The organism is Azoarcus indigens (genome assembly GCF_004361735.1).
Classification (GTDB): domain Bacteria; phylum Pseudomonadota; class Gammaproteobacteria; order Burkholderiales; family Rhodocyclaceae; genus Azoarcus; species Azoarcus indigens.
Genome location: NZ_SNVV01000002.1, coordinates 57,672 through 113,698, shown reverse-complemented (window position 1 = coordinate 113,698; position 56,027 = coordinate 57,672). Strand labels below are relative to the sequence as shown.

Annotated in this window: 53 protein-coding genes (2 of these 53 cut by a window edge); 34 read left to right on the top strand and 19 right to left on the bottom strand. The window is 69.7% G+C overall.

The window, feature by feature from the left end:
• A protein-coding gene (locus C7389_RS03390) for a methyl-accepting chemotaxis protein (RefSeq protein WP_133588379.1) crosses the window boundary here: on the bottom strand, positions 1 to 1,341 show its 5' portion. 351 nt of this gene lie to the left of the window's left edge; only the first 1,341 of its 1,692 coding nucleotides appear in the window; it begins with the start codon at positions 1,339 to 1,341; the stop codon falls past the left edge of the window.
• Positions 1,342 to 1,833: 492 nt separating this feature from the next.
• Between C7389_RS03390 and C7389_RS03385 the strand changes: the two genes are divergently transcribed.
• The 7 genes from C7389_RS03385 to C7389_RS03355 all read left to right on the top strand — a co-directional run bounded on the left by C7389_RS03385 (position 1,834) and on the right by C7389_RS03355 (position 9,873).
• Positions 1,834 to 2,457, top strand: coding sequence for a glutathione S-transferase family protein (locus C7389_RS03385; protein ID WP_133588377.1), 624 nt, complete (start codon positions 1,834 to 1,836; stop codon positions 2,455 to 2,457).
• Between the two features lie 198 nt (positions 2,458 to 2,655).
• On the top strand, positions 2,656 to 3,006 hold the full coding sequence (locus tag C7389_RS24790) for a DUF2946 family protein (protein WP_162851650.1): 351 nt from the start codon (positions 2,656 to 2,658) through the stop codon (positions 3,004 to 3,006).
• Between the two features lie 145 nt (positions 3,007 to 3,151).
• Complete coding sequence (locus C7389_RS03375) at positions 3,152 to 4,483, top strand: TolC family protein (protein WP_133588375.1); 1,332 nt, start codon at positions 3,152 to 3,154, stop codon at positions 4,481 to 4,483.
• On the top strand, positions 4,480 to 5,097 hold the full coding sequence (locus tag C7389_RS03370) for a hypothetical protein (RefSeq protein WP_133588373.1): 618 nt from the start codon (positions 4,480 to 4,482) through the stop codon (positions 5,095 to 5,097). Before C7389_RS03375 ends, C7389_RS03370 begins: the two co-directional genes overlap by 4 nt.
• Positions 5,094 to 6,314: an efflux RND transporter periplasmic adaptor subunit gene (locus C7389_RS03365; RefSeq protein ID WP_425455552.1), complete on the top strand. Its 1,221-nt coding sequence runs from the start codon at positions 5,094 to 5,096 to the stop codon at positions 6,312 to 6,314. Before C7389_RS03370 ends, C7389_RS03365 begins: the two co-directional genes overlap by 4 nt.
• A gap of 13 nt (positions 6,315 to 6,327) precedes the next feature.
• Positions 6,328 to 9,441: an efflux RND transporter permease subunit gene (locus C7389_RS03360; RefSeq protein ID WP_133588371.1), complete on the top strand. Its 3,114-nt coding sequence runs from the start codon at positions 6,328 to 6,330 to the stop codon at positions 9,439 to 9,441.
• Positions 9,442 to 9,492: 51 nt separating this feature from the next.
• On the top strand, positions 9,493 to 9,873 hold the full coding sequence (locus C7389_RS03355; protein WP_133588369.1) for a hypothetical protein: 381 nt from the start codon (positions 9,493 to 9,495) through the stop codon (positions 9,871 to 9,873).
• Between the two features lie 161 nt (positions 9,874 to 10,034).
• On the opposite strand, the gene C7389_RS03350 is transcribed toward C7389_RS03355, so the two are convergent.
• From C7389_RS03350 to C7389_RS03340, 3 genes are all read right to left on the bottom strand, one after another.
• Positions 10,035 to 10,772, bottom strand: coding sequence for an N-acetylmuramoyl-L-alanine amidase family protein (locus C7389_RS03350; RefSeq protein WP_246034607.1), 738 nt, complete (start codon positions 10,770 to 10,772; stop codon positions 10,035 to 10,037).
• 468 nt (positions 10,773 to 11,240) lie between these two features.
• On the bottom strand, positions 11,241 to 14,510 hold the full coding sequence (locus C7389_RS25655) for an EAL domain-containing protein (RefSeq protein WP_133588367.1): 3,270 nt from the start codon (positions 14,508 to 14,510) through the stop codon (positions 11,241 to 11,243).
• Positions 14,507 to 15,349, bottom strand: coding sequence for a transporter substrate-binding domain-containing protein (locus C7389_RS03340; protein WP_211168165.1), 843 nt, complete (start codon positions 15,347 to 15,349; stop codon positions 14,507 to 14,509). The genes C7389_RS25655 and C7389_RS03340 overlap by 4 nt, the downstream gene beginning before the upstream one ends.
• A 202-nt stretch (positions 15,350 to 15,551) precedes the next feature.
• Here C7389_RS03340 and C7389_RS03335 point away from each other — a divergent pair, with 202 nt between their 5' ends.
• Positions 15,552 to 16,451, top strand: a complete 900-nt coding sequence (locus C7389_RS03335; RefSeq protein WP_133588365.1) for a pirin family protein — start codon at positions 15,552 to 15,554, stop codon at positions 16,449 to 16,451.
• A gap of 240 nt (positions 16,452 to 16,691) precedes the next feature.
• Positions 16,692 to 16,961, top strand: a complete 270-nt coding sequence (locus tag C7389_RS03330) for a hypothetical protein (protein WP_133588363.1) — start codon at positions 16,692 to 16,694, stop codon at positions 16,959 to 16,961.
• A 153-nt stretch (positions 16,962 to 17,114) separates the two neighbouring features.
• Here the strand turns inward: C7389_RS03330 and C7389_RS03325 are convergent, their stop codons facing one another.
• Together C7389_RS03325 and C7389_RS03320 are read right to left on the bottom strand one after the other, a co-directional pair.
• Positions 17,115 to 18,452, bottom strand: coding sequence for a HAMP domain-containing sensor histidine kinase (locus C7389_RS03325; RefSeq protein ID WP_133588361.1), 1,338 nt, complete (start codon positions 18,450 to 18,452; stop codon positions 17,115 to 17,117).
• A gap of 3 nt (positions 18,453 to 18,455) precedes the next feature.
• Positions 18,456 to 19,169, bottom strand: a complete 714-nt coding sequence (locus tag C7389_RS03320) for a response regulator (protein WP_281275344.1) — start codon at positions 19,167 to 19,169, stop codon at positions 18,456 to 18,458.
• A gap of 166 nt (positions 19,170 to 19,335) precedes the next feature.
• On the opposite strand from C7389_RS03320, the gene C7389_RS03315 reads away from it, so the two are divergent.
• The 16 genes from C7389_RS03315 (at position 19,336) to C7389_RS03240 (ending at position 33,582) form a co-directional block, all read left to right on the top strand.
• Complete coding sequence (locus C7389_RS03315; RefSeq protein WP_133588359.1) at positions 19,336 to 19,980, top strand: Spy/CpxP family protein refolding chaperone; 645 nt, start codon at positions 19,336 to 19,338, stop codon at positions 19,978 to 19,980.
• A gap of 23 nt (positions 19,981 to 20,003) precedes the next feature.
• Complete coding sequence (locus tag C7389_RS24785) at positions 20,004 to 21,269, top strand: alpha/beta hydrolase family protein (RefSeq protein ID WP_162851649.1); 1,266 nt, start codon at positions 20,004 to 20,006, stop codon at positions 21,267 to 21,269.
• Positions 21,270 to 21,371: 102 nt separating this feature from the next.
• Positions 21,372 to 21,827 carry a bacteriohemerythrin gene (locus tag C7389_RS03305; RefSeq protein ID WP_133588357.1) on the top strand — a complete coding sequence of 152 codons (456 nt, stop codon included), beginning with the start codon at positions 21,372 to 21,374 and terminating at the stop codon, positions 21,825 to 21,827.
• Positions 21,828 to 21,925: 98 nt separating this feature from the next.
• Positions 21,926 to 22,342, top strand: coding sequence for a DUF1924 domain-containing protein (locus C7389_RS03300; protein WP_133588355.1), 417 nt, complete (start codon positions 21,926 to 21,928; stop codon positions 22,340 to 22,342).
• On the top strand, positions 22,339 to 22,833 hold the full coding sequence (locus tag C7389_RS03295) for a cytochrome C (RefSeq protein WP_162851648.1): 495 nt from the start codon (positions 22,339 to 22,341) through the stop codon (positions 22,831 to 22,833). The genes C7389_RS03300 and C7389_RS03295 overlap by 4 nt, the downstream gene beginning before the upstream one ends.
• Positions 22,830 to 23,531, top strand: coding sequence for a cytochrome b/b6 domain-containing protein (locus tag C7389_RS03290; RefSeq protein ID WP_133588351.1), 702 nt, complete (start codon positions 22,830 to 22,832; stop codon positions 23,529 to 23,531). Before C7389_RS03295 ends, C7389_RS03290 begins: the two co-directional genes overlap by 4 nt.
• Before the next feature lie 9 nt (positions 23,532 to 23,540).
• Entirely contained in the window at positions 23,541 to 24,209 is a 669-nt protein-coding gene (locus C7389_RS03285; RefSeq protein WP_133588350.1) for a response regulator, read from the top strand.
• A gap of 7 nt (positions 24,210 to 24,216) precedes the next feature.
• Positions 24,217 to 25,641, top strand: a complete 1,425-nt coding sequence (locus C7389_RS03280; RefSeq protein WP_133588348.1) for an ATP-binding protein — start codon at positions 24,217 to 24,219, stop codon at positions 25,639 to 25,641.
• On the top strand, positions 25,638 to 26,546 hold the full coding sequence (locus tag C7389_RS03275; RefSeq protein WP_133588346.1) for a cation diffusion facilitator family transporter: 909 nt from the start codon (positions 25,638 to 25,640) through the stop codon (positions 26,544 to 26,546). Before C7389_RS03280 ends, C7389_RS03275 begins: the two co-directional genes overlap by 4 nt.
• A 163-nt stretch (positions 26,547 to 26,709) precedes the next feature.
• Complete coding sequence (gene uraH / locus C7389_RS03270) at positions 26,710 to 27,072, top strand: hydroxyisourate hydrolase (RefSeq protein WP_133588344.1); 363 nt, start codon at positions 26,710 to 26,712, stop codon at positions 27,070 to 27,072.
• Between the two features lie 13 nt (positions 27,073 to 27,085).
• Complete coding sequence (locus C7389_RS03265; RefSeq protein WP_133588342.1) at positions 27,086 to 28,279, top strand: urate hydroxylase PuuD; 1,194 nt, start codon at positions 27,086 to 27,088, stop codon at positions 28,277 to 28,279.
• Between the two features lie 83 nt (positions 28,280 to 28,362).
• Entirely contained in the window at positions 28,363 to 28,899 is a 537-nt protein-coding gene (uraD, locus tag C7389_RS03260) for a 2-oxo-4-hydroxy-4-carboxy-5-ureidoimidazoline decarboxylase (protein ID WP_133588340.1), read from the top strand.
• A gap of 21 nt (positions 28,900 to 28,920) precedes the next feature.
• Complete coding sequence (gene puuE / locus C7389_RS03255; protein ID WP_133588338.1) at positions 28,921 to 29,871, top strand: allantoinase PuuE; 951 nt, start codon at positions 28,921 to 28,923, stop codon at positions 29,869 to 29,871.
• Positions 29,872 to 29,884: 13 nt separating this feature from the next.
• Entirely contained in the window at positions 29,885 to 30,910 is a 1,026-nt protein-coding gene (gene alc / locus C7389_RS03250; RefSeq protein WP_133588335.1) for an allantoicase, read from the top strand.
• Positions 30,907 to 31,425 carry an ureidoglycolate lyase gene (locus C7389_RS03245; RefSeq protein WP_133588333.1) on the top strand — a complete coding sequence of 173 codons (519 nt, stop codon included), beginning with the start codon at positions 30,907 to 30,909 and terminating at the stop codon, positions 31,423 to 31,425. Before alc ends, C7389_RS03245 begins: the two co-directional genes overlap by 4 nt.
• A 135-nt stretch (positions 31,426 to 31,560) precedes the next feature.
• Complete coding sequence (locus C7389_RS03240) at positions 31,561 to 33,582, top strand: methyl-accepting chemotaxis protein (protein WP_133588331.1); 2,022 nt, start codon at positions 31,561 to 31,563, stop codon at positions 33,580 to 33,582.
• Between the two features lie 239 nt (positions 33,583 to 33,821).
• On the opposite strand, the gene C7389_RS03235 is transcribed toward C7389_RS03240, so the two are convergent.
• Positions 33,822 to 34,718 carry a DMT family transporter gene (locus C7389_RS03235; protein WP_133588762.1) on the bottom strand — a complete coding sequence of 299 codons (897 nt, stop codon included), beginning with the start codon at positions 34,716 to 34,718 and terminating at the stop codon, positions 33,822 to 33,824.
• A 581-nt stretch (positions 34,719 to 35,299) separates the two neighbouring features.
• On the opposite strand from C7389_RS03235, the gene C7389_RS03230 reads away from it, so the two are divergent.
• The 8 genes from C7389_RS03230 to C7389_RS03195 all read left to right on the top strand — a co-directional run bounded on the left by C7389_RS03230 (position 35,300) and on the right by C7389_RS03195 (position 42,541).
• Entirely contained in the window at positions 35,300 to 35,725 is a 426-nt protein-coding gene (locus tag C7389_RS03230) for a c-type cytochrome (RefSeq protein ID WP_133588760.1), read from the top strand.
• Positions 35,726 to 35,765: 40 nt separating this feature from the next.
• A complete protein-coding gene (locus C7389_RS03225; RefSeq protein ID WP_133588329.1) occupies positions 35,766 to 37,145 on the top strand; it encodes a cbb3-type cytochrome c oxidase subunit I in 1,380 nt (459 codons plus the stop codon).
• 203 nt (positions 37,146 to 37,348) lie between these two features.
• Complete coding sequence (locus C7389_RS03220; RefSeq protein WP_133588327.1) at positions 37,349 to 37,945, top strand: cytochrome c oxidase subunit 3 family protein; 597 nt, start codon at positions 37,349 to 37,351, stop codon at positions 37,943 to 37,945.
• A gap of 10 nt (positions 37,946 to 37,955) precedes the next feature.
• On the top strand, positions 37,956 to 38,237 hold the full coding sequence (locus tag C7389_RS03215; RefSeq protein ID WP_133588325.1) for a cytochrome C oxidase subunit IV family protein: 282 nt from the start codon (positions 37,956 to 37,958) through the stop codon (positions 38,235 to 38,237).
• On the top strand, positions 38,237 to 39,037 hold the full coding sequence (locus tag C7389_RS03210) for a CbbQ/NirQ/NorQ/GpvN family protein (protein ID WP_133588323.1): 801 nt from the start codon (positions 38,237 to 38,239) through the stop codon (positions 39,035 to 39,037). The genes C7389_RS03215 and C7389_RS03210 overlap by 1 nt, the downstream gene beginning before the upstream one ends.
• 407 nt (positions 39,038 to 39,444) lie before the next feature.
• Complete coding sequence (locus C7389_RS03205) at positions 39,445 to 39,852, top strand: magnetosome magnetite crystal formation protein family (protein ID WP_133588321.1); 408 nt, start codon at positions 39,445 to 39,447, stop codon at positions 39,850 to 39,852.
• 9 nt (positions 39,853 to 39,861) lie between these two features.
• Positions 39,862 to 41,724 (top strand): nitric oxide reductase activation protein NorD, encoded by a 1,863-nt coding sequence (locus C7389_RS03200; RefSeq protein WP_133588319.1) that lies wholly within the window; start codon positions 39,862 to 39,864, stop codon positions 41,722 to 41,724.
• Positions 41,725 to 41,728: 4 nt separating this feature from the next.
• Positions 41,729 to 42,541, top strand: a complete 813-nt coding sequence (locus tag C7389_RS03195; RefSeq protein WP_133588317.1) for a Crp/Fnr family transcriptional regulator — start codon at positions 41,729 to 41,731, stop codon at positions 42,539 to 42,541.
• A 337-nt stretch (positions 42,542 to 42,878) separates the two neighbouring features.
• Here the strand turns inward: C7389_RS03195 and pdxR are convergent, their stop codons facing one another.
• Positions 42,879 to 44,297 carry a MocR-like pyridoxine biosynthesis transcription factor PdxR gene (gene pdxR, locus C7389_RS03190; RefSeq protein WP_133588315.1) on the bottom strand — a complete coding sequence of 473 codons (1,419 nt, stop codon included), beginning with the start codon at positions 44,295 to 44,297 and terminating at the stop codon, positions 42,879 to 42,881.
• A 142-nt stretch (positions 44,298 to 44,439) separates the two neighbouring features.
• Here pdxR and C7389_RS03185 point away from each other — a divergent pair, with 142 nt between their 5' ends.
• A complete protein-coding gene (locus C7389_RS03185) occupies positions 44,440 to 44,886 on the top strand; it encodes a carboxymuconolactone decarboxylase family protein (RefSeq protein ID WP_133588313.1) in 447 nt (148 codons plus the stop codon).
• Positions 44,887 to 45,265: 379 nt separating this feature from the next.
• Here C7389_RS03185 and C7389_RS03180 read toward each other — a convergent pair whose 3' ends face one another.
• From C7389_RS03180 to C7389_RS03130, 11 genes are all read right to left on the bottom strand, one after another.
• Positions 45,266 to 47,089 carry a nitrite reductase gene (locus tag C7389_RS03180; RefSeq protein ID WP_246034606.1) on the bottom strand — a complete coding sequence of 608 codons (1,824 nt, stop codon included), beginning with the start codon at positions 47,087 to 47,089 and terminating at the stop codon, positions 45,266 to 45,268.
• Entirely contained in the window at positions 47,086 to 48,366 is a 1,281-nt protein-coding gene (gene nirJ / locus C7389_RS03175) for a heme d1 biosynthesis radical SAM protein NirJ (RefSeq protein WP_133588311.1), read from the bottom strand. The genes C7389_RS03180 and nirJ overlap by 4 nt, the downstream gene beginning before the upstream one ends.
• A 103-nt stretch (positions 48,367 to 48,469) precedes the next feature.
• Entirely contained in the window at positions 48,470 to 49,012 is a 543-nt protein-coding gene (gene ahbB / locus C7389_RS03170) for a siroheme decarboxylase subunit beta (RefSeq protein WP_133588309.1), read from the bottom strand.
• Positions 49,009 to 49,524, bottom strand: a complete 516-nt coding sequence (locus C7389_RS03165; RefSeq protein WP_133588307.1) for an Lrp/AsnC family transcriptional regulator — start codon at positions 49,522 to 49,524, stop codon at positions 49,009 to 49,011. The genes ahbB (C7389_RS03170) and C7389_RS03165 overlap by 4 nt, the downstream gene beginning before the upstream one ends.
• On the bottom strand, positions 49,517 to 50,536 hold the full coding sequence (gene ahbB, locus C7389_RS03160; protein ID WP_133588305.1) for a siroheme decarboxylase subunit beta: 1,020 nt from the start codon (positions 50,534 to 50,536) through the stop codon (positions 49,517 to 49,519). Before ahbB (C7389_RS03160) ends, C7389_RS03165 begins: the two co-directional genes overlap by 8 nt.
• A gap of 10 nt (positions 50,537 to 50,546) precedes the next feature.
• Positions 50,547 to 51,743: a cytochrome D1 domain-containing protein gene (locus C7389_RS03155; RefSeq protein ID WP_133588303.1), complete on the bottom strand. Its 1,197-nt coding sequence runs from the start codon at positions 51,741 to 51,743 to the stop codon at positions 50,547 to 50,549.
• Positions 51,740 to 52,108 (bottom strand): c-type cytochrome, encoded by a 369-nt coding sequence (locus C7389_RS03150; RefSeq protein ID WP_133588301.1) that lies wholly within the window; start codon positions 52,106 to 52,108, stop codon positions 51,740 to 51,742. The genes C7389_RS03155 and C7389_RS03150 overlap by 4 nt, the downstream gene beginning before the upstream one ends.
• A gap of 478 nt (positions 52,109 to 52,586) precedes the next feature.
• Entirely contained in the window at positions 52,587 to 52,940 is a 354-nt protein-coding gene (locus tag C7389_RS03145; RefSeq protein ID WP_133588299.1) for a plastocyanin/azurin family copper-binding protein, read from the bottom strand.
• Positions 52,937 to 53,839 (bottom strand): ethylbenzene dehydrogenase-related protein, encoded by a 903-nt coding sequence (locus tag C7389_RS03140; protein WP_246034605.1) that lies wholly within the window; start codon positions 53,837 to 53,839, stop codon positions 52,937 to 52,939. The genes C7389_RS03145 and C7389_RS03140 overlap by 4 nt, the downstream gene beginning before the upstream one ends.
• A 55-nt stretch (positions 53,840 to 53,894) precedes the next feature.
• A complete protein-coding gene (locus C7389_RS03135) occupies positions 53,895 to 54,515 on the bottom strand; it encodes a NapC/NirT family cytochrome c (RefSeq protein ID WP_133588297.1) in 621 nt (206 codons plus the stop codon).
• An 88-nt stretch (positions 54,516 to 54,603) separates the two neighbouring features.
• Positions 54,604 to 56,027: the 3' portion of a cytochrome D1 domain-containing protein gene (locus C7389_RS03130; protein WP_133588295.1), read on the bottom strand. It continues 256 nt past the right edge of the window; only the last 1,424 of its 1,680 coding nucleotides appear in the window; its start codon lies beyond the right edge, outside the window; its stop codon occupies positions 54,604 to 54,606.

Sequence of the window (56,027 nt, the reverse complement as noted above, 5' to 3'; positions counted from 1 at the left end):
CGAGGTGGCCTGGGAGGTGCGCTCGGCGAGCTTGCGCACCTCGTCCGCCACCACCGCGAAACCCCGACCCTGTTCGCCGGCGCGGGCGGCCTCGATGGCCGCGTTCAGGGCCAGCAGATTGGTCTGCTCGGCAATCTCGCGGATGACGGTGGCGATGCGGCCGATGTCCTCCGACGAGCGGGACAGCTTCTCCATCGTTGTCGCGGTGGCCGCGGTGGTTTCCGCCAGCCGGGATATCTCCTGCGCCGCGCGGCCAGCGGTGCCCTCGCCTTCGTCCGCCCGCGAACTGGACTCCCTGGCCGCCTCGGCGGCAGTGCGCGCATGCTCCGCCACCTCGTTGATCGCCACGGTGACCTGCTCCACCGCCGCGGTGGTGGAAAACGCCGCCTCGCTGGAGGCGGTTGCGCCATGTGCCACCTGTTCGCTGGTGTGGGCCAGGGAGTCGGATTGCCGGCAGACCTCGCCGGCGGCGCCGCGGATCTTGATCATGATGGCCTGCACATTGGCCATCATGGCGTTGAAGGCATCGACGACGCGGCCGAGTTCGTCGCGCCGGTCCACGTCCACCACCCGCCGCAGGTCGCCATCGCGCTGGGTCGCGGCCACCGCGTCTTCGAAGCGCTTGAGGTCCTTCACCAGCCGTTGCACCACGCCGAACTGGAGGTAGGCCATCACCGCCAGCACCAGTACCAGCAAGCAGGCCAGCCAGGTGGCGACAGCGGCGATGCGGTTCGCCTCGGCCTCGCCAGCGGCACTGCCCAGCGCATCCCGAGCTTCGTCCAGCCCCAGCATGGCCACCGTACCGGCCATCAGCAACAGCACGAGGATGGTCAACATGCCCGCGAGAAAACGCGCGCCCAGCGACATCTTGCCCAGGCTGCCCAGTATGCTGCCGCTGACTACCCTGCCGTTCTCCACCCTCTGGCCACGGCCGCCGGCGCGCAGCTTGCGATAGGCCGCATCCACCTTCTTGACCACTGCGGGGTCGGCCCGCCGGCGTACCGATTCGTAACCCACGACCTGGCCGTTCTCGCGCACCGGCGAGGCAAAGGCGCGCACCCAGTAATAACCGCCATCCTTGCGCCGGTTCTTGACGTAGCCGTTCCACGGCTGCCCGGCCTTCAGACTGCGCCAGAGGTCGGCAAAGGCCTCGCTGGGCATGTCCGGATGGCGCACCATGCTGTGCGGCTGGCCGATCAACTCCTCGCGGGAGAATCCCGACAGTTCGACGAAGAGATCATTGGCCTCGAGGATCTGGCCCTGGGTATCGGTGCGGCTATATATGAAACGCCCGTCCGGCACCGGCGTTTCGACGTTCGTCACTGGCTGGTTGTTGCGCATGGCTCCCCCTGTATGGTGCCGCCTGCCTGCCCTGTCTTGTTTTCTGGGCAATGCCATAGTGAATCTAGATCATGCGTTGTGGCACTCCAAGGACATGGGCCTCAGCCCGGCCCTACCCGATATGGGTTAAGCGGACCGGCAGCGCAGGCATGCTCCATGCCCCGTGTCCGGCCCATTAACGACCATCTCTGCGCCGGACTTGAGAGCAGCCGATCGACGTCAGCGGGCAGGGTAACGCCAGGCCCCGGCCGGTAACCTCGCCGCCGCCCCCGCGCCGTCTCCAGACCGCCTCTAGACCGCCTCCTCGCAGCCCCCGGGGCCACCGCCCGCTGGCCCCGCGCCGTCGCATGTCGCACATCGCCGCCACCCGGAGGCGACAACACCCGTCGCCTTCTCCCGGCCGACGCGGCGGCAATGGCACGGCGGTGCCCGGCACGGTGTTTGCGCCGGCCATGCCCACCCCATCCACCCCGATTCCGAGGACCACGCCCCATGCCGCTGCAATTCCACATGACGCCCGGCTCCTGCTCCACCGGCATACACATCCTGCTCGAAGAGCTGGAGATGCTGTTCGAGGTCTACATCGTCAATCTGCTCGCCGGCGACCAGGACAAGCCGGCCTATCGCGCCCTCAACCCCAAGGGCACCATCCCCACGCTGGTGCGCGAAGACGGCCGCGCCCTCACCGACTTCCAGGCCATCGCCTGGTGGCTGGCGCGGCAGAAGCCGAAGAAGGGCCTGCTGCCGGAAGATGCGGACGGCGAGGCACGGGTGCTGGAAATCATGGATTACGCCGTCGGCACCCTGCACGGCCAGGGCTTCGCCCGCATCTTCACCACCGAGAAGTTCGCCGCCTCGGCCGCCGAGCACGAAGCGGTGAAGGCGCGCGGGCGGGAGATCGTGATCCAGGGCTTCGACATCGTGGAAGAGTTGCTCGCCGGGCAGGATTACGCCGCCGGCCGCTTCTCCATCGCGGATGCGGCACTGTTCTACGTCGAGTTCTGGGCCAGCCGCAGCGACATTCCCCTGCCGCCCAACTGCGAAGCCCACTACCGCCGCATGCTGACGCGGCCGGCGGTGCGGCAGGTGCTGGCGGAGGAAGGCTACCGGGTCTGAGGCTCACGGCTGGCGCCAGCGGGGAGGAACAACGCGGCACGCACTCCCGGCGCACACCCGCAGGCGGATGAGGATGAGCGCAGCCCCTACGGACACCGGCCAGCGCCGCCCGCCGGAGCCCCCCCGCCCTCTCGCCGAACCGGAGGCCCGGCCGCTTCGCGGCGCGTGCCGGCGCGTTCTCGCATAGAATGCCGCTCCATGCGCATCTGGCTGCTCGTCCTCGCCCTCGTCTTTCCGCTGCAATGGTCCACCACGGCCGTCGCGGCGTACTGCATGCATGAGCGCGACGCCGCCGCGGCCCAGCACTTCGGCCACCACGACCACAAGGCGCAGGCCGGCCACAGCGACGACGGCGATCCCGACGGCGACGGCCAAGTCTTCGATGGCGACTGCCCCAGCTGCCACGCCGGTTGCCTGCATGCCCTCTTCCCCGCGCTGAACCTCGCCGCCCCCATAGAGCCCGGCGTCCTGCCGCCGCCCTACCTCGTCACCGCCATCGAAGGCGAGCCCGACAGCCTGTTGCGGCCGCCGCTGGCCCGCGCCGCCTGACCGGCTGGCGCACGGCGACACCAGACTCACCCCGCCGCTGACATAGCGGCACACGCTCCCAACCCGCCCCGATCCGCCCGCCGGTTCCCTTGCCGTGGCGACGCCCCGCGTCCGCCTTGCGTTCCATTCCGCAACGAGGAAACCGATGTCTCACACCTCATTCCGCCCACCGCTGGCGGAACACCAACCGGCCCCCACCAGCCGTCTGGGGGCCATGCTGGCCGCGCTGCTGGCCTGCGGCCTGCTCGCCGCCCCGCCGGCCAACGCGCAGATCCGCACGGGCGCGGCCACCCTGCGCCAGGCCTATGAAGCCGCCTGGCAACGCCAGCCCGAAGCCCGCGCCGCCCAGGCCCGCGCCGACGCGGTGCGGGCCCGCGCCGAGCAAGCCGACGGCTGGCTGGCGGATGCGCCCGCCATCGAAATCTCCGGCCGCAGCGACCGCTACAACCGCGATGCCGGCACCCGTGAATACGAACTGGGCCTCGCCCTGCCGCTGTGGCGGCCGGGCGAGCGCAGCCGCGCCCAGGCCCTGGCCGCCGCCGAGGCCGACAGCCTTGCCGGCACGCTGACGCAAAGCCAGCTGCAGCTCGCCGCCAGCGTGCGCGAAGCCTGGTGGGCCCTGCAGCGCGCCCGGCTGGACCGCGAGCTGGCGGATGCCCGCATCGCCCACGCCGAAAGCCTGGCGGCGGACGTTGCCCGCCGGGTGCAGGCCGGCGAACTCGCCCGCGCCGACGGCCACCAGGCCGCCAGCGCGCTGGCCGCCGCCCGCAGCGAACAGGCCGCCGCCGTGCTGGCCGAGGCCGAAGCCGCCCAGCTGCTGCAGGCCCTCACCGGCCTGCCACCGGCCGCCAGCCAGGAAGCCCGGCCCGAAGCCCTGCCGCCCGCCGGCACGCCGGTACCGGAAAGCGCCACCAGCGAAGACGGCGCCACGCCGCAGGCCGACACCGCCCACCCGCTGCTGAACGCCCTCTCGACCGAAGCCGAACGCGCCCGCCGGCAGCAGGCGCTGGCCGCCAGCCAGGGCAGCGGCCCGCCGGAACTCACGCTGTCCACCACCCATGAGCGCGACGCCTATGGCGAACGCTATGCCGACAGCCTCACCCTGGCGCTGCGCATTCCCTTCGGCGCCGGTGGCGCCAGCCGGGCACGCGTGGCCGAAGCCAGCGCCGAACGCATCGCCGCCGAAACCCGGTTGGAGGCAGAGCGCCAGCGCCTGCGCGCCGACATCGCCCTGGCCCGCGCCCGGGTGGATGCGCAGGCGCGCCGGCTGGATGCCGCTGCCGAACGCGACCACCTCGCCGCCGAAACCCGCAGCTTCTACGACACGGCCTTCCGCCTGGGCGAAACCGACCTGCCCACCCGGCTGCGCATCGAACTGGACGCGGTGGAGGCGGAACGCGCCCACGCCCGCGCCCGCATCGACGCCGCCGAAGCGGTTTCCCGCCTGCGCCAGGCCCTGGGCCTGCTCCCCGAATGAACGAGATCGCCATCATGCAGACCATCTTTTCCCGTCTCAGCCCCTTTGCACGCCTCCCGGCGCTGGCCGTCAGCCTGAGCGCCGCCGCCGCCCTCCTGCTGCTGCCTGCGCCGCCGGCCCAGGCCGACGACGGCCATAGCCATGACGCGCCCCCGGCTGCCGCCAGCGGCCCGGCGCTGCCGCGCTTCAGCGCCGAATCCGAGCTCTTCGAACTGGTCGGCGTGGTGAACGGCCGCCGCCTCACCGTGTGGTTGGACCATGCCGCCGACACCCGGCCGGTGGACGCCGCCGAGGTGGAACTGGACTTCGGCGGCACCCTGCTCAAGCTGGACCGCCACGCTGCCGGCGAATACGGGGCCGAGCTGCCGGCCGCGCCGGCGCCGGGCGAGATCGCCATCACCGCCACCGTCACTGCCGGCGAGGCCAACGATGCGGAGATCGACCTGCTCGCCACCACGCTGGACATCCACGAGGACGCCCACGGGGCAGCCGCCAGCGGCGGCCGGGCCATTCCGACGCCGCTGATCGCCGCCGCCGCGCTGCTGCTGGCGGCGCTCGCCTGGTTCGCCGGCCGCGCCAGCGGCAAGGCCGTGCGCAAGGGAGATGCGGCATGAAGACCACCTTCGACACCCGCCTCAGCCTGCCGCACGCCGCCACCGCCGCGGATGCATCCAACACGAACGCCCCTGCCCGCCCCCACGCCATGACCCGCCGACTCGCCCTGCTGCTCGCCCTCCCCCTCGCGCTGCAGCTCTCCACCCCGGCGATCGCCGGCCCCGGCCATGACCACGCCGACGAAGCGCCCGCCGCCGGCGACGGCCCGCGCCGGCTGGCGGACGGCAGCGTGTTCCTGCCCAAGCCCACCCAGCGGATGATGGGCCTGCGCACTATCGTCGCGGCCGAAGCCGATCTGCCGCAGGCGGTGGAACTGGCGGCCACGGTGATGCTGGACCCGAACGCCGGCGGCCGGGTGCAGCCCACCCAGGGCGGCCGGCTGGAGGCCGGGCCGCGCGGCCTGCCCGGCGTCGGCCAGGCGGTGGCCAAGGGCGAGGTGCTGGCCCATGTGGTGGCCAGCGCCGCCGCGCTGGAACGCGCCGGCCAGCAGGCCCAGCTCGCCGAAGCCCGCAGCGCGCTGGCGCTGGCGGAAAAGCGCCTCGCCCGCTTGCAGGAACTGGCGGACACGGTGCCGCGCCGCGACCTCGAAACCGCCGCCAGCGAGCGTGACGGCCTCGCCGCCCGCGCCAGCTCCCTGGCCGCCGGCCTCAGCGCGCGCGAAACCCTGGTCGCCCCGGTGGCCGGCGTCATCGCCAGCGCCGCCGCGGTCTCCGGCCAGGTGGTCGCCGCCGGCGAGACGCTGTTCGAAATCGTCGATCCCGCCCGCATGCAGGTGGAAGCGCTGGCCTTCGACGCCGCGCTGGCCGCCGACATCGGCAGCGCCACGCTGGTGCCGCCGCGCGCCGCCGCGCCGGGCGGCAATGCCGCCCTGCCGCTGAACTTCATCGGCGCCGGCCGCATCCTGCGCGAGCAGGCGCTGCCGCTGGTGTTCCGCGCCGAGGGCAGCGGTTTGGCGGCCTATGCGATCGGCCAGCCGGTGAAGGTGGTGGTGCAGACGCGCAGCACCCGCCGCGGCGTGGCGGTGCCCAGCACCGCGCTGAGCCGCAATGCCGCCAACCAGACCATGGTGTGGGTCAAGCAGGCGCCGGAGCGCTTCGAGCCGCGGGTGGTGGCGGTGGCGCCGCTGGACGGGGCGCGCAGCGCGGTGCTCTCCGGCCTCGCCGCCGGCGAGCGGGTGGTGAGCGAAGGCGCCGCCCTCGTCGGCCAGGTCCGCTGAAGGAGGCGCCGCAATGTTCAAGTGGCTACTCCAGGCCAGCCTGGGCAACCGCATGCTGGTGCTCGCCGCCAGCGCGGTGCTCATGCTCTACGGCGCGCTGCAGCTGGCGCGCACCCCGGTGGACGTGTTCCCCGATCTCGACAAACCCACTGTCACCATCATGACCGAGGCCGGCGGCATGGCGCCGGAAGAGGTCGAACAACTGCTCACCTTCCCGCTGGAAACGGCGATGAACGGGCTGCCCGGCGTGGAATCGGTGCGTTCGGTGTCCAGCGCCGGCTTGTCCTTCGTCTATGTGTCCTTCAGCTGGGATACCGAGATCTACCGCGCCCGCCAGCTGGTGGGCGAGCGGCTGGCCTCGCTGGAAGCGGACTTCCCCACCGGCATCGTGCCGCGCATGGGGCCGGTCAGCTCCATCATGGGCGAGATCATGCTGGTGGCGATCCCGATAGACCCGGACAAGATCCAGCCGATGGCGGTGCGCGAATACGCCGACTGGTCGCTGCGGCCGCGGCTGATGGCGATACCCGGCGTCGCCCAGGTGATTCCCATCGGCGGCGAGGTACGCCAGTTCCAGGTCGAGCCGGACCCCCAGCGCATGGTGGCGCTGGGCATCACCCTGGACCAGGTGGAGGCGGCGCTGCTCGGCTACGCGGCCAACACCAGCGGCGGCTTCAAGGAGCTGAACGGGCGTGAATACCTGATCCGCCACCTGGGCCGCAGCGAGCGCCTCGAAGACCTGCAGAACCTGGCGCTGACGGCGCGCGACGGCCGCGCCATCCGCCTGCGCCAGGTCGCCGAGGTGGGCTTCGCGCCGGCGATACGCCGCGGCGACGCCGGCTTCGGCGGCCGGCCTGCGGTCATCCTCGGTGTGCAGAAGCAGCCGGGCGCGGACACCGTCGCCCTCACCCGCAACATCGAGGCGGCGCTGGCCGACATGCGCGGCGCGCTGCCGGCCGGCATGGAGGCGCCGCGCGTCACCTTCCGCCAGGCAGACTTCATCGAGTCCTCCATCGGCAACCTGCAGGGCAAGCTGGTGGCGGCCTCGGTGCTGGTGGCGGTGGTGCTCTTCCTCTTCCTCGGCAACTTCCGCAGCACGCTGATCTCGCTCACCGCGATTCCGCTGTCCATCCTGGTGACGGTGCTGGTGTTCCGCTACTTCGGCCTGTCCATCAACACCATGACGCTGGGCGGCATCGCCATCGCCATCGGCGAGCTGGTGGACGACGCGGTGGTGGGGGTGGAGAACGTGCTGCGCCGGCTGAAGGAGAACCAGCGCCACAGCCCGCGCCTGCATCCGCTGGAGCTGGTGGCGCGGGCCACGCTGGAGGTGCGCTCGGCCATCGTCTACGCCACGCTGATCATCGTGCTGGTGTTCGTGCCGCTGTTTGCGCTGCCGGGCATGGAGGGCAAGCTCTTCGTGCCGCTGGGCATCGCCTACATCGTCTCCATCCTCGCCTCCATGCTGGTGTCGGTGACGCTGACGCCGGTGCTGGCCTTCTACCTGCTGCCGCGGATGAAGAACCTGGACCACGGCGATCCGCGCCTGGTGCGCTGGCTGAAGACGCACTACGCCAGCGGCCTGCAGAAGGTGCTGCAGGCGCCCAAGGCGGCGGTCGGCCTGGGCGCGGCGGCGGCGCTGGCGGCGGCGCTCACCGTGCCCTTCTTTCCGACCACCTTCCTGCCGCCCTTCAACGAGGGCTCGCTGCTGATCGGCCTGCGGCTCAACCCCGGCGTCACCCTGTCGGAATCCATACGCGTCGCCGCCGAGGCGGAGCGGCTGGTGGCGGGCGTGCCGGAGGTGGTGCACGTCGGCCGCCGCAGCGGCCGGGCGGAGCTGGACGAGCATGCGGAAGGGGTGCATGTGTCCGAGCTGGACGTGAAGCTGGTGCCGCAGGCCGAACTGACGCGGCCGCTGGACGAGGTCTATGCCGACCTGCGCCGCCGGCTGGCGGTGCTGCCGGTGTCGGCCAGCCTGGGCCAGCCCATCTCCCACCGCATCGACCACATGCTGTCAGGCGTGCGGGCGCAGATCGCCATCAAGCTGTTCGGCGAGGACCTGGACACCCTGCGCACCCAGGCGGAGGCGCTGCGCGCGCGGCTGGCCACCCTTCCCGGCATGGCCGACCTGGAGGTGGAGAAGCAGGTGCTGGCGCCGCAGATCAAGGTGGTGGTGGATCACGCCGCGGTGGCGCAGTACGGCCTTTCCTCGGCGCAGCTGCTGGCCAGCCTGCAGACCCTGGTGGGCGGCGAGACGGTGACGCAGGTGATAGAGGGCAACCGCCGCTTCAACCTGGTGCTGCGCCTGCCCGAGGACACCCGCACGCTGCAGGGCCTGGCGCAACTGCCGATCGAGACGCCGCTGGGCCGGGTACCGCTGGAGATGCTGGCGCGCATCGACGATGCCGACGGCCCCAACCAGATCGTGCGCGACGATGGCCGCCGCCGCATCGTGCTGTCGGCCAATGCCCAGGGCCGGCCGCTGTCCGAGGTGGTGGAGGACATCCGCGCCGCGGTGGCCGCGCAGCCGCTGCCGGAGGGCTACTTCGTCACCCTGGGCGGGCAGTTCCAGGCGCAGGAGGAAGCGGCCGGGCTGATCGCGCTGCTGTCGCTGGTGTCGGCGGCCATGGTCTTCCTGGTGCTGTACAGCCGCTACCGCTCGGCCACGCTGGCGGCGCTCATCATGGCCAACGTGCCGCTGGCGCTGGTGGGCAGCGTGATCGGCCTGTGGTTGTCGGGCCAGCCGCTCTCCGTGGCGGCGCTGATCGGCTTCATCACCCTGGCCGGCATCTCGGCGCGCAACGGCATCCTGAAGATCAGCCACTACATCAACCTGATGCGCTTCGAGGGCGAGCGCTTCGATCATGCGATGATCGTGCGCGGCTCGCTGGAGCGGCTGACGCCGGTGCTGATGACCGCGCTGGTGGCCGCCTTCGCGCTGGCGCCGCTGCTGTTCGAGGCGGAGCAGCCGGGCACCGAGATCCTGCATCCGGTGGCGGTGGTGATCTTCTCCGGTCTGGTCAGCTCCACCCTGCTGGATACCTTCCTCACGCCGGCCATGTTCTGGCTGTTCGGCCGCAAGAGCGCCGAGCGCCTGCTGGACGATGCCGACAACAATGCCTTCTGAAGCAGCCCCCTCCCTCCGCATTCCACCCAAGCTGAACGCAAAGGAGTTCCCATGAAGAAAGGACTGATCGCCGCCCTGCTCGCCTGCGCCGCGCTGCTGCCGGCCGGCGTCCATGCCCACGGCGACGAGCATGCGCACGAACCGCAGCACGGCGGCCAGGTGACGGAAGCCGCCGACCTGGACTTCGAGCTGGTCGCCCGGCCGGACGTGATCTCGCTCTACATCCGCGATCACGGCCAGCCGGCCAGGCTCGCCGGCGTCAGCGGCAAGCTCACCATGCTGGCCGGCGGCAACCGCAACGAGGTCTCGCTGGCGACCCTGGAAGACCGCCTGGAAGCCCGCGGCGCCTTCGACCTCGCCGGCGCCCGCGTGGTCGCCACGGTGAAGATGAGCGACGGCAAGACGGCCAACGCGCGCTTCAAGCTGCCCTGATGCCGGCCTGAGGCACCAGCGCCAGCACTTCGGCACTGGACGCTCGCCCGCCGGAAAAAGAGACGCCGGTCCGGGAGGACGCCTTCCCGTGCCGGCGTGCTTTCGTCCGCGCGCTTGCCGATACCCGCGGCCAGGCGCAGCGCCCGACCGCGGGCGCCGGATCAGTCTCCCCCCGTTGCCGGCGGCAGCACATCCGGTCTGTCCGCGCCCGCCTCGTCGTCCGCCGGCACGCCGCTCTGCAGGCAGGCGGCGATGGCGGTCGCCATGCCGTCGGCCATCTTCGCCTGGTAGGCAGGGTCGGCCAGCAGCAGCTCCTCGTCCCGATTCTTGATCACCCCGGCCTCGAACAGCAGCGCCGGCATGCGCGCATGGCGCAGCACCGCCAGGCCATCGTAGTAATGCACCGCCAGTTCGCGGTCGGCATAAGCGCGCAGCAGGCCGTTCTTGTGCGTGGGCACGAAGCCCATGCGCTGCAAGCGGGCGCCGATGGCACGGGCGCAGAGGATGCTGCGGGCGGTATCCGGGTTGTCGCGCGACACGAACAGGGAGTGGCCGGCGTAGTCGTCGTTGTAGTCCAGCTGCCGGCCCTGCCACTCCCAGGCCTTGAGCAGCTGGGCGCTGACCGAATCATGGTGGATGGACACCAGCAGCTCCGCCCCTTCCGCCGCCGCCGGCCGCGCCTGCAGCGACTCGATGCGGCCATCGCCGTTGACGATGCGCACCCGCAGGCCACGCTTGCGCAGCGCCACCGCCAGCGCCTTGCCCAGATCCCGGTTGAAGTGGAACTCGCCGCGCCCACGGGCGCTGGTGGCGCCGTGGGCGGCCAGGGTGTGGCCGAAGTCGATTGCCACCAGCGGAGAGGCGGCCTGCAGTGGGAGGGGCAGGCAAATCAAGGTCAAGAGAGGGATCAAGGGCCTGCAGAAGCCAGCGCAGCCGGCGCGCAGGGAGGTGAGGAAGCCGCTGGCCATGGTGGTCATGCGATGAAGAGCAAATTGAGCATCTGTGACGACTGGAATGGAGTGGTGTCCCCTCTCCCCTCGCGGGAGAGGGGTCGGGAGAGAGGGGGAGCGGCCGTGGAGCTAAGCCGCAGCCGCCCCTTCGGGGCGCCCCCTCTCCCTGCCCCCGCCCCACACCCTGGCGCTGAGGCTGCAGGCCACAGGGCGCTCCGGCGGGCGACGCGGTGCTTCGCTTTTTCCGCCCGCGCCCTACGAGGGGAGAGGGAGTCCGGCGGCGCGCGCTGGGCGTGATCTTCCGTCCTCTCCCGCGTGCACGAGCCGCTACGGCAAACCTGCGCTGCACCGGGCTGGACACGAAACCGGAGGCCGAGGGTGGCCCGGCAGGCGCCCCGGCGTCAAGCCCGCCAGCCTTCAATCACGTGCGGGCCAGTGCTGGCAGGACGCGCCGAGAAAACGCTCGGCGAACTGCGCCGCCGCTACCGGCGGGCTGCACAGATAGCCCTGGTAGACATCGCAGCCCCGCTCGGCGAGGAAAGCGCGCTGGGCATCGGTTTCCACGCCTTCGGCGAGCACCTGCAGGCCGAGGTTGCGCGCCAGTTCGATGATGGTGGTGGTGAGCTGGGCGTCGCTGTGGTCGTCCGGCAGGTCGCTGATGAAGCTGCGGTCTATCTTCAGCTTGCTTACCGGGAAGCGCTTCAGGTAGGCGAGCGAGGAGTAGCCGGTGCCGAAGTCGTCTATCGCCAGCTGCACACCCAGGCCCTTGAGCTCGTGCAGGAAGGCGAGCGCCTCGGCACCGCGGTGGATCAGGCCGGATTCGGTGATCTCGATCTCCAGCTTCGCCGCCGGAAAGCCGGTTTCCGCCAGGATGTCGCGCAGGCGCTCGACCACACCGCCGCGCCTCACCTCCTCCGCCGACAGGTTCACCGCCAGGCGCTCGAAGTCCAGCCCCTGGTCCAGCCATTCCCTCCCCTGGCGGCAGACGCGGCGTTGCACCCAGGTGCCGAGCTCGAAGATGAGTCCGGACTCTTCCAGCAAGGGAATGAACTCCGCCGGGCCAATGTAGGGGCCGCCGTCCGGCTTCAGCCGTACCAGCGCCTCGGCGCCGACGATGCGGCCGCTGGCGACATCCACGAAGGGCTGGTAGTACATCTCGAAGCCGTCGCCCTCCAGCGCCCGGCGCAGGCGGGATTCCAGCGACAGGCGGGCATCGGCGCTGCGGGTGAAGGCCTCCTGGTAGAAGCGGAAGGTGTTGCGGCCGGCGTGCTTGGCCTGATACATGGCGGCGTCCGCATCCTGGATCAGGCCGGCCGGGCTGTCGCCGTCGTCCGGGTAGATGGAGATGCCGATGCTGGCCTTGATGTAGATCTCGCGCCCGGTGTGCAGCACGAAGGGCTGGTCCAGCGCGGCCAGCAGATCGCGGGCGATGGCCGCCGCGTCAGCGGCATGGCGCAGCTGGCCGAGCACCAGCACGAACTCGTCGCCGCCGTAGCGGCCCAGCGTGTCCTCGCTGCGGTAGCGGCCGGAGAGGCGCGCGGCCACGGCCGAGAGCAGCTCGTCGCCAGCATCATGGCCGAGGGCATCGTTGATGTTCTTGAAGCGATCCAGATCGATGAACAGCACGCCGACCACATGGCGTTCCCGCCCGGCGGCCTCGATGGCGTGCTGCAGCCGGGCGCCGATGAGCATGCGGTTGGGCAGGTCGGTGAGCGGGTCGTACTGGGCAAGGTGGCTCACCCGCTCCTCGAACTGGCGCAGCTGGCTGATGTCGGTGAACACGCCGACGTAATGGCCGCCACTGCCCGTCCCGCCATGCACCGCGCTGATGGACATCCACTGCGGCACCACCTCGCCATTCTTGCGCCGGTTCCACAGCTCGCCCTGCCAGTGGCCCACGCTGTTCAGCGTCGCCCACATGGCGTGGAAGAAGGCTTTGTCGTGCCGGCCGGAGCGCAGCAGCGCCGGCGTGCGGCCCAGCACTTCATCCTCGGTGTAGCCGGTGATCTCGGTGAAGGCGCGGTTCACCGAGAGGATTCGGGTCTCGGCGTCGGTCACCACCACGCCGTCGCGGGTGCCCTCCAGCACCGCCGCATGCAGCAGGATGCGTTCATCCTTGCGCCTGGCCTCGGCCTCGCGGGCGAACTGGGTGAGCGCGTAGGAGATGTCGTCGCCCACCTCGCCCAGCAGCGCGGCCTCCTCGTCGCCCGCCTGCTGCGGCGCGGCCGAGAGCAGGCCCATCACGCCGGCGAACTCCCCTTCGCAGTGCAGCGGGATGGCGATGAAACGGCTGGCGCCCGCCTCCGCCGCCTGGCCACGCCAGCCTGCCTGCAAGGGCATCAGCTTCTCGATGAGGAGTTCCCGGGAACGGCCCGGCGCCCCGCCCTCCTTGCTGCCGGCCGGAAGCCTGGCGATGACACTCTCCGGCTGCCCGCCGGCCGCCACATGGCCCGCCAGCGGCAGCGACCATGCATCCAGCAGGGCAGGCGCCGCGCCGGACGCCGCCACCGGCTGCAGCCGGCCGCCGGCCGGCACCGCCACCCAGGCGGCGAGGAAACCACCGCTGCTCACCGCTACCGCCGTCACCCGCTCGAACAGCGCCGCCCGGTCGGAGGTCAGCACGATGGCATGATTCACCTGGCTCAGCAGATTGTAGAGGCGGGAGAGATCCGCCACCCGGCGCTCGGCCGCGCGCCGCTCGGTGACGTCCCAGGATACCCACACCACCCGGCCGGTATCCGCCACCGGCGCCACCCGCGCCTCGAACTGGCGCGGCGCGGCGCCGTCCTCCAGCGTGTATTCGTGGCTCACCACCCGGCCTTCTCCCAGCGCCCGGGCGATGACCCCGGCGAAGGCCGCCGCCTGTTCCGGCGGATAGAGCTCCTGCAGCCGCATGCCGGTCAACCGCTCGCCTCCGCCGGCCAGCACCCTGCCGCTGCCGAACACTTCCAGGTAGCGCCCCTCTGCATCCAGCAGGAAAGCCATCTCCGGCAGCGCGTCGGCGAAGGCGCGCAGCCGCTCCTTGCCCGCCAGCACATCGTGGAGGGCACGCAAGCGCAGCAGCTCCGCCCGGTAGCCCAACCAGATGAAACCTATCGCCAGGGCGCAGACGAGGAAGAGGTTGATGCGGTCCAGCTCGCGCTGGAACTGGCGCCGTGCCTCCATTTCCTGCAGCAGCGCCACCTCCACCCGCATCGCGCTGCTGGCGAAGGGGCCGTGCAGGGCACGCAGGTCCAGTCCGGACACCTGCTCCGGCGAGGCGATGCGGGACTTCACCCGCTCCGCCATCGTCTGCAGCACCGCCAGGTAGTCCGCCACCGCCGCCCTCAATTCCGGCGAAGCCGGGTGGCGGGCGCTCATGCCGGCCAGGCGCGCTTGGCCGCTGGCGAGATCGCGGCCAGCATGGACCGCCCGCTCCAGGTTGCCCAGTACCAGTTCCGGCGAACTGGCCGGGTCGCCCGCCAGCACCCGCTCGGCGAACAGCTCGGCCTGTATCACCGCTTGCCGCGACAGCGCCAGCCGGTCCAGCGGCACCACGCTCTCGCGCAGGGTGGCATCCCAGCGCATGGCGGACCAGCTCATCATGCCCAGCACCACCAGCACCATGACCACGGTGGCGGTGAGCAGCATCACGCCGCCGCGCACATCGTGATCGCTGTCGCCGCTGCGGCTGGGGGAGGCCTTCATGAGCCGCAGTCTCCGTCGCGGCCCGGCAGTTCGGCAGAGGTGAAGCCGAAGCGGGCGATCAGCGTGGCATGGCGCTCGCTGCCGAGGAAGCCGTCCAGCACGCTGTCGGTAGCCGCACGCAGGGCGAGGTCATCGGGGCGGAAGGCGAAGGCCGGCAGCCCGGCCGTGCCCCGGGTCGCCACCACCAGCTCGAGCCCGTGGTCTTCAGTGCCGGCGAGCGCCCGGCGCAGAGAGACGGCCGACAGGGCGAAGGCTTCCGCCGCATGCTGCCGCAGCGCCACCACCGCGCTGTCGGCATCCGGGAAGGCCAGCAGGCGCGCCTCCGGCACGCCCGCCCGCCGGGCCTGCTCGCCCTCCACCGCGCCGGCCACCACCAGCAGGCGCGCCCGCGGCTCGGCGGCCACATCCTCATAGCCGGCGAGCTTCAGCGGATTTCCGGCCTGCACCAGCAGGGCCGGACAGACGTGGGCGGTCGGGCGCGAAAAAACCACCCGCGTTGCCCGCTCCGGCGTGACGAACAGCCCGCTGGCGATCACGTCGATACGGCCCGCCTCCAGCTCGTGGACCAGGCTACCGAACTCGACGTGCTCCCAGATCAGCGGCCCGCCGCCCAGTTCCTCAGCCACTGCCCGCCATACCTCGGGCGCCTCGCCGGTCACCCTGCCACTGGCATCCAGATAGGCGAAAGGGGGCTCCAGCGCATAACCGACGCGCAGGGCTTCGCCAGCGCGCCAACGCTGCAGGGGATCGGATTCGGCCGGACCGGCCTGGATCAGGAGGGCCGCCGCGGTGGTCAGGAGGATGGCGAGCACCGCAGCGAGATGGATCCGCATCAGCATAGCGACTGGGCGACTAGGCGAAGTGGATGGACCCTGAGCAGTATGGGGGGCGGGGAAGTGGCAGACAAGACCGCGCAGGCAAACCGACTGGCGACCGCCGTTGGCCTGCTGCTAACCTGCCTGGAGTGGCTCTGCCCCGGCGTTGCCACCCGCGGCGCGCGATCCGCCATCTCCCCTGCCTTCCTCCGATGGAGCCCAGTCGATGTCCATTCCGAAGCCCGTTCCCAGCCCCCACGTTCCGCATGTCTATGCCGGCCACGAGAAAGAACTCGGGGGCGGCTTCATCGTCCGCCGCCTGCTGCCGGGGCATCCCCAGCGCTATGTCGGCCCCTTCGTGTTCTTCGACCACTTCGGCCCCACCGACATCGACGCCGGCCAGAACATCGACGTGCGTCCCCACCCGCACATCGGCCTCGCCACCGTCACCTATCTGTTCGAGGGCGAGATGATGCACAGGGACAGCCTGGGCTCGGTGCAGCGCATCCGGCCCGGCGACATCAACTGGATGACCGCCGGCCGCGGCATCGTCCATTCGGAGCGCAGCACCGACGAGAACCGCGGCAAAGCCTGGCGCAGCCACGGCCTGCAGCTGTGGGTGGCGCTGCCGCGCGAAGCGGAGGAATGCCCGCCCGCCTTCCACCACCACGCCGCCGACAGCCTGCCCTGTTGGCAGGAGGGCGCGGTGCGGCTGCGGCTGATGGCCGGCAGCAGCGGCAGCCGGCAGTCACCGGTGGAAGTCAGTTCGCCGATGATCTACATGGACCTGCGCTGGGAGGAGGATGGCCACTGGACGGTGCCGGCGGAGCATGCGGAGCGGGCGCTCTACGTCATCGCCGGCCAGGTGAGCATAGACGGCAACCCGGTGACGCCGCGCCACCTCGCCCTCCTCGCGCCCGGCGGGGAAGTGCGGGTGGAAGCCTCCATGGGCACCCAGGCGGTGCTGGTCGGCGGCGCGCCGCTGGACGGGCCGCGCTACATCTGGTGGAACTTCGTCTCCAGCAGCAAGGAACGCCTGGAGCAGGCCAAGGCCGACTGGGCTGAGGAGCGCTTCGACAGCATTCCCGGCGATGACAAGGAACGCATTCCGCTGCCGCAGCGCTAGGGGGCTGCCGTGTTTTCTCCTTTTTCCCTCGCGGGAGAGGGAGCGGGGCTCATGCCTCTTCGACACCCGTCGGGGCGCCCCTCTCCCCGGCTCTCCCGCAAGGGGAAAGGGCGTGACGACCGCACCGGCGGCGCGGGAAACTTATCTGCGCGACATCGGCGCCTGCAGGGCAAACCCCAGAGCACCCCGCCCCGCTTTCCGCCGATAATCGCGCCCTCCCCCGCCCACACGGAGCCGCCCATGCGCCCCAGCCGCCAGACCCTGTCGATCACCGCCCTTGCCGTCCTTGCCCTGCTGCTGGGCGCCTGCACCAAGCTCACCGCGGAGAACTACGAACGGCTCAAGGTCGGCATGTCCTACGCCGAGGTGAAGGCCCTGTTCGGCGATCCGCGCGGATGCAGCGATCTGCTGACGGTGAAGACCTGCACCTGGGGCGACGAGAACCGCCATGTCACAGTGAACTTCGTCGCCGACCAGGTGGTGTTGTTCAACGGCGCCAACCTGAAATAAGCCGCCGGCGCTGCAGCCCCGGCCGCCGGAGGGCGGCCTCACCGGACGCCCCCACCCGGCGTAATCCGGGCCGAAGGCCGCGCATGCCAGCCCTTCCACAAGCCGTCCGCCCCGATGGCCGGGGCGCGGACGGTGATCTGCGCCCCGGCTGCGCTACGCCTGCAACGGCAGCAGGATCTCCACCGTGAGGCCGCCGCCCTCGCGCACCGCCGCGCGTATGCTGCCGCCGTGCAGTTGCACCGCGCCGCGGGCGATCGCCAGCCCGAGGCCGAAGCCGACCACGCCGTTGCTGCCTCCGCCACGGTAGAAGGGCTCGAAGATGGCCTCCAGATCCGCCTCTGCCACGCCGGGGCCGCGGTCGGCCACCCGCAGGCGGAAACGGCCGTCGGCGCCCAGGCCAGCCTCCACCTCCACCGTCGAGCCCTCGGCGGTGTACTTCACCCCGTTGCGGATCACGTTCTCGAAGGCGCGATAGAGCAACGCCGCCTGCGCCCGGCACAGCGCCTCGCCGGTGGCGGACAACATCAGCTGGCGGCCGCTGTTGCGCGCCTCGAAGCCGGCATCCTCGGCGATCTCCGCCACCATCTCCACCAGATCCACCGTTTCCGGCGGCAGCTGTTCGCCCATGCCGGCATCCAGCCGCGATAGCGTCAGCAGTTCGCCGACCAGCTCGTCCACCCGGCCGGCTTCGCGCTCTATGCGGTCCAGCGAGGCGCCCACGCTGTCCGGCCGCTGGCGCGCCAGGCCAATGGCCACCTGCAGCCGGGCCAGCGGCGAACGCAACTCGTGGGAAACGTCGTGCAGCAGGCGGCGCTGGGCGGCCATCAGGCTCTGCAGGCGGCCGGCCATGCGGTCGAAATCGCGGCCGAGATCGGCGATCTCGTCGCGCCGGCTGCCCATCAGCGGCTGCACCCGGGTCTCCAGGCGGCCGGCGGCGGTGGCCTCGAAAGCCCAGCGCAGGTTGCGTATCGGCTTCGCCAGGTACCAGGCGAGACATGCGCTGAAGGCCAGGCTGGCGATCAGGCCTGCGGCAATCGGCAAGGCCCGGCTGGGGGCATGCAGCGGCGGCGGTGGAGGCGGTGGCGGCTGCGGCACGGCCGCCATGAACAACAGATAGCGGCCGCCATCGGCCAAGCTCACCTCGCGCACCGCCTCATGCGCGGCAGACGTCGCCACCGCGCGGCGGGCCCGCGCCAGCACCGGGCCCGGCACCGGGCGCGCCAGCAGCTCCCGGCCGGCCTCATCCACCGCCAGCAGGCCTTCCGGCCCTTCCAGCCGCCACTCCCGCAGCACGTCCGCCAGCACCGCCGGCCCGGCGCTGCGCAGCAGGCCGGCGGCCGCCTCGACCGCGAAGCGGGCGCGGGGGTCCACCAGCGGCGCGCGCTCGCTCTCGCCGCGCTGGTGCAGGGATACGCCTATGCCCACGGCCACCGCGGCGCTCACCAGCGCCAGCCAGTAGGCGAAGAAGAATTTCCAGAACAGGCGGCCCACCGCTCACTCCCTCAGGTACTGGTAGCCGATGCCGCGCACCGTCTCTATCGGCGAGCGGCCGTCGGCGTAGCGGCCCAGCTTGTGGCGCAGGCTGGAGAGGTGCACATCGATGCTGCGGTCGTAGCGCGCCAGCGGCCGGCCCAGGCCCTGTTCGGAGAGGTCGCCCTTGCTCACCACCCGCCCGGCGTGGCGCACCAGCACCTCCAGCAGGTTGAACTCGGTGCTGGTGAGGGCCAGCGGCGTGCCGTCCCACTCCACCGAGCGCTTCTGCGGCCACAGCACCAGCGGCGCCACTTCCAGCGGCGAGTTGAGCTCTTCGCCGCCCGACTCGCGCTGGGTACGGCGCAGGATGGCGCGCACCCGGGCCACCAGTTCGCGCGGCGAACAGGGTTTGGGCACGTAGTCGTCAGCGCCCAGTTCCAGGCCGACGACGCGGTCGATGTCGTCGCCCTTGGCAGTCAACATCAGCACCGGCAGGCTGCTGCGGGCGCGGATGCGGCGCAGCACCTCCACCCCGTTCAGCCGCGGCATCATCACATCCACCACGATGAGGTCGTAGCTGCCGGACAGGGCCTGGCCGACGCCGGCCTCGCCGTCATGCACCGCGTGCACATCGAAGCCCTCGCCGCCCATGTACTCCATCAGCATGCGGCTGAGTTCGACATCGTCGTCGACCAGCAGGACTCGGGGATCTGAGGGCATAGGCGGGGCTGTCACGGGCTTGTTCCGGAGCCGGATGATAGTCCGCGGCACCTCGAGTACAAGCGCGGACACCGACTCTTTACCCAGCTTTACCCGCCCCTACCGCGGTTAACACCCCCGCCGCGCATAGTTCGCTCCGTTCCGGCGCCACCTGCGCCGCATCCACCGCACGGAGTCTTCCATGTCACGACCCGCCTCCCGCCCGCTTTCCCGCGCCGCCAAGGCGCTGCGCCTCGCCCTGCTCGCCAGCCTGCTCGCCGTCTCCCTCGTCAGCCAGGCCGAACCCACAGGCGCGCCGGAGCCGCAGGCAGAGAGGGATTGCCCCCCGCCCCCGCCACCGGCCGCCTTCCACGGCCATCCGGGCGGCCCCGGCTTCGATGGCCCCGGCCCGGCCTGGAGCGAGATGGAGGGCCCGCCGCCGCCCTTCCTGCACGGCCTGGCGCTGAGCGAGGAACAGCGCGACCGCATCTTCGAGATCCTGCATCAGCAGGCGCCGCAGGCGCGCAAGCAGGCCAAGGCGGTACGCGCAGCCCAAGAGGCTCTGCGCGAGGCCGACCTGGTCGTCAATTACAACGAAGCCAGGGTGCGCAGCCTCACCGAAGCGCTGGCCAAGGCCGAGGCCACCCAGCAGCAGGGCCGGCTGGCCACCGCCCACCGCCTCTATGCGGTGCTGGACGCCGACCAGCGCCGCCTGCTCGAAAGCCGCAGGGAAGGCCGCGACGGACCGGATGGCGACGAGCGCCACCGCCCCGGCGGCGAAGAGCGCCCATCGCCGCAGAGACGGGTCCCGGTCACCCCGTCGCCGCAAGACGGCCCGGCGCGCTGAACGCTTCACCGGAACCCCTACCGATGAAGCCCAGCCGCGGCCTGCTGCCGCTACTCCTCGCGCTGACCGCCGCGGTCGGCGCCTGCGCCTCCCGCCCCGACCCCAGCGAGCAGGCGGAAGCCGAAGTCCGGCGCTTTGCCGAGCGTGGCTACCACCCGGAACGCAATCTGCCGGTCACCCGCCGCGACACCCATATCGGCGACGAGCGTGAAGGCATGGACCTCAGTTTGGATTGCCCCGCCACGCCGGGGCGCTATCCGCTGGTCATCTACCTGCCGGGCCTGGGCGAAACCGCCCGCGCTGCACCGCTGTGGCGCACCGCCTGGGCGCAGGCCGGCTACGCGGTGCTGGGCATGCAGCGCCAGGCCGACGGGCCGCAGGTGTGGTCCTCGCCGGATGCCCGCCGTGGCGCCTTCGACCAGCTCGCCCGCAGCCGCTTCGGTGGCGCGCAGCTGGCCGAGCGCAGCGAGGCGGTGCGTCGCACGCTGGAGGCCATCCGCCAGCAGGCCGCCGAGGGCAAGGACAGCGGCATGTATGCCTGCGTGGATACCTCGCGCATCGCGGTGGTCGGCTTCGAACTGGGCGCGCAGACCGCACTGGCGCTGGCCGGCGAGCGCTACCGCGAGAGCCGCGCGGCGGCGCGCGGCGACGCCGCTGCGGACGGCCGCGAGCCGGCCGCCCTGCCCGGCCTGACCGCGGTGGCGGTGTTCAGCCCGCATGTGAACATGGCCGCCGGCGGCCTCAGCGAGCGCTACCGCGACATCCTCGCCCCGACGCTGGTAGTGACCGGCGACGCCGACGAGGACCGCTACGGCCTGGGCATCACCCCCACGGTGCGGCAGGCGCCCTTCCGCTACATGCCGGAGGGCAACAAATTCCAGCTGGTCCTGAACGCCGGCAATTACACCCTGCTGAACGGCGCCGATGCCCCCAGGCGCGAGGAAGGCCAGGGCGGCGGCCGCGGCCGGCCGGGCGCTGCCGGCGGCATGGGCGGGCCGGGAGGGGGCCTGAACGGGAGCATGGGTGGCTTCGGCGGCATGGGGGGCGCCGATGCGGGCGGCGGAATGGGCCCAGGCATGCCGGGCGACGGAAAGATGAGCCGTGGCGGGCGCCCCGGCGGCGAAGGGCCGGCTGGCGGCGGCGATCGTCAGCGCCCGGTGATCGCGGTGCAGGCGGTGAGCACCGCCTTCCTGGACGCCACCTTGCGGCAGGACAGCATCGCCGGCGAGTGGCTGGCGCGCAATGGCGTGCGCTGGGTGGAGCCGGTCGGCACGCTGCAGCTGAAATGATCGGTAACATAACCATCGCCCGGTTTGGGGTCATGCCCGCGGTTTGCTACGGTGCAACATGATAGATTCATCGGCTTTCCAGCCCCCGACCTTGGAAAGCCAGTGAGTCTCACATGGACACCCGATCTCGATACCGGGATCGCGGTCATCGATGACCAGCACCGCAGACTGGTCGATTACGTCAATCAGCTCGAAACCGTCCACAGCAAGGGCGACCTTCCCACCGTGGGCCACGTTCTGGACGACCTCGTCGATTACACCCTCTCCCACTTCGCCTTCGAAGAGACCCTGCTGGAGGAATCCGGCTACGCCTACCTGAAGGCGCACAAGCGGGTGCATCAGCTGTTCACCCGGCGGGTGGAGGAGTACCGCGAGCGCTTCAAGCGCGGCGAAGACGTCAACGCCGAGATCCATCGCCTGCTCAGCAGCTGGTTGCTCAATCACATTAAGCATGACGACGCCGACTACGTCGCCACCGTCAGCCCGCAGATCAAGGACACGCTGGACGAGCAGAAAAATGCCGGCTGGCTGGCGCGGACTCTGGGCCGCTTCTTCTGAAGCCCCTGGCCCCGGCGCCGCCGGCCATGCCAGCCACTTAAGCCAGGCTTAAGCTCCCTTCCCTAGGCTGGATCGCATTCCCTGCAAGGAGGCGATCCATGCCCAAGCTCCCCCGCCAAACCCCGCTGCTCGCCCTGCTGCTGGGCCTGCTGCCCCTGCATGCCGGCGCGCAGTCGGCTGCCGGCCTGCTCGAACGCTACAGCGAAGAAGCGCGCCGCGAGGCACCCGCCTACGCTGCCTCGGCGGCGCGCGGCGAGGCCCTCTTCCACCAGCGCGGCAAGGACGACTGGCGCTGCGCCGGCTGTCATACCGACAAGCCGGTAGTCGCCGGCCGCCATCTCGTCACCGGCAAGCCGATCGCGCCGCTCGCCCCTGCCGCCAACCCGGAGCGCTTCAACGACGCCGCCCGGGCGGAGAAATGGTTCCGCCGCAATTGCAAGGATGTCTTCGAGCGCCCCTGCAGCGCCGCGGAGAAAGGCGACCTCCTCGCCTATCTGCTGGAGCAGCGGCCATGAGGCGCGCCCTTCTTCTCCCCGGCCTGCTCGCCCTGGCGGCCGGCCCCGGCCTGGCCGGCGACCTCGTTTCGCCGCCCTCTCCCGAGTACCGCGAGGAATGCGGCAGCTGCCATGTGGCCTACCCGCCGCGCCTGCTCGACGGCGCAGCCTGGGCCCGGGTGATGGCCGGGCTTGCCGACCACTTCGGCACCGACGCCAGCCTGGCATCCGCCACCCGCGACAGGCTCGCCGCCTACCTCGCCGCCCGGGCGGCCCCCTCCCGCGGCGACGCAAGCGCCCCGCCGCGCCCGGACACGTCGCGGATCACCACCAGCGCCTGGTTCCTGCGCAAGCACCGCGACGGCCACGACGGTCTCCACGCCGCCCTGTGGCGAACCCCGGCGGTCGGCAACCCGGCCAACTGCGGCGCCTGCCACCGCGCTGCCGCCGAGGGCCGCTACAGCGAACACGAAATCCAGCTACCCGTCTCCACCGGAGCCTCTTCCCGATGAAAACCACCACTTCCCCCCTCGCCGACACGCGCGGCGGCACTGTCCGCGTCTGGGATCTTCCCACCCGCATCTTCCACTGGCTGCTCGTGTTCTCCTTCACCGGCGCCTGGCTCACCGCCGAGAGCGAGCGCTACCGCGACGTCCACCTCATGTTCGGCTACACCGTCGCCGGGTTGCTGCTGTTCCGCATCGTATGGGGCTTCACCGGCAGCCGCTGGGCGCGCTTCTCCTCCTTCGTGTTCCCGCCATCCCGGCTCGCCGGCTATCTCCACTCCCTGCGCGCCCGGAGGCCGCAGCACCACGCCGGCCACAATCCGCTCGGCGCGCTGGCGGTGTTCCTGCTGCTCGGCCTCGGCCTGGCGACCGCCGCCTGCGGTTTTGCCACCTATCAGGAACTCGGCGGAAAATGGCTGAAGGAAGTGCATGAGGCCGGCGCCCAGCTGATGCTGGCGATAGTGATCGTGCATGTGATGGGCGTCATCGTCAGCAGCCTGCTGCACCGCGAGAACCTGGCGCGCGCCATGGTCACCGGCAGCAAGCGCGGCCGGCCGGACGAAGGCATCGCCAGCCGCCACGCGGTGGTGGGCGTGCTGCTGCTGGTGGCGGTGCTCGCGTTCTGGAGCGCCGACCGCGCCGGCTGGCTGGGCACGCCGGTGGTGGCGGAGCCGACGCACGCCGCGCATCAGGCCAGGGATTGAGGAGGAAGGATGCGGGTCCTGGTGGTGGAGGACGACAAACTGCTCGGCGACGCGCTGCAGGCCGGCTTGACCCAGGCCGGCTTCGTCGTCGCCTGGGTTACCGACGGCATCGCCGCCGAGACCGCGCTCGCCGGCGCGCTTGCTGCGGATTTTGCCGCCCTGGTGCTGGACCTCGGCCTGCCGCGCCGCGACGGCCTCGCGGTACTCGGCCGCCTGCGCGCGCAGGGCAGCCGCCTGCCGGTGCTGATCCTGACCGCCCGCGACACGGTGGATGACCGCATCGCCGGCCTCGACGCCGGTGCCGACGACTACCTCCTCAAACCCTTCGACATGGGCGAACTCGCCGCCCGCCTGCGCGCACTCATACGCCGCGCCGAGGGCCATCCCGCGCCCCGGCTGGCCCTGTCCGGCGTGGAACTGGACCCGGCCGCCCACACCGTCACCGTCGACGGCCGGCCGGTGGAACTGGCGGCCAAGGAGTTCGCCCTGCTGCATGCCCTCATGCTCAAGCCCGGCCGCGTGCTGTCGCGTGCCCAGTTGGAGCAGCAGCTCTACAGCTGGGGCGAGGAAACCGGCAGCAACACCATAGAGGTCTACATCCACCACCTGCGCCGCAAGCTCGGGCGGGAACTCATCCACACCATACGCGGCGTGGGCTACCTGGCGCGGGGAGACTGAAACCGCCATGCGCCTCGCCTCGATCAAGAGCCGCATCACCGCGATCACCATCGTCCTGGTAGGCATCGCCTGGCTGGTCGCCGCCCAGCTCACCTGGATGGAGGCCAGGCACGAAGCCGAGGAACTGCTGGACGCCCACCTGGTGCAGACGGCCTCGCTCCTGCTCGCCCAGGCCGGGGGCGCCGGCGGCCTGGGCGAGCCCGCCGCGGTGGACGAGGAACACGCGCCGCAGCTGCATCGCTATGCGCGCCGCGTTGCCTTCCAGGTGTGGGCGAACGGGCAGCTGCGCCTGCACTCCGCCAATGCCCCGGCAACGCCGTTGTCATCGCGGCAGGAGGGCTTTTCCACCCAACGCGTCGGTGACCACGCCTGGCGGGTGTTCTCCGCCACCGATCCGGCCGGCGGGCTGATGGTGCAAGTGGGCGAGCGCAGCGCCCGGCGCGACAAGCTGGCCCGGGGCTTCGCCGCCGGCCTGCTGTGGCCCGTGCTGCTCACACTGCCGCTGCTGGCGGTGCTGCTGTGGCTGGCCGTGCGCCACGGCATGCGCCCGCTGCTGCGTATCGCCGGCGAGCTGGGCGAACGCTCGCCCGACCGCCTCGAACGCCTGTCCGAGGATGAGCTCCCCGCCGAAGTCGCGCCCCTGGTCGCGCGGCTGAACGGCCTGTTCGAACGGGTGGAACGCAGCCTGGAGAACGAGCGCCGCTTCACCGCGGATGCCGCCCATGAGCTGCGCACCCCGCTCGCCGCCCTGCGCGCCCAGGCCCAGGTCGCCCTCGGCGCCAGTGACGACACCGCGCGGCGGCATGCGCTGGAGCAGCTGCTGTCCGGCTGCGACCGCATGAGCCGGCTGGTGGCCCAACTGCTCACGCTGGCCCGCGCCGACGCCGTGCAAGCCACGGCCTTCACCCCGCTGGAGCTCGACGCGCTGCTGCGCCAGGCCGTGGGCGAAGCCGCCGATGGCGCGCTCGCCAAAGGCCAGGAGATCGGCCTCGACACCAGCAGCCTCGACACCGATGGCCCCGCCACCATGCACGGCAACCCTGCCTGGCTGGCGATCCTGCTGCGCAACCTGCTCGACAACGCCGTGCGCTATACGTCGCCGGGCGGATCGGTGCAGGTCGCCCTCGGCGCCGACGGGCCGGACTGGCTGCTGACGGTGGAGGACAGCGGCCCCGGCGTTCCCGCCGCCGAACTGCAGCGCCTGGGGCAGCGCTTCTGGCGCCGGCTGGAGAGCGCCGGCGAGGAAGGCAGCGGCCTGGGCCTGTCCATCGCCGCCCGCATCGTCGAACGCCACCACGGCAGTCTGCGCTTCGGCCCCCGCAGCAGCCCGCCCGGCCACGGCCTGCGGGTGGAACTGCGCCTGCCGCGCCGCCGCCCGGCATCCCCCGCTCTCACTTCCCAGTCCACCGCTGCCCAGGCACCTCGCGCATGAGTTCCTCCCTGAAGCCCTACGCCTGGCTCTCGGTCGCCGCCGCCCTCTCCACCATCGTGCTGAAGGGCGCGGCCTGGTGGTTCACCGGCTCCGTCGGCCTGCTCTCCGATGCCCTGGAATCGCTGGTCAACCTCGCCGGTGCGCTGATGGCGCTGGCCATGCTGGGCGTGGCGGAAACGCCGGCGGACGCCCGCCACAGCTATGGCCACGGCAAGGCGGAGTACTTCTCCAGCGCCTTCGAGGGGGCGCTGATCCTGCTGGCGGCCGGCGGCATCGGCTACGCCGCGGTGCAGCGCCTGCTGCAGCCGCAGCCGCTGGAGGCGGTGGATGTCGGCCTGGCGATCTCGGTGCTGGCCTCGGTGATCAACCTGCTCACCGCCCGCGTGCTGATGCGGGTGGGCAAGGCCCACCACTCCATCACCCTGGAGGCCGACGCCCATCACCTGATGACGGACGTGTGGACCTCGGCCGGCGTCATCCTCGGCGTCGCCCTCGCCTGGTCCAGCGGTTGGCTGTGGCTGGACCCGGCCATCGCCCTGCTGGTCGCCGCCAACATCGTGTGGACCGGCTGGAGACTCCTCCAACGCTCCGCCGCAGGGCTGATGGACGTTGCCCTCCCCGACGCCGAACTGGCCGCGCTGGAGCGAGCGCTCGACGGCTTCCGCGCCCACGGCCTGGCCTTCCACGCCCTGCGCACCCGGCAGGCCGGCAGCCGCGCCTTCGTCAGCCTGCATGTGCTGGTGCCCGGCCAATGGACGGTGCAGACCGGCCATGACTGGGCTGAACGCATCGAGGCGGCCTTGCGCGCCGCCGTGCCGCGCGCCCACGTCACCACCCACCTGGAGCCGCTGGAGGATCCCGCCTCCCTGGCCGACGCGACGCTGGACCGCCCCCCGTCCACCTGAGGCACAGGCCGGGATCCCTCCGGCCCGCCAGTGCCCCCCGGTGCACGCCCGGCCGGCGAGGACAATATCCGGTTCTTTATATCGGTTATCCAGACATCCCCGCCCGCGCGCGGCGCGAGGCTTCTAGACTGGAGGCCGATACGAACGAACAGGAATTGCCGCCATGGGCAGACTCACCACCCACGTGCTCGACACCGCCCTCGGCCGCCCCGGCCAGGGCATTCCGGTGTCCGTCTTCCGCCTGGAGGCCGGCGGCGAACGCCGCCTGCTCGCCAGCATGCTGACCAACGCCGACGGCCGCTGCGACGCCCCCTTGCTGGAAGGCGAGGCCTTCGCCGCCGGCCGCTACGAGCTGGTGTTCGACACCACCGCCTATTTCCGCGAGGCCCCCGGCGGCGCCGAGCTGCCCGATCCGCCCTTCGTCGGCGAGGTGGTGCTGCGTTTCGGCATCGCCGAGGCCGGCCAGCACTACCACGTGCCGCTGCTGGTCTCGCCGTGGAGCTACTCCACCTACCGCGGCAGTTGAGCCGGCGCCGCACATGGAAAGCTATCTCCTCGACTGGGCCAACCTGCTGGTCCGCTGGCTGCACCTGATCGCCGGCATCGCCTGGATAGGCGCCTCCTTCTACTTCGTCATGCTGGACACCTCGCTGAAGCCGCCGAAGAAGGCGGCGGACAAGCAGCGCGGCGTGTTCGGCGAGCTGTGGGCGGTGCATGGCGGCGGCTTCTACTGCAGCCAGAAATTCCTCACCGGCCCGCAGGGCGAGCCCCTGTCCCAGGACCTGCACTGGTCCAAGTGGGAGGCCTACACCACCTGGCTGTCCGGCATGGGCATGCTGGCCATCGTCTATTGGGCCGGCGCCTCCTCCTACCTGATAGACCGCAACGTGATGGCGCTCACGCCGCCCGCCGCCATCGCCCTCTCCATCGGCTTCCTCGCCGCCGGCTGGGTGGTCTACGACCTGCTCTGCCGCCTGCTGGTCGGCCGCGACGCGCTGCTGGCCGGGCTGATCTTCGTGCTGGTAGTGTTCGCCGACTGGGCGCTGCACCAGGTGTTCTCCGCCCGCGCCGCCTACCTGCACGTGGGCGCGGTGCTGGGCACCATCATGGCGGCCAACGTCTTCGTCCACATCATCCCCGGCCAGAAACGCATGGTGGCGCAGATACGCGCCGGCCGGCCGGTGGACCCGCGCCCCGGCCAGATCGGCAAGCAGCGCTCGGTGCACAACACCTACTTCACCCTGCCGGTGCTGTTCACCATGATCAGCAACCACTACCCGATGACCTACAGCCATGCCAACGGCTGGCTGGTGCTGGTGGTGATGATGGCGGCCGGCGTGCTGATCCGGCAGTTCTTCGTGCTGCGCCACCGCGGCCAGGTGAAGTGGTGGCTGCCGGCCAGCGGCGTCGCCCTGCTGGCGCTGCTGGTGGTGCTGATGGCGCCGGAGAAGGTGGATGCCGGCGGCGACAAGGTGGCCTTCGCCCAGGTGAAGCAGGTGGTGGACCAGCGCTGCATCGCCTGCCATGCCGCCCAGCCCACCTACGAGGGCTTCATCCAGCCACCCAAGGGCGTGCTGCTGCAGACACCGGAGGAGATCGGCCAGCACGCCGCCAAGATCGCCGAGACGGTGGCCAGCGGCTACATGCCGCTGGGCAACCTCACCCACATCACCGACGAGGAACGCCGCCTGATCGCCACCTGGCACGCCCAGGGCGCCCGGCTCGCCGACTGACACGGCACGCAACACGCCACTGAAGCGCTTCTGGCCGCCAGCCGGCGGCCAGCGGCAGAACCCCGTTCACACCAGAGTCCTCCATGATGACCGCCGCCCTCCCCACCGCCCAGAAGCTCGCGGACCTCTCCGCGCTGGACTGCACCGCCTTCTCCAGCCAGCTGGGCGGCATCTTCGAGCACTCGCCCTGGGTCGCCGAGCGCGCCTGGGCCGCCCGCCCCTTCGCCAGCGTGGACGCGCTGCACCAGGCCATGGTCGCCGCCATGCTGGACGCCGGGCGCGCCGAGCAGCTGGCGCTGATCCGCGCCCACCCGGAACTGGCCGGCAAGGAAGCCGCCGCCGGCACCCTCACCCAGGCCTCCACCGGCGAGCAGCAAGGCGCCGGCCTGGACCGCTGCACCGCCGACGAACTGCAGCGCCTGCGCAGCCTCAACGCCGCCTACCGCTCCCGCTTCGGCTTTCCCTTCGTGATCGCGGTGAAGGGACGCAGCCGCCACCAGATCATGGATATCATCGAGGCCCGCCTCGGCAACGACGCCGAAACCGAATTCCGTACCTGCCTGGATGAAATCGCCAAGATCGCCCGCTTCCGCCTCGACGCCCTGCTCGGCGCCGCCTGAAGCCTGCCCGGAGACGCGCCCATGACCTCCGCCGCCCCAGCCCCCTCCTCCAGCTACCCGCGCGACCTCGTCGGCTACGGCCGCAATCCGCCGCATGCCAACTGGCCCGGCCGCGCCCGGGTAGCGGTGCAGTTCGTGCTCAACTACGAGGAAGGCGGCGAGAACTCGGTGCTGCACGGCGACGCCGGCAGCGAGCAGTTCCTGTCGGAGATGTTCAACCCGGCCAGCTACCCGGACCGCCATCTGTCGATGGAGTCCATCTACGAGTACGGCTCCCGCGTCGGCGTGTGGCGCTTCCTGCGCGAGTTCGAGCGCCGCGGCCTGCCGATGACCATCTTCGGCGTGGCGATGGCGCTGGAGCGCCACCCGGAAGCCACCGCCGCCTTCCAGGAACTGGGCCACGAGATCGCCTGCCACGGCCTGCGCTGGATCCACTACCAGAACACCCCGGAAGCCGAGGAGCGCGAGCACATGCGCCTGGGCATGGAGATCATCCAGCGCCTCACCGGCGAGCGCCCGCTGGGCTGGTACACAGGCCGCGACTCGCCCAACACCCGGCGCCTGGTGGCCGACCACGGCGGCTTCCTCTACGACTCCGACTACTACGGCGACGACCTGCCGTTCTGGACCGAGGTGCGCAAGACCGACGGCAGCCAGGTGCCGCACCTGGTGGTGCCCTACACCCTGGACACCAACGACATGCGCTTCGCCCTGCCGCAGGGCTTCTCCCACGGCGACGAATTCTTCCAGTACCTGCGCGACACCTTCGACCTGATGTACGAAGAAGGCGAAGAGCGCCCGGCGATGATGAGCGTGGGCATGCACTGCCGCCTGCTCGGCCGCCCCGGCCGCTTCCGCGCCCTGCAACGCTTCCTCGACCACATCGAGCGCCACGACCGGGTGTGGATCTGCCGCCGGGTGGACATCGCCCGCCACTGGATCGAACATCACCCCCACAAGAAACAGCCCTGAACACGGATACCTCATGAGCACCCAGAGCATCATCGTTGCCCCCGCCGCCGACCTGCCCGACTGGGCCCGCCGCTCGGTGGACCTCGCCAACCCGCGCATCGGCGCCCGCGCGCTGCATGCCTCGGACGATTTCTTCGCCGAGGTCTCGCGCATGCTCAACCCCGATCCGGCGGTCTTCATCCCCGGCAAGTACGACGACAACGGCAAGTGGATGGACGGCTGGGAAACCCGCCGCAAGCGCACCACCGGCCACGACTGGTGCCTGCTCAAGCTCGGCCGCCGTGGCATCATCCGCGGCTTCGACGTGGATACCTCCCACTTCACCGGCAACTACGCGCCGGCGGTGTCCATCGAAGCCACCGTGTCCGACAGCGACGACGTCGCCACGCTGAAGGCGGCGCGATGGACCGAGATCCTGCCCTCGGTTTCCCTCGGCGCCAGCGCCCACCACCTGTTCGCCATCGCCAGCCAGGAAGCCTGGACCCACCTGCGGGTGAACATCTACCCGGACGGCGGCATCGCCCGCCTGCGGGTGTACGGCCAGCCGGTCGGCGCCTTCGACAACCCCAACCTCACCTACGACCTCGCCGCCATGGAAAACGGCGGCCGCGCGGTGGCCTGGAACGACTCCCACTACGGCTCGGTATCCAACCTGCTGCTGCCCGACCGCGGCCGCGACATGGGCGACGGCTGGGAAACCCGCCGCCGCCGCGAGCCCGGCAACGACTGGTGCATCGTCCAGCTCGGCGCCGCCGGCACGCTGGAAAAGATCGAGATCGACACCGCCCACTTCAAGGGCAACTACCCGGACCGCTGCTCCATCCAGGGCGCCTTCATGGCCGGCGGCACCGACCAGTCGGCGGTCACCCAGAGCATGTTCTGGCCCTTCATCCTGCCGGAGCAGCCGCTGTCGATGGACGCCATCCACACCTTCGTCGGCGAGATCGCCGCGCATGGCCCCATCACTCATGTACGCATCAACGTCATCCCCGATGGCGGCCTGTCGCGGGTGCGGCTGTGGGGCAAGGTGAAGGAATGAGCACCGCCGCCGCCGGGCTGACGCTGCGCACGGCCGAACCCCTCACCCGCGAGGCCTTCGCCCCCTTCGGCGACGTCATCCAGGCGGAGGGCGCGGCGCGCCACTACACCATCAACGGCGGCAACACCGAGCGCTTCCACGACCTCGCCGCGGTGGAACCGGGGGTAGACGGCCGCGCCATCGTCTCCCTCTTCCGCGGCCAGCCCCGCGCCCTGCCCTTCCGGGTGGAGATGATGGAGCGCCACCCACTCGCCAGCCAGGCCTTCATGCCACTGTCCGGCCGCCCCTACCTGGTGGTGGTGGCGCCGCCCGGCGCGGCACCCACCGCCGCCGACCTGCGGGTGTTCCTCGCCAGCGCCGAACAAGGCGTGAACTACGCCCCCGGCGTCTGGCACCACCCGCTGCTGGCGCTGGACGCGGTGTGCGACTTCCTCGTCGTCGACCGCGCCGGCCCTGGCCACAACTGCGACGAGGTGGAACTGCCCGAAGCCCTGCTGATCGACCTCCCCCGCTGAACGGACTCCTCCTTCCCGGCTGGCCGCCCTGAATGGGTGGGCAGCCGTAAAGCATTTCCTCTCTCCACCCGTTAATGTCATGGAAGATGCCGGAAAACACCGGCACGCATCCGCGTCGGACGAGAGGGGAGATCAATGAAGCTGTTCGGAAAGAAGCCACACGACGCCACCGGCGCCGCCACCTTCCAGTGCCGCGCCGCCGAGTTGCCGGCGGCGCTGGCGCAGCTCAGGCTGCAGCCCACCTTCATCACCGCCTACGTTTCCCCCTACCTGGACATAGACCGGGTAGCGCGCGAGATCGGCCAGCGCTTTCCCGGCACGCCCATGGTCGCCTGTACCACCGCCGGCGAGCTGTGCGGCGGCGAGGGCGCGCTCTACTGCCCCACCGGCAACCAGTGGGACCGGGTGGTGGTGCAGTGCTTCGACGCCAGCCTGGTCGCCCGCGCCCAGGTGGTCTCCATTCCGCTCGCCAGCGAGGATCTGCGCGGCGGCGGCAAGCCGATGGAGGTGGAACAGCGCATCGCCCGCCTCAGCGCCAACATCCGCGCGGCCCAGGTCGGCATGGAGATCGACCACCGCGACACCTTCGCCTTCGTGCTGTTCGACGGCCTCTCCGCCTCCGAGTCCTTCTTCATGGAGGCGCTATACGAATCCGGCCGCTTCCCCTGCCTCTTCGTCGGCGGCTCCGCCGGCGGCAAGCTGGATTTCAGCGGCACCGCGGTGCATGACGGCCAGCGCCGGCTGGAGAACCACGCCACCGTCGCCTTCATCAAGGCCGCGCCCGGCGTCCGCTTCGGCGTGTTCAAGAGCCAGAACTTCGAGCCGGAAGCGCTCTCCTTCCATGTGCTCAGCGCCTCGGTGGAAAAGCGCTACGTCGGCCAGGTCATCACCCGCAGCGGCCGCATCATGTCCATGATCGACGCCCTGTGCGAGGCGCTGGATTGCGCCCCGGCCGCGCTGGAGCAGAAGCTGGCGGACCACTCCTTCGCCATCCGCGTCGGCGAGGAGCTGTTCGTGCGCTCCATCTCCCGCATCGACCTCGAAAGCGGGCTGGTGCACTTCTACTGCGACGTCGCCTCCGGCGAGGAGATCGTGCTGGTGCGCCGCACCGGCTTCGTCCAGCACACCCAGCGCGACCTGCAGCGCTTCCTGCAAGGCAAGCCGGGCGCGCCGGTGGCCGGCATCCTCAACGACTGCATCCTGCGCCGGCTCTACAACGAGCGCGAACTCGCCGGCAGCGCCAGCCTGCTGCCGCAGACCCAGCTCGCCGGCTTCTCCACCTTCGGCGAAATCCTCGGCCTCAACCTCAACCAGACACTCACCGCGGTGTTCTTCTTCCGCGTCGCGCCCGGCCAGCCCTTTACCGACGAATACGTGGATAACTTCGTCGCCCATTACGGCGAGTTCAAGGCCTTTTTCCTGCGCCGGCGCATCGGCAAGCTGGCCGGGCTGTCGCGCGCCATGGTGCAGCAGATCCAGCACTACAAGGCCCAGCGCTTCGACGAAGCCCTGAACCCCGGCGACTTCGACGGCAGCTATGCCGACGTGGTGGTCGGCCTGAACGATCTCGGCGCCACGCTGGAACACGCCCACCAATTACGCGAAAACACCTCGCTGCAGCTGGAGAGCTGCGCCAGCGATCTGTACACCTCGGTGGACAGCCTCACCGCCCAGCTGGACGAACAGGAAACGGTGATACGCGATGCCGGCGAGACCGTCACCAGCCTCACCGACCAGGCGGAGGAAGTGGCCGGCAGCGCCCGCGCCCTGGCCCAGGCCAGCGGCCGCATCCAGGGCGTGGTGCAGATCATCCAGCAGATCGCCGACCAGACCAATCTGCTGGCTCTGAACGCCGCCATCGAAGCCGCCCGCGCCGGCGACGCCGGCCGCGGTTTCGCGGTGGTGGCGGACGAGGTGCGCAAGCTGGCAGAGAAATCGCGCAGCAGCGCCGGCGAGATCGGCAGCGACATCGCCGCCCTGGCGGCGGACATCAACCGCGTCGCCCAGGCGATAGAGGCCCAGTCCAGCGGCGTCGCCGAGCTGTCGGGCACGCTGTCCTCGGTGCAGTCCTTCGGCGGCCGCAACGCCCAGGCCGCCGCCCACACCAAGTCGGTCGCCGACACCCTGCGCAACCTGACGCATCAGGGGGCAGGCTAGCAGCGCCGGGGCCGCGACAGGTCGTACAGGCTTGAAGGCAGGCCCGAGGGCCGCAGCAACAACGCCGCAACGGTTTTCGCCCGCCGGCGGAAGGGGAAGAGGCGGTATCCGGCCAACCACGGCTCCCCTCGCCCCAGCCCCGGCCAGCGGGAGGGAGCAAGGCATCGGCTGAGGACCAGCGGGAACGCAGCGTCTCGCGCCTCGCCTCCTGGCCTTGCACCCCTGCGGCAAAGCGCCTCTCAAGACCCCGCAGCCGCCGCGGCCTCGGCCTGCCGCGCCAAGCGCTGCCCCCGCCAGGCCGACCACAAGCTCGAAAAAGCCAGCGCGGCGCAGATCAGGGCCATCCCGCCGAGCTCCGCGCTGCTCGGCCGTTCTCCCAGCTCCAACCAACCCGCAAGCACCCCGATCAAGGGAATGCCCAACGCGGAGAGACCCGCCATGCCGGCGGAAAGGTGCTGCAGCACATACAGCCACAGCAACCAGGCGAAGCCGGTGGCGAGCAGTGCGGTGAAGCCCAGTGCGAAGAAAAAGTACGGCGCCGGGGTGATGGGCCGGGAAGGCAGCGCCATCGCCACCAGGCACAGCGCCAGCGCGCCGAACAGCATCTGCCAGGCGGTCAGCGCCAGCAGGTCCATTTCCACTTCGCGCCGTATCCGCTTCGCCACCACGGTGGCCAGCGCCCAGGCCAGGCCGCCGCCCAGCGCCAGCAGGCTGGCGAGCGGGCTGCCGCGCATGGACCACGGTTCCAGCACCAGCAGCAAACCCAGCGCGGCGGTGGCGATGGCAATCCACTGCACCCGCCGCACCCGCTCGCCCAGCAGCGCCCAGGCCAGCGGCAGCAACCAGAAGGGCATGGTGTAGACCAGCACCGCCGTCTTGCCGGCGCCGCCGGAAACCAGCGCCCACTGCACCAGGCCGGTGAAGGCGGCGGTCTGCAGCAGGCCGAGCAGCATCACCCGCCGCGGCGCGCGCAGCCGCATCGGCCGGCGTGCGGCCACCAGCACCAGGAACAGCGCGGTGGCACCGAGCAGGGTACGGATGGCGGAAAAATCGAAGGGGTCCGCATAGGGCACCACCTTCTTCATCACCACCCAGTTGTAGCCCCAGATGAGGGCCATGACGACGAGGGCGATCATCGCCCGCGATTGGGAACCGAGAGACTTCAACACCACTCCTGGGAAGCCCGCCGGGCGAAGGCCGGCGGAAGGCGACATTGCACCCGCAGGGCAGGGGGAATGGCTTGACGTGGGTCAAGCAAGCGCCGGCGGGGGCGCGATTTGACGTGAAACCACGCACGCCTGCAAGCACGCCGCCACCCGCACCTGGCACCTGGCCGGCGACGGGCTCCGCCCTCCAGAGGCCTCCCCGCAGAGCGCCCTGTCCCTCCGCTCCCTCCGGGTCCCACCTTCACTTCGCCCCTGTTCAGCCCCGCCCAGCCCACCCGCAGCTCCCCGCCCGCAAGCCCCCACCGATGGAGCGCAACGAAGTCCCTCCCGGTGCTACGCAAGCCGGCCGCTTCGTCCCGCTTTACCCCGCCGATGAACCTGTCATCCGCCCCGTTGCCCCCCATCGGCCCGAAAACCGCACAAGTGAAGGGGTCTGGCGCGGCGGGGAGCGTTTTGATTCAGATCATGGAGCCGGCTCGGGGCAAAAAAATACAGTGCGACCGCGCAGTTCAAAAATCACGACGGATGCAAGCAACGATGAGGGCAACACCATGAGCGGCACCTTCACAAAGGCGATGGCCCGCAACATCTTTTACGGCGGAACGGTGTTCTTCTTTCTGCTCTTCCTGGCGCTGACCTTCGACACCACCAACGCGCTGCCGAAGACAGACAACCGCCAGAACATCACGCCCGCCGTCGCGGCGGGCAAACACATCTGGGAGACACGCAACTGTATCGGCTGCCACACGCTGCTGGGCGAAGGGGCGTATTACGCGCCGGAGCTGGGCAACGTGTATGTGCGCCGCGGCCCCGAGTTCATCAAGGCATGGATCGTCTCCCAGCCCACCGGCGCGCCCGGACGGCGGCAGATGCCGAACTTCCACCTGAGCGACGAAGAGATCGACCAGCTGATCGCCTTCCTGAAATACACCTCGGAAATCGGCAACCAGAACTGGCCGCCCAACATCGAGGGTTGAGAACCATGCCCACAGTGGAAATACCAAGGGGATTGTCGTCATGAAATACCAATCGCAAGCCGTCGCGCTGCCCTACTTCGTCGCGGCGATCGGGCTGTTCGTGGGGCAGATCTTGTTCGGCCTGGTCATGGGCCTGCAGTACGTCGTGGGTGATTTCCTGTTCCCGGAAATCCCCTTCAACGTCGCCCGCATGGTGCATACCAACCTGCTCATCGTGTGGCTGCTGTTCGGCTTCATGGGGGCGGCCTACTACCTGGTGCCGGAGGAATCCGAAACCGAGCTGTACTGCCCCAGGCTGGCGCTGGCGCTGTTCTGGGTATTCCTGGCCGCCGGCGCGCTGACCATACTCGGCTACCTGTTGGTGGATTACGCCACGCTGGCCAAGTACACCGGCAACGACGTGCTCGCCACCATGGGCCGGGAGTTCCTCGAACAACCGCTGCTGACCAAGATCGGCATCGTGGTGGTGGCGCTGGCCTTCCTGTTCAACATCACCATGACGGTGCTGAAGGGCCGCAAGACCTCCATCACCGTGGTGCTGCTGCTGGGCCTGTGGGGGCTGGCCATCTTCTTCCTGTTCTCCTTCTACAACCCGACCAACCTGGTGCTGGACAAGTTCTACTGGTGGTGGGTGGTGCACCTGTGGGTGGAAGGCGTGTGGGAGCTGATCATGGCCGCGCTGCTCGCCTTCGTGCTGATCAAGGTCACCGGGGTGGACCGCGAGGTGATCGACAAATGGCTGTACGTCATCATCGCGCTGGCGCTGGTCACCGGCATCATCGGCACCGGCCACCACTACTACTGGATAGGCGCGCCGGGCTACTGGCAATGGTGGGGCTCCATCTTCTCCGCGCTGGAGCCGATTCCCTTCTTCGCCATGACGGTGTTCGCCTTCAACATGGTGAACCGCCGCCGCCGCGAGCACCCGAACAAGGCCGCCGTGCTGTGGGCCCTGGGCACCGGTGTGATGGCCTTCCTCGGCGCCGGCGTGTGGGGCTTCCTGCACACCCTGGCTCCGGTGAACTACTACACCCACGGCTCGCAGATCACCGCGGCGCACGGCCACATGGCCTTCTACGGCGCCTACGTGATGGTGGTCATCACCATCATCAGCTACGCCATGCCCATCCTGCGTGGCCGGGCGTGCAACAGCCGCAAGGCGCAGGTGCTGGAGATGTGGAGCTTCTGGCTGATGACCATCGCCATGGTGTTCATCACCCTGTTCCTCACCGCCGCCGGCATCCTGCAAGTGTGGCTGCAGCGCATCTCGGACTCGCCCATGCCCTTCATGGCGGTGCAGGGCCAGGTGTCGCTGTTCTACTGGCTGCGTGAAATAAGCGGGGTGATCTTCCTCATCGGCCTGATCGCCTACCTGGTGAGCTTCTTCGTGAAGGACGGCGACAAGCCGGCCACCACCTGATGACCACCTGATGACCAACGGTCTCCACTAGTCCGCCTCCCCTCCTGGCGGACGTCAAACAAGGGCGGCGCGAGCCGCCCTTGTCCTTTTCCGGCACACCTCGCACGGAGCTCGCCGGTGGCTCTTTTCCTCGTGGCGACAATCACTTGCCGGAATTAACACGGATCAATTCCAAGCCCTGCCCGCTTGCCCAGAATGCCCCCATGCATGCCGCCAAGCACACGCTTTCCCCCTCCTTGCCCGCGGAGCCCAGGCTGGCCGGCGACCTGGCGATCTGGATCTTCATCCTCGCCGAGCTGCTCGCCTTCGGCCTGTTCTTCGCCGCCTACGCCTTCGCCCGCGCCCATGATCCGGCGCTGTTCGCTCCCGAGCAGGAAGCGCTCAACCGCAATGCCGGCGCCATCAACACCGCACTGTTGCTCACCGCCAGCTATTTCGTGGTGCGCGCCGTGCATGCCGCCGAGGCCGGCCGCGGCCGCCAGGGGGCGCGCTGGCTGCTGGCGGCACTGGGCTGCGCCGGCGGCTTCGTCGTCATCAAGCTGGCGGAATACGTTGCCGCCTTCAATGCCGGAATCAGCCTCTCCAGCAGCACCTTCCACATGTTCTACCTCTCGCTCACCTTCTTTCACTTCATGCATGTGCTGCTGGGCATGGTGATCCTGGGCGCGCTGTGGCTGAACGCCCGCCGCGGCCGCTACGGCCCGCGGGACATGAACGGCATCGAGAGCGGCGCCGCCTACTGGCACATGGTGGATCTGGTGTGGCTGGTGCTGTTCCCGCTGGTCTATGTCATCCGCTGAGGAACACGCCATGTCCCCCGCTTCCCCTGCCATCGCCGACCGCCGCAGCACCCTGCTGTGGCTGGCGCTGCTGGCCGCCACCGCGCTCACCTGGGCAATCGGCGAAGGCCATGCCAGCGGCCCCGCCATCGCCGCCCTGCTGCTTGCGGTGGCAATGGCCAAGGGCACGGTGGTCGTCCTCGACTTCATGGCGCTCGCCCGCGCCCCGCTGCTGTGGCGCATCGTCCTGCTCGGCTGGCTGGCGCTGGTGTGCGCGCTGATCGGCCTCGCCTACTGGAAAGGAATGCCCTGATGGACGTCAACACCACCAAGCTCGCCGTGCCCTTCTACCAGGCCGCCGGCAACGAGATCGAGATCTTCGAGCACGCCTGGAAGAACCACCTGCCGCTGCTCATCAAGGGCCCCACCGGCTGCGGCAAGACGCGCTTCGTCACCCACATGGCCGCCCGCCTCGGCCGGCCGCTCTACACCGTGGCCTGCCACGACGACCTCACCGCCGCCGACCTCGTCGGCCGCCACCTGATAGGCGACAGCCAGACCATCTGGTGCGACGGCCCGCTGACACGCGCGGTGCGCGAAGGCGGCATCTGCTACCTGGACGAAATCGTCGAAGCGCGCAAGGACACCACCGTGGTCCTGCACCCCCTGGCCGACGACCGCCGCCTGCTGCCCATAGACCGCACCGGCGAGCTGCTGGCCGCCCCGCCGGAGTTCATGCTGGTGGTGTCCTACAACCCCGGCTACCAGAACCTGCTCAAGGGCATGAAGCCCTCCACCCGCCAACGCTTCGTCAGCCTGCGCTTCGACTTCCCCGACGCCGCCCGCGAAGAAGCGGTGCTGCGCGGCGAAACCGGCTGCAACGCCGACCTCGCCCGCCGCCTCGTCGGCATCGCCCGCGCCATGCGCGCACTCAAGGACCAGGACCTGGAAGAAGCCGCCAGCACCCGCCTGCTGGTCTACGCCGCCACCCTGGTCCACGCCGGCATGCCTCCCCTGGCCGCCTGCCGCGCCGCCATCGTGGACAGCCTGACGGATGACGACGAAGTCGCCAGCGCATTGATGGAGGTGGTGGCGGCGACGTTCGGGGAGTGAGAGGGCCGGGGCGGTCGCGCCATCTCCCAAGGAGTTGGCCAATGAATCTGGCACTGACGGAGTTACTTGCCGGTTACAGCTTGCAGACCAAGCCAGCCACCTGCGCCCACCACCTCGACACATTCCAGCCGACCGAGGCCCGTTTTTCTCCCCTCTCCCCTCGCGGGAGGGGCCGGGGGAGAGGGGGAACGGCGCTCAGCCAAGCGCTGACGCCCTGGCGGGCGCCCCTTCTCCCCAACCCTCCCCCGCGAGGGGGGAGGGAGCATGCCGAACCTGTTGCACGCTCGATTCACTGAACCAACCGCTCCTGAGGTCCACTCCCCGGCCCTCTAAATCAACCGACCACCCCATCCACCCCACCCAATCAACACGCCACCAACCACTCACTCCCCCCGGCCACCAACACCATGCCCCCACCCCAGCCCGACCTCCTGAAAGAGAACATCCCCGGCCCGCCGCTGGCAATCGCCGCCGAAGCCCTCTTCCTGGTGAACCTGATGCTGCTCCCCGGCGTCGGCTTCCTGCTGCTGGCGCTGCTGTGGCTGGCCAAGCGCAATCACCCCTCGCCGCTGGTGCGCAACCATCTGCAGCAGACCATGGCCGTCAGCCTGCGCGGCGGCGCCATCCTGGTCGGGCTCAGCGCCGCGGTGTTCCTGCTGGGCGGCTTCTCCAACCCCTGGTCCTGGGTCATCGGCGTGCTCTATTTCGTTTGCGTGCATGCCACGCTCATCCTGTTCGGCGTCGTCGGCCTCAACCAGGCCATGCTGCGGCGCCCCTACCGTTACCCGCTGCTCGGCCCCCGTCTGCCGGCCTAGGAAACAGTCATGGAAGAAGCCGTCGGCAAACTCTGGCACCGTCTCATCACCCGCGCCGCCGGCGTCAGCCATCCGGCCGCGGTGGTGCGACTGAGGGAAGTGGAACGCACCGCCGGCGTCCTCTTCCGCGCCCTGGGGGGTGACCCCGGCCTGCGCGTGGCGGCGGCGCCGGTGGATGAACACCGCGCCCGCCGCAGCTTCATCGCCCGCGTCGCCGGTGCCGGCAGCCACGCCGCCCTGGCGCGCATGGACGCCGCCACGTTGCGCCTGCCGCCGGAGATAGCCGCCTTCCCCGAGCGCGAACTAAATCGCGATCTCTACCTCTGGCTGGCCGCGCTGGCCGCTGCCCGCCAGGGACTGCCGCCAGCGGAAACACTGGAAGGCGAAAGCGAACTGCAACGCAACCAGCGCGCCACGCTCACCGTGCTCGCCAGCTGGCCGGGCATGGCGCCCCGCTACCAGCGGCTGGTGGAAGCCTATGCCCCCCGCCGACTCGGTACCCGCATGCCGCCGGCCGAACGCGCACGCGAGGAAGCCATCGTCGCCGCGCTGCGCGGGCCCGGCAGCGTCACCGCCCTGCCGCCGGTGCCGGCCGGCACGCCGCCCGCCGCGCCGGTGCTGCTGTGGCTGGCCGGTGACGAAGCGGCGCCAGCGCCCTTCCCGCGCAACCGCGGCGGCAATCCGGAGCAAGCGCCCGGCGGCAGCACCCAGCCGGGCGAAGACAGCGAGCGCCACGCCCACCGCGCCGAGCGGGTGGAGCTGCCCAAGGAGAAGAACGGCCTGATGATGGTGTTCCGCGCCGAAAGCCTGCTCGCGGTCACCGAATTCCTGAAGCTCAACCGCCCCACCGACGACGAACCCGATCCGAACGCCGCCGATGCCGCCCGCGACCTGGACAAGCTCGCCCTCGCCGAAGACAGGGAGAAGGTCGCCTCCAAGGTCCGCTTCGACCTCGACCTGCCCTCGGACGCCGAGGACGACGTCGTGCTCTGCGCCGGCATCCCGCAACCTGAGTGGGACTACCGCAAGCGCATCCTCCTTCCCGACCATGTGCGCGTCATCGAGATGGCCGCCCGCAACGCCCCGCCCGGCCCGCTGCCAGCACCGCTGCAAGCCACTGCCCGCCGCCTGCGCCAGCAGTTCGCCGCCCTGCAGCCCGGCCGGCGCTGGCTGCGCGGCCAGCCGGAAGGCTCCGAGCTGGACGTGGATGCCGCGGTGCGCGCGCAAACCGACCGCCACTGCGGCCGCCAGCCCTCGGAACAGCTCTACCTCTCGCTGGAAACCCGCGAGCGCGACCTCGCCTGCCTGGTGCTGGCCGACCTCTCCCTCTCCACCGACGCCTGGGTGTCATCGCAGGCCCGCGTCATCGACGTCATCCGCGACGCCCTGCTGCTGTTCGGCGAAGCCCTGGGCGCCACCGGCGACGCCTTCGCCCTCGCCGGCTTCTCCTCGGTGCGGCGCGACAAGGTGCGCTTCCACCGCCTGAAAGACTTCGGCGAGCGCTTCGACAACCGCATCCGCGGCCGCATCCTCGCGCTCAAGCCCGGCTACTACACCCGCCTGGGCGCCGCCATACGCCGCGCCACCAAGCTGCTGGAAGCCCAGCCCGCCAGCCGCCGCATCCTGCTCATCCTGTCCGACGGCAAACCCAACGACCTCGACCTCTACGACGGCCGCTACGGCATCGAAGACACCCGCGCCGCCATCGTCGAAGCCCGCCGCGCCGGCCTCGCCCCCTTCTGCGTGACCATAGACCGCGAAGGCGCCAGCTACCTGCCCCACCTCTTCGGCCCCGCCGGCTTCACCGTCATCCGCAAGCCGGAAGAACTGCCCTCCCGCCTGCCCCTGTTCTACGCTCAACTGACGAGGTGACTCGATGAGTCCGCGCGATACTCCCTGTGCCACGCTGTTTGCCGCGCCCGCGCGCACCCCGCGTGGCGGCGGCCAGCCGCTGGATCGCCAGCCGCTGGACCCGCAGACCGAGCGCATCTCCCAGCTGCTCACCCAGGCCCCGCTGTTCAACGGCCTCGCCCAAGCGGAAATCGCCCGCTTCGCCCACGGCGTGCGCGAACAGAAAGTCGAGCGCAACGCCGTCCTCTTCCACCGCGGCGACCCCTGCCACGGCTTCCACCTGGTACTCACCGGCCAGGTCAAACTCGCCTTCATCTCCGCCGCCGGCCACGAAAAAGTGGTCGAAATCATCCGCGCCGGCCAGACCTTCGGCGAAGCCGTCATGTTCATGGACAAACCCTACGTGGTCATGGCCCAGCCCCTGGGCGACTGCAGCCTGCTGCACATCTCCAAGCAAGTGGTATTCGAGGAAATGGAGCGCGACCCGCTGTTCTGCCGCAAGATCATCGCCGGCCTAGCCCAACGCCTCCACCACCTCGTCGCCGACGTCGAAACCTACTCCCTGCGCTCCGGCCGGGAACGCGTCGTGGGCTACCTGCTGCGGGAAGAAAAGGAAGGTGACGCCGCCAGCAACGGCCCCGCCGGCGCCCTCCCCGGCACCGAGCGAGTCACCGTGCGCCTACCCACCAGCAAAGGCACCATCGCATCGCGCCTGAACCTGACGCAGGAACACTTCTCCCGCATCCTGCATGAGCTGATCGAAAGCGGGCTCATCGTCGTCCAGGGGCGGACGATTCATATTCCGGATTTGGGGAGATTGAGGCGGAGTTTGAATTGAGGGGTGCTGGGTACTGCGATGAATTCGCAGGGCAGCCTCTTTTCGATTTAGCTAACGCGTAGAGCTTCAACCTGCTTCCTCGGGAAGCCATAAAGGCTCGTCACAAGCTGAACGCAAATCGGTTTAATGGAGCGCTCAAGAAGACGAGAGACGCCTCTGCAGCGCTGAGCAGCGTGATGCTGCGGACAGCGCGCAGACATCCAGGATCGAGATAGGACGGCCGCCTCTACTCGCCACCGAACGGCCTCACTTCGGCCGAAGCGGTCGGTCAGCCGACCCCGAAACTCAGGCGGCTATCGCCTGTGGATTCAACCGGTGGGTGCCTGTGGGCTACGACTCAATGAGATGCAACGATGCTTGCAAGTTTCGCGCATGCTGCATCGATGTTGTCGAGGCGCAGGTTCGTCACGCTGAGTAGCAAGCCGCGTTGCGCATGAGTGCGGCGAAGATGCCAGGCGGAGAGGGCAGAAGGCGCTAGGCCGTGTGCGCGGGCAACGTCGACAATGGCGTTGTCGTCGGCGAGCTGTGGAAGCGGTGCGATCACGCCTAAGCCCGCCGCCAGCGAGTTCGGCAGAAACTCGCTGACATGCGCTAACGCGAGATTGCGGCGCTCGGCATAGAGAGCCTTCATCCGGCGCAGGTGCCTCAGGAAGTGCCCATCCGCTAGAAACTCCGTAACCGCCAGTTGGGTGGTCCGGTTTGGGGCCGGGGCCAACACAGCAGAGACCTCGACCAGACGCTCCGCCAGCGAGCGTGGGGCGACGACGAAACCAAGGCCCAGCGCCGGGCTGAGCGTCTTGCTGAACGAGCCGATGTGAATCACGCGGTTCGCGCCTTCGCCTGCGGCAAGGGCCGGTGCCGCCCGACCGTCGAGCTGCAGTTCTCCAAGATAGTCGTCTTCGATGACCCAGGCCTCCCTTGCCGCTGCCCAGTCGAGCAGGGCGTGTCTTCGTGCCGGCGACAGGGTCACGCCCAGCGGTGCGTGTTGGCCCGGAGTGACCAACGCCAGGAAGGCGTCTGGCGCGCGGGCGATGCCATCCTTTACGCGCATCCCCTCGGCATCGATGGGCACGGGTTCGAGCGCGGCTCCGATCAGTTCCAGCGCGCGTCTTCCCAGCGGATAACCTGGCTCCTCGATCCACGCCTTGCGACCGTGCGCACGCAGTGCCGTCAACGCAAGCATTAGGCCGTGCCGGTACCCGCTCGTAACGAGGATCTGATCGGGATGACATTGCATTTGCCGGCTGACGGCCAGGTGGCTCGCTATCTGGGCCCGTAGCGCAGGCTCGCCGCGCGGGTCAGCGTAGGCCGTATAAGTGATGGCGTCGGCGCGTACTGCACGCGCCCGCATGCGAGCCCAGAGCTTGGTGGGAAATGCGTCGTGAGCCGGCACGCCCATTTGGAACGGCAGCGGCGTGCTCGAATATGGGCGGGTAAAAGCCGCCAAAGGCCCGTCGAGTGGCGCCTCGTCGTTCGCTCGGCCGACGGGCGGCCGAGCGCCTACGCGTGTGCCTGCGGGGCCGGCACCGAACACCAGGTTCTCGGCGATCAGCCGCTCGTAGGCCACGCGGACGGTGCCGCGCGCAACGCCAAGCTGCGCGGCGAGGTCCCGGCCGGAAGGCAAGCGCTGTCCCGGCGCAAGCCGGCCGTCGAGAATCGCCTGTCGCAGGCTCGCATGGATCTGGTCGCCGATAGGTGCGTCGGTGGCACGGTCCACCTGAATGGAAAGCACATTGGGCGCATTTGGGTCAGTCATTTCGGCAGTTTTTGGGCCTGTCTCTCCAATATCCGGTGGAGTAACGTGGCGTTATGACATGGACCGCCGCTGAAGTCGATAGGCGGCCCTGGGGCGCACCGACCCCGACACTACTCACCATCAACGACAGGAAAGGACTGAGATGACACGCTTGAACTGGCAAGAAATCGCGCCTGACGGCGCGAAAGCTCTTTTCGGTATCCACCACTACGTCACAAAGAAGACGAACCTCCCCGAGGAGCTTGTGCACCTCGTGTTTCTTCGCGTTTCGCAAATCAACGGCTGCGCCCACTGCATCGACATGCACAGCCGCGATCTCAGGAAAACCATGTCGATCGACAAGATCACGTTGGTACCGGTGTGGGATGAAGTACGCCACCTATTCTCTGACCAGGAGCGTGCCGCGCTGGCCTGGGCTGAGGAGGTGACTCGTGTCAGCGAAACGCATGCTTCGGATGAGGCGTATGCCGCTGCCTCGGCACAATTCACGCCCAAAGACCTGGTCGACCTTACGATCACGATTGCCGCAATGAACGCGTTCAACCGACTGGGCGCGCCATTTCGGCTTCCTGTCGCCGCCAAGTCGTGATTTGGCTCGAACAGGACATAGCAAATGATGTTTCGTGGCCGCCCGGCGTTTTTTCAGCCCTAGCGCCGGATCGCGCGTAATCCAGACGCCGATGTCAAGCGGGGCATCTTGGTCGAGCGAGGTAGTTCCGCGGAAAATTCGCTCTCCAGAAACCGGTCATTGAGCGAGGAGGAGGAGACCTCGGCTATTCGATTCAGATGGCGAGATCGACTGACCGGTTCTCGCCTAACGCGGACAATCAGCGTATCCGGCTGGACCGGCAGCTTCGGCCGAAATACTGCCGTCTGAAGTCCACGTTGGTCTCTAATGGTCGCCCCTCTCAAGACGTGTTTTGGAGATCAACGGCGACTAGCTGCATTCGGGCGAGCGGCAGCCCCCCTCAATGACTAGTCCCCTCCTCCCGCGTGATCTTGTTCCACACGTTGTATTTCCCCACCGGTTTCCGCATCGGTATCCGTTTCACTTCCGCCAGGGTTTGCGCGTCGAACACGAGTAGCGCGCCGTCGTCTTCCCACAGGCTTGCGAGCGCGTAGCTGCCGTCGCGGGTGAATTCGACGTGGGCCAGGGTGCGGCCGGGTTGTTCGGTGAGTTCGTGGACGACTTTCAGCGTTTCCTTGTCGATCACCTGCAGCACGTGTTTGTACTCGGGGCTCATCATGGAATCGACGAAGGCGTAGCGGCTGTTTTCGTGGCTGCGGAGGAAGAAGCCGGGGCCGCGGGTGGGGATGCGGCGGACGACTTCGCGGCTTTGCAGGTCGATCACCGTTACCTCGGCGGCTTGCAGGTTGGTGCTGGCCATGACGCGGCGGCCGCGCCAGTCCCAGGTGATGCCGGAGCCCAGGTGGGGCATGCCGGCGAGCGGGAGGTCGGCGATCTTCTTGCGGGCGTCCAGGTTCACCACTTGCCCCTTGCCTTCGCGGGAGGCGCCCATGAGTTCGGAATAGTCCTGGGTGAAGAAGAAGTCGTCCAGCGGGTCGCTCAGCTGGGTGCGGCGGGGGTTGAGGTAGCCGGGGATGAAGGCGCCTTCCCGCTGGGCATGGTCGTGGATGAGGCCAGCGGGGATTTCGTCTGCGGCGGGGTCGTAGCTGATCTCCCACACTTCCGGCACGTCTTTGAGTGCGGCGATGAAGGAATGGCGCGGCGTGGCGTCATACACGGCGGAGACGCGGGAGCTGTGTTTGCCGCCGCGGTCGCTCACCTCCAGTACCTTGAGCAGATTGAGGTCGCCATCCAGCAGCACCAGGGTGTGCGGCAGGTAGTTGGCGATGGCGATGTGGCGGCCGTCCGGCGAGGCGGCGAGGTTGCGGGTGTTGATGCCGGCGCGCACTTCGGCCACCACCTTGAGGTTCCACAGGTCGTACTTGGTGACCCAGCCGTCGCGCGAGGCGAAGAAGACGTAGCGGCCGCCATCGGCGAATTTCGGCCCGCCGTGCAGGGCATGGCGGCTGGGGAAGCGGTGGATCACTTCCAGGCGGTCGCCGTCCAGCACCGAGACGTGGTGGTCGCCCGCCTCCACCACCAGGAAGAGGTTGAGCGGGTCAGCCTCGAACACCGGCCGCGCCGGCAGTTTCGCCGGCTCGGCATGCTGGATGCGGGAGGCGCGGATGTCGGCCTCGCGCCACACCGGCGCCGGCACCACCGGGGTGTAGATCCAGTCGACCAGCGCAGCCAGTTGATCCGCCGCCAGCGCTTGGCCGAAACCAGCCATCTGGGTGGCCGGGCGGCCGTCGCGCACTACTTTCAGCGCCTCGCCCTTGCGCAGCCGCGACAGGTTTTCCGGTAGCAGCGCCGGGCCGATGCCGCCCAGGCGGTCGGTGCCGTGGCAGGCGGCGCAGTGCAGCTGGTAGCTGGCCTTGGCGCTGCTCAGCGCGGCACTGGCCGCGCCGCCGGCCTCCGGCGCGGCATGGGCGGATTTCAGCGATACGAACAGCAGGAAGACCAGCCAGACGATGGCGAGGATGACCATGCGCTTGGCCGCCTTCGGCATGAGGGTGGAGGACGGCGCGGCGGGCGGCCGTGCGCTTGGTGGCGCTTCCTCTTCCCAGGGCTCCAGCGCCGGCGCGGCGTAGTTGCTCAGGGCTTCGTCCGGCTCGTAGGCGGCTTGCCGGCTGGACCTGCGGGCGGGGCCGGCGGGCGGCTTGTCGCCTGCTCGCACATCCGGCGTCCGTTCCGCGCCGGTTTCCAACTGCTTCGTCTGCTTCATGCCTTCACTCCACTGGCTTTCGGGGCATTGCTTACGGGCGCCGGGTGCAGCCTGCGCACATAGGGCGTGGTGCGCACCCGCTCGACCGCGCGGTCCGGTGTCAGGCCGATTTCCTCGTCGCTGAGGTAGCAGCCGGGGTCTTCCGCCCAGACGTCGCCGGTGATCTGGCCGGCGCGCACCCGCGAGCTGCCGTTGCAGATGTCCAGGTGGGCGCACTGGCCGCAGCGGCCACCGACGCGGCGCGGATGCTGGCGCAGGCCGGCCATCAGCGGGTTGGAGAGATCGCGCCAGATGGCCGAGAACGGCCGCTCGCGCACATTGCCCAGCGCCTCGTGCCACCACATGGTGTCCGGGTGCACCACGCCGAGGTTGTCGATGTTGGCCACGTTCACCCCGCTGGCGTTGCCGCCCCACTGGCGCAGGCGGGCGGCCACCCGCCCGGCATGGGCGGGGAAGTGGCGCCGCACCCAGTGCAGCAGGTAGATGCCGTCCGCATCGTTGTTGCCGCTGACGAATTCATGCGCCAGCCCGCGTTGCTGGCGCGCCATGCAGGTTTCGAACAGCAGCTCCATCGCCCGGCGGGTGGTCTGGTGGCGGGCATCGTCGGCGCGGTGCTTGTTGCCGCGGCCGGCGTAGTTGAGGTGGGAGAAGTAGAACTTGCTGATGCCTTCGTCTTCCGCCAGGCGCAGCAGCGGCGGCAGGTCGTGGGCGTTGTCCTCGGTCATGGTGTAGCGCAGGCCGACCTTGAGGCCGCGCGCCAGGCACAGGCGGATGCCGGCCATGGAGGCGTCGAAGGCGCCGGCCAGGCGGCGGAAGCGGTCGTGGGTGACGCCTATGCCGTCCAGGCTGATGCCGACGTAGTCGAAGCCGGCATCGGCGATGGCGCCGATGTTGTGCTCGCCGATCAGCGTGCCGTTGCTGGAGAGGCCGACGTAGAAGCCCAGGGCTTTGGCGCGGCGGGCGATGTCGAAGATGTCCGGCCGCAGCAGCGGTTCGCCGCCGGAGAGGATGAGCACCGGCACGCCGAAGGCCTTGAGATCGTCCATCACCGTGTGAACTTCGGCGGTGCTCAGTTCGCCGGCGAAGTCGGTATCGGCGGAGATGGAGTAGCAGTGCTTGCAGGTGAGGTTGCAGCGGCGGATAAGGTTCCAGATCACCACCGGGCCGGTGGGCCTGGGAGTGGCGGGTGTGGCAGGAGTGCTGGGTGAGCGGGGTTCGGCGGCGGCCGGCGCTGCGGGCCGGTCGAGGTCGCGGATGAATTGGGAAATGCGGAACATGGCGGGCCCCGTCTGGCAGTCTGCGGCGGTGAAGGCAGCGGCGCGTGTGGCTGCGCTGCCGCCGGATTACAGCGGCCGGCACGCGGCGGCGGAATGATGCGGATCAATCCCGCAGCCGCAGGCCGGTCTTTTTCAGGATGGCGGTGGAGAACAGCACCTCGTGGCCACGCAGGCGGCCGGTGAAGTCGCGCATGAGCAGCAACAGGATGTCGGCGACATGGCGCCTCACCTCCTCCCGCGAGCCGCCGTGCACCATGGCGAACAGGTTGTAGGGCCAGTGCGGCCGGTGGCGCGGGCGGCGGTAGCAGTGGGTGACGCAGGCCAGCGCGCCGATGCGCTCGCCGGCGGCATCCACCACTTCGTCATCCACGTCCCACACGCTCATGCCGTTGGCGGTGTAGCCCAGCGCGTAGTGGTTGGGCACCGCGCCGATGCGGCGGATGAGGCCGTTCTCCAGCATCGCGGCCAGCCGGGTGGCGACTTCCGCTTCGCCAATGCCGAGCTGCTCGGCTATCGCCAGATAGGGTTGCGGCACCAGCGGCAGGCCGCCCTGGGTGGCGCGGATGAGGCGGCGGTCGGTTTCGTCCAGCAGCGGGCCGGCGGATATGGGCGCGTTGGATATGAGCTTGGACGTGGGCGCGTTCATCGTGCCTCCAGGCGCATGCCGACGAAGTATTCGCGTTCCTTGGGGAAGAGATGCACCGCCACGCCGGTGGCCGCTTCGATGCGGCGGGCGCAGTCGGCGATGCCGGCGGGCGTTTCGGTGGCGAGCACGAACCACATGTTGAGGCGGTGCTCGCGGCGGTAGTTGTGCGCGACCTCGTCATGGCTGTTCACCTGAGCCAGCACCCGCTCCCAGTCCGCGTCCGCCACCGCCATCGCCGCCAGGCAGAAGGCGCCGCCGGCGCGCTCGATCTGGAACATCGGGCCGAAGCGGGACAGCACGCCGGCATCCAGCAGCCGGCGCAGGCGGGCGATGAGCTCCGCCTCGTCCACCCCCAGCGTCCGCGCCACCGCTTCATAGGGGCGCGCCACCAGCGGGAAACCACCCTGCAGTTCGTTGATGAGGCGGCGGTCGATGTCGTCCAGCGCGGGGCGCGCGGCGCCACAAGGGGAAACGCCAGGGGCATGCCGGCCCGCGTGGCTGTATTCAGGCATGGGCCGTTTCCTCCCGCACACCCGATGCTGCCGCGTCCGGCATGTAGCGCGCGCCGCACTGCTTGAAGCGGCGGCGGCTGAACAGCACCGCGTGCGGCCAGCGGTCCAGCGCCAGGCGGTCGGCGATCGCGGCGCGCCGGGCCAGCACCTCGGCGCGAGCCTTGCCGTGGATCATGCAGAACAGGTTGTAGCGCCACTGCGGCAGCGCGCGGCGGCGGCGGTAGCACAGGGTGACGCCGGCCTCGGCGCCGAGGCGGCGGCCGAAATCGGCCACTTCCTCATCCGCCACATCCCACACGCACATGGCATTGGCGGCATAGCCCAGCTCGTGGTGCCGCACCACCACGCCGAAGCGGCGCAGCAGGCCGGAAAGCAGCCAGCCATCCACCATGGCGCACACCGCCGCGCCGGACAGGCCGAGCCGTTCGCCCACCGCCGCATACGGCCGCGCCACCGCCGGCAGGCCATGCTGCAGCACGCCCAGCAGCGCGCGCTCGCCTTCCGCCAGCCGACAGGGCGCGGCGGCCTGCCAGGGCGTTTGCACCTGCCGCCCGCCGTATTCGGGGCGGAAGCCGAGATCGAAGCCGAGGTCGATGTGGTAGGCCTCTTCCATCGGCAGCAGCAGCGGCGCGCAGCCGGTGGCGACGGCGATGCGCTCCACCGTTTCCTGCAACTGCGCCGCGCTGCCGGCGGTGGCGACGAACCACAGGTTGTAGAGATGCTCGCGCTCGTAGTTGTGATTGACCGCGCTGAGCTGGCTCACCCGCGCCGCCACCTCCGCCAGCCGTGCCGACGGCACCGCCAGCGCCACCAGCGCGCTGGCGCCCACCCGGCCGCTGGCCACCACCGGGCCGATGCGGCTCACCGTGCCTTCGTGCAACCACGCGCGGTAGGCGGCCAGCACCGCCTCCGCGTCCATGCCGACGGTCTGTGCCAGCTCGGCGTAAGGCGTTTCCACGCGGGGGAAGTCATGCTGCCAGTCGTTGAGCAGGCGGAAGCGGGCGGCGTCCATGATGTCCACCTCAGAAACCGGTGCGCGCCGCGCGGCTGGTGAAGAAGATGCCGCTGGGCTTGGCCGCCGGCAGTTCGGCCAGCGGGCGGCGGGTCTCGGTGTCGTACACCACCACCTTGTCGTCGTCGCGGGCGGAAACCCACACCGCTTCGCCGCGCGGGGTGAATTCCATGTGCAGCACCGCCCTGCCCGGCTCCAGGGTCTCCACCACGCTGCGGCTTTCGGTGTCTATGACCTGCAGCTTGCCGTTGTCCGGGAAGGCGAAATTCACCCACACCTGGCGGCCATCCGGCCGCGCCATGACGAACACCGGCTGGCTGTGCACCGGCACCCGCGCCACCTCGCGCCAGTCGCGGGTATCCACCACCAGCACCTCGTGGCGGCCGATGGCGGGCAGCCAGGCGTAGTCGCCGGCCACCGCCCAGCCGCGCAGGTGCGGCATCTTGTACACCGGCAGCGGCTGCTCGCCGCGGCCGTAGCCTGAGAGGATCTTGCGCACGCCCTGCTCCGGGTGCCACAGGTCCAGCAGCGCGAGGCCGTCTTCGCCGAACAGGCCGGCGATGAAGTGGCGGCCGTCCGGCGTCACCAGTGCGTCATAGGGTTGGCGGCCGGCAGGGTAGCGCTGGGTGCGCGGCTGGCGCGGGTCGGAAAGGTCCGTCACCCAGATCTCGCCAGCCTCGAACAGCGCATAGGCGAAGCGCTGGCCGGGCAGATCGGCCAGGCCGACCACCTTGGAGCGGAAGCCGGGCGCGTATTCCGCCGGCACCTCGGAGAGCGGCTCCAGGGTGTCGGCGTCGAACACCCGGATGCCGCCGGGATCGTAGTTCTGCGCCACCACCAGCCGGCCGTCCTGCGAGATGGAGCCGCCGATGGAGTTGCCCGCCTGCACCACCCGGCGGTCGATGCGGCCCAGCAGCAGATCCACCTTGGTCAGCCCGCCGTCGCGGCCGAACACATAGCCGTAGCGGCCGTCGCGGGAATAGGTGACGTGCGCATGGGAGAGATCGCCCAGCCCTTGCACCGTGGCCAGCCGGCTGCGGCCGGTGGTTTCCACCACCGCCACCTGGCCGCTGGCGCGCTCGATGACCAGGCCAAGGTCGCCGGTGCCGCGCGGCGCCGGCGTGCTGCTACAGGCGGCGAGCAGGAGGGTGGCAAGCGCGACGGCGCACAGTTGCGGCAATGACAGGCGGGGCAGGCGGATCGTCATTGTCCGCCTCCATCCTGCGGAAAGCCGGCGATCAGCTGGCGCACCACCCACTCGGCCTCCGGCGCGCTGACGAAGCGCGACCAGCCGGGCATCGCGGTGCCGGGGCGGCCGTCCATGATGGTGCCGACCAGCAGTTCCACCGGCTTCTCCGCCACCGCCGCCGGCAGCAGCGCCGGCCCCAGGCCACCGGCCAGGCTGAGGCCATGACAGGAGCCGCAATCCTGCCGCACCAGCCGGACCAGTTCCCGCTGGCGCTCGAGTCGCGGCTCGCCACCGCCGGCGACCGAGGCGGACGCATAGGCGGAGGCGAAGGCCACACAGAGCAGCACGGCGACATGCAGCGCGAGAGGGGGCAGCTTGTTCATGACGGGCTTCCTGCTGACATGCAATGCGGCTCAAGATGAACCTGCGGCGCGGCGAAAACTTTGACTCGTATCAACGCGGCGGAGGCGGTGAACTGCAGGGGCGCATGGCGGGCGGGAAAGGCGGTTCACGGAAGGCGGAAAAGCGGCGCACGCCGGCGTCGCACCGCTTTCCTTTCGTCAGCAGGAGAGGCTCCCTCGGCGCGCCGACTGAGCATGCAGCGACTGAAAGCCTTCAGCCGGCTCCGGGCTGGCGATGTCGGAACACAGTGCCCGCGATGCCCTTCGACTTCGCTCAGCGCGAACGGTGTTCCCGGGTTGAGCGTTGTTCATCAAGCCGGCAACCCATCACAGGAGGCCGTTCGCCCTGAGCCTGTCGAAGGGCCTTGCTGGGGCGTGCCAGCCCTGAGCCCACCAAAGGGCCCGCCCCTCTCCCGCCACAGAACTCATCCCAACGAAGCCGGAGTGTCCAGCCACCAGATCAACGCTGCCCGCGCACCACCACCCTGCCCTTCATCTCCGGATGCGGGCCGCAGTGGTAGGCGAACTCGCCCTCCGCCTCGAAGGTGTGCGACCAGCTTTCGCCGGGGAAGAAGCGCTCCGACTCCTGGCCGCTGGCGTCGAACAGCACCGAGTGGCTGACGCGCTTCTCGCGGTTGCTCCAGGTCACCGTGTCGCCCGGCTGTATGGTCAGCTCCGCCGGGCGGTAGGCGTAGTCCACCACCTCCACCCGGTGCTCCGCGCCCCAGGCCGGCGAGGCCAGCAGCAGCAAGGCCGCCGCCAGCGCCGCCAGGGCACAGCCCGCGCCGCGGCCGCAAGGCCCCGGGGGCTTCATTGCTTGCTCGCGACCACGTCCGCCTTGGTGTCTATGCCCAGCTTGTAACCCAGCGACACCTGGTGGAAGCGGCCCGCGGCGTGATCGTCATGGATGGCGAAGCCGAAGTTGTAGACCTGGCCCGGCGCCAGCGTGACGTCGCCTTCGCCGCCAGCGAACTTGCGGGCGAAGGTCACCGTCCAGGTGTCGCCGTCCAGCTTGCCCTCGGCGGCCACCAGTGCCTTGCCGCCTTCCATGACGCGGGCGTCGGCCACGTAGCCGTCGTAGCCCTTCTTCTCGCCGCTGCGCCATTGCACCAGGTCGTAGAACACGCCACTGGCCAGCGAGCCGTTCTTCACATACTTCTTCTTGGTGTCCGCCGCGCCCGGCATGGTGCGCGAATCCGCGTGGCAGCTCGCCCAGCAGCCGCTCTGGCCGGCGCCTTCCACCTTGCCGGCGTCCAGCATGAAGGCGATCTTCACCGGGTTCTTGTCGTCCATCCTGGCGCCGCCGGCCGGCTTGGGCTGCTTCCACGAGAAGCGCAGGTAGAGGGTGTCGCCGTCATGCGCGGCGCGCACCTGCACCGGAATGGAGCCGGCCTTGCCGGCGATGGGCGCCGGCTCCAGCTTCTGGCCGCTGACGATGAGCTGGCCCATCTTGGCGGTTTCCTCGCTGTGGCAGTCGGCACAGGCATCGCCCTTGCGCAGCGCCCGCGCGCCGCCGTGCTCGGTGCCCTTGGTGATCCACTCCATCGCCGCCACGCCGGGGTAGAACAGCGTGACCGAGGTGGCGGGCACCTTGTTCCAGTCCGCCGGCGCGGCCGCCGCCGCCGGGTTCGCCGCCAGCATGCAGAGCAGGCCCAGGCCCGCCGCACCCGCCGCCCGTTTCAGTTCCATTGCCGCCATCGCTCTCTTGCTCATCTTGCTTCTCCTTCAGCGCGGTCGCGGCGCCTGCGCGCCGGGGCCGCAGGCTGGCTCATTCCTCGTCTTGCTCGGTCATGCCCGAGGGTTTGTGGTGCGCGATGCCCTTGTGGCAGTCGATGCAGGTCATGTTGTCCTCGCGCGCCATCTCGTGCTGCTTGCGCGCACGTTGCTGCTGCTTCTCGCTGTTCATGCTTTCCAGGCTGTGGCAGTTGCGGCATTCGCGGGAATCGGCGGCCTTCATGCGCGCCCATTCGCGCCGCGCCAGCTGCAGGCGCTTGGCCTCGAACTTCTCCGCCGTGTCTATGCTGCCGGTGAGCTTGCCGTAGAGCTCGCGGGAGGCCTGCACCTTGCGGATCATCTTGTGCGTCCAGTCCTTGGGCACATGACAATCGGCACATACCGCGCGCACGCCGGTGCGGTTGGAGTAGTGGATGGTCTGCTTGTACTCCTGGTAGACGTTGTCATACATCTCGTGGCAGCCGATGCAGAAGGCCTCGGTGTTGGTCGCTTCCATTGCGGTGTTGAAGCCGCCCCAGAAGGCGACGCCGACGACGAAGCCGGCCACCAGCAGCGTGCCCAGCGACCAGCGCGCGCTGGGCCGGCGCAGCCGGGCGAACAGGCCGCCGCGGCGGCCGCCCTCCGGCGTGCCGTCCTTGTTGTTTTGCTCGCTCATGTCTTCATTCCACTGGATGATGATGCCCGCCGCGCCAGCGGCCACCGCCCGCCGGCTGCGCGGGAGGCGGCACCGGCGCGGCCGGGGATCAATAGACGTCGTGCATGGTGTTGAAGACGTTGAACTTGCCGGTCGGCGTGACCACCGCCGGATCGGTGATCACCTTCTTCAGCTTCAGCGTCTTGTCGTCGTAGATGACGATGGCGGACTGGTCGGTCTTGCCGCCCCACAGCGAGATCCACACTTCGTCGCCGGCCAGGTTGTACTCGGGCTGGACGGCGCGGCGGACGGCGGTGGTTTCAGGCAGGCCGGAATCCTTGGCGACGTTGAGCTGCACCGGCGCCTTGTCGAGGTCACCCATGTCGAACACATAGACGGACTCGGCCACCTCGCGCTCCGGGTTCATCGGCGCGTCCGCCCAGAAGTGGGTGGATTTCGGATGCGTCTTGACGAACAGGTTGCCAGCGCCCGGCATCTTCAGCTCCTGCACCACCTTCCAGTTGTTGCCCTTGTACTTGGCGTACTTGGCCTCTTCGGAGGGCGTGGAGATCAGCGACACCACCGCGTCGCCCAGGTGGCCGGTGGCCCACACCGGACCGTACTGCGGGTGGATGAAGTTGGCGCCACGGCCAGGGTGGGGAATCTTGGCGGTATCGACCAGGGCGGCGAGCTTGCCGGTCTTGGTATCCACCGCCGCCACCTTGTTGGAGGCGTTGGCGGCGACCATGAAGTAGCGCTTGGAACCATCCCAGCCGCCGTCATGCAGGAACTTGGCGGATTCGATGGTGGTGGTCTTGAGGTTCTTCAGGTCGGTGTAGTCCACCAGCAGGATCTGGCCGGTTTCCTTCACGTTGACCACCCACTCCGGCTTGGTCATCGAGGCCACGATGGAGGCGACGCGCGGTTCCGGGTGGTACTCGCCATCCACCGTCTGGCCGCGGGTGGAGACGATCTTGATCGGCTCCAGGGTCTCACCATCCATGATGGAGTACTGGGGCGGCCAGTAGGTGCCACCGATCAGGTACTTGTCCTCGTAGCCCTTGAACTTGGAGACGTCCACCGAGCGTGCATCCGAGCCCAGGCGCACCGAGGCCACCGTGGTCGGCTCCTCGAACCACATGTCGATGATGGTGGTGAGGCCGTCGCGGCCCACCGTATACACATAGCGGCCGGAGGCGGAGAGGCGGGAGATGTGTACCGCGTAGCCGGTATCCAGCACCTTCCAGATCTTGTGGGTGTCGCCGTCGATCAGGGCCAGCTTGCCGGCGTCGCGCAGGGTGACGGCGAACACGTTCTGCAGGTTGATCTTGTTCATCTGCCTGGTCGGACGCTTGTCCTTGGGCACGATGAGCTTCCAGCTGTCGCGCATGTCCTTCAGGGAGAATTCCGGCGGCGCATCCGGCGTTTGCTGGATGTAGCGCGCCATCAGGTTGATTTCCTTCTCGCTGAGGATGTCGTCGTAATTCACCATGCCGCCGTCGGTACCGTAGGCAATGATGCGTTCCAGGCGGT

Bases quoted from the DNA above. Each gene is read 5' to 3' on its own strand.
- C7389_RS03385 (WP_133588377.1), top strand. From the start codon at position 1,834: ATGCCGCTGCAATTCCACATGACGCCCGGCTCCTGCTCCACCGGCATA.
- C7389_RS24790 (WP_162851650.1), top strand. From the start codon at position 2,656: ATGCGCATCTGGCTGCTCGTCCTCGCCCTCGTCTTTCCGCTGCAATGG.
- C7389_RS03375 (WP_133588375.1), top strand. From the start codon at position 3,152: ATGTCTCACACCTCATTCCGCCCACCGCTGGCGGAACACCAACCGGCC.
- C7389_RS03370 (WP_133588373.1), top strand. From the start codon at position 4,480: ATGAACGAGATCGCCATCATGCAGACCATCTTTTCCCGTCTCAGCCCC.
- C7389_RS03365 (WP_425455552.1), top strand. From the start codon at position 5,094: ATGAAGACCACCTTCGACACCCGCCTCAGCCTGCCGCACGCCGCCACC.
- C7389_RS03360 (WP_133588371.1), top strand. From the start codon at position 6,328: ATGTTCAAGTGGCTACTCCAGGCCAGCCTGGGCAACCGCATGCTGGTG.
- C7389_RS03355 (WP_133588369.1), top strand. From the start codon at position 9,493: ATGAAGAAAGGACTGATCGCCGCCCTGCTCGCCTGCGCCGCGCTGCTG.
- C7389_RS25655 (WP_133588367.1), bottom strand. From the start codon at position 14,510: ATGAAGGCCTCCCCCAGCCGCAGCGGCGACAGCGATCACGATGTGCGC.
- C7389_RS03340 (WP_211168165.1), bottom strand. From the start codon at position 15,349: ATGCTGATGCGGATCCATCTCGCTGCGGTGCTCGCCATCCTCCTGACC.
- C7389_RS03335 (WP_133588365.1), top strand. From the start codon at position 15,552: ATGTCCATTCCGAAGCCCGTTCCCAGCCCCCACGTTCCGCATGTCTAT.
- C7389_RS03330 (WP_133588363.1), top strand. From the start codon at position 16,692: ATGCGCCCCAGCCGCCAGACCCTGTCGATCACCGCCCTTGCCGTCCTT.
- C7389_RS03315 (WP_133588359.1), top strand. From the start codon at position 19,336: ATGTCACGACCCGCCTCCCGCCCGCTTTCCCGCGCCGCCAAGGCGCTG.
- C7389_RS24785 (WP_162851649.1), top strand. From the start codon at position 20,004: ATGAAGCCCAGCCGCGGCCTGCTGCCGCTACTCCTCGCGCTGACCGCC.
- C7389_RS03300 (WP_133588355.1), top strand. From the start codon at position 21,926: ATGCCCAAGCTCCCCCGCCAAACCCCGCTGCTCGCCCTGCTGCTGGGC.
- C7389_RS03295 (WP_162851648.1), top strand. From the start codon at position 22,339: ATGAGGCGCGCCCTTCTTCTCCCCGGCCTGCTCGCCCTGGCGGCCGGC.
- C7389_RS03290 (WP_133588351.1), top strand. From the start codon at position 22,830: ATGAAAACCACCACTTCCCCCCTCGCCGACACGCGCGGCGGCACTGTC.
- C7389_RS03285 (WP_133588350.1), top strand. From the start codon at position 23,541: ATGCGGGTCCTGGTGGTGGAGGACGACAAACTGCTCGGCGACGCGCTG.
- C7389_RS03280 (WP_133588348.1), top strand. From the start codon at position 24,217: ATGCGCCTCGCCTCGATCAAGAGCCGCATCACCGCGATCACCATCGTC.
- C7389_RS03275 (WP_133588346.1), top strand. From the start codon at position 25,638: ATGAGTTCCTCCCTGAAGCCCTACGCCTGGCTCTCGGTCGCCGCCGCC.
- uraH (WP_133588344.1), top strand. From the start codon at position 26,710: ATGGGCAGACTCACCACCCACGTGCTCGACACCGCCCTCGGCCGCCCC.
- C7389_RS03265 (WP_133588342.1), top strand. From the start codon at position 27,086: ATGGAAAGCTATCTCCTCGACTGGGCCAACCTGCTGGTCCGCTGGCTG.
- uraD (WP_133588340.1), top strand. From the start codon at position 28,363: ATGATGACCGCCGCCCTCCCCACCGCCCAGAAGCTCGCGGACCTCTCC.
- puuE (WP_133588338.1), top strand. From the start codon at position 28,921: ATGACCTCCGCCGCCCCAGCCCCCTCCTCCAGCTACCCGCGCGACCTC.
- alc (WP_133588335.1), top strand. From the start codon at position 29,885: ATGAGCACCCAGAGCATCATCGTTGCCCCCGCCGCCGACCTGCCCGAC.
- C7389_RS03245 (WP_133588333.1), top strand. From the start codon at position 30,907: ATGAGCACCGCCGCCGCCGGGCTGACGCTGCGCACGGCCGAACCCCTC.
- C7389_RS03240 (WP_133588331.1), top strand. From the start codon at position 31,561: ATGAAGCTGTTCGGAAAGAAGCCACACGACGCCACCGGCGCCGCCACC.
- C7389_RS03235 (WP_133588762.1), bottom strand. From the start codon at position 34,718: ATGATCGCCCTCGTCGTCATGGCCCTCATCTGGGGCTACAACTGGGTG.
- C7389_RS03230 (WP_133588760.1), top strand. From the start codon at position 35,300: ATGAGCGGCACCTTCACAAAGGCGATGGCCCGCAACATCTTTTACGGC.
- C7389_RS03225 (WP_133588329.1), top strand. From the start codon at position 35,766: ATGAAATACCAATCGCAAGCCGTCGCGCTGCCCTACTTCGTCGCGGCG.
- C7389_RS03220 (WP_133588327.1), top strand. From the start codon at position 37,349: ATGCATGCCGCCAAGCACACGCTTTCCCCCTCCTTGCCCGCGGAGCCC.
- C7389_RS03215 (WP_133588325.1), top strand. From the start codon at position 37,956: ATGTCCCCCGCTTCCCCTGCCATCGCCGACCGCCGCAGCACCCTGCTG.
- C7389_RS03210 (WP_133588323.1), top strand. From the start codon at position 38,237: ATGGACGTCAACACCACCAAGCTCGCCGTGCCCTTCTACCAGGCCGCC.
- C7389_RS03205 (WP_133588321.1), top strand. From the start codon at position 39,445: ATGCCCCCACCCCAGCCCGACCTCCTGAAAGAGAACATCCCCGGCCCG.
- C7389_RS03200 (WP_133588319.1), top strand. From the start codon at position 39,862: ATGGAAGAAGCCGTCGGCAAACTCTGGCACCGTCTCATCACCCGCGCC.
- C7389_RS03195 (WP_133588317.1), top strand. From the start codon at position 41,729: ATGAGTCCGCGCGATACTCCCTGTGCCACGCTGTTTGCCGCGCCCGCG.
- pdxR (WP_133588315.1), bottom strand. From the start codon at position 44,297: ATGACTGACCCAAATGCGCCCAATGTGCTTTCCATTCAGGTGGACCGT.
- C7389_RS03185 (WP_133588313.1), top strand. From the start codon at position 44,440: ATGACACGCTTGAACTGGCAAGAAATCGCGCCTGACGGCGCGAAAGCT.
- C7389_RS03180 (WP_246034606.1), bottom strand. From the start codon at position 47,089: ATGAAGCAGACGAAGCAGTTGGAAACCGGCGCGGAACGGACGCCGGAT.
- nirJ (WP_133588311.1), bottom strand. From the start codon at position 48,366: ATGTTCCGCATTTCCCAATTCATCCGCGACCTCGACCGGCCCGCAGCG.
- ahbB (WP_133588309.1), bottom strand. From the start codon at position 49,012: ATGAACGCGCCCACGTCCAAGCTCATATCCAACGCGCCCATATCCGCC.
- C7389_RS03165 (WP_133588307.1), bottom strand. From the start codon at position 49,524: ATGCCTGAATACAGCCACGCGGGCCGGCATGCCCCTGGCGTTTCCCCT.
- ahbB (WP_133588305.1), bottom strand. From the start codon at position 50,536: ATGGACGCCGCCCGCTTCCGCCTGCTCAACGACTGGCAGCATGACTTC.
- C7389_RS03155 (WP_133588303.1), bottom strand. From the start codon at position 51,743: ATGACGATCCGCCTGCCCCGCCTGTCATTGCCGCAACTGTGCGCCGTC.
- C7389_RS03150 (WP_133588301.1), bottom strand. From the start codon at position 52,108: ATGAACAAGCTGCCCCCTCTCGCGCTGCATGTCGCCGTGCTGCTCTGT.
- C7389_RS03145 (WP_133588299.1), bottom strand. From the start codon at position 52,940: ATGAAGCCCCCGGGGCCTTGCGGCCGCGGCGCGGGCTGTGCCCTGGCG.
- C7389_RS03140 (WP_246034605.1), bottom strand. From the start codon at position 53,839: ATGAGCAAGAGAGCGATGGCGGCAATGGAACTGAAACGGGCGGCGGGT.
- C7389_RS03135 (WP_133588297.1), bottom strand. From the start codon at position 54,515: ATGAGCGAGCAAAACAACAAGGACGGCACGCCGGAGGGCGGCCGCCGC.